This window comes from Halosimplex salinum, from assembly GCF_003730195.1.
Classification (GTDB): Archaea; Halobacteriota; Halobacteria; order Halobacteriales; family Haloarculaceae; genus Halosimplex; species Halosimplex salinum.
The window spans coordinates 57672-112097 of the sequence record NZ_QWGG01000004.1 but is presented as its reverse complement, the minus strand read 5'-3'; the positions used below and the strand labels follow the sequence as shown (position 1 = coordinate 112097).

Sequence of the window (54426 nt, the reverse complement as noted above, 5' to 3'; positions counted from 1 at the left end):
ACGGGTACCCGAACCGCGCTCGTGAGTACATGGGCGAGGAGTTCGACAGCGTGTGTGACACGACGCGACCGGACCTCTACACGGTCAGCCCGACGAACCGGCTGAGTTACTGTCACCGGCACACCGACGAGTACGAGAGCGTCGACTCGGTGCTCGGACGGCAGTCGGATGGCGAGTAACTGGCTCCGGGCCGCGGAGTTCCTCCTCTGGGTCGTCGTCGTGGGCGGACTCGTCTCCGCGGGAGCCGTCGGCGTCGGCTACCTGATCGGCGGCACGCTCGTCGCCGCGAAGTACGCCGTCTTCCTCGTCGGCGTCGCCCTCTTCGGCCTGGGGAGCATCGGCATCCAGCCCACCCCCTCCTACAAGGAGAAAAAGCGGGTCACGATGGAGTCGGCCCACCAGAACCGCCTGGAGGCGAAGATACAGGAGATCCCACCGCTCCGTGGCCGGCGACTCCCCTTCGACCAGCGAGTCGGTCGGAACGCGAAGGTGTTCGTCACCGGACTGTTCGTGCTCGCCGTCTCCCTGGTCATGGAGGTCGGCCTTGGGATCAGGGTGTAGTGGGACGGAACCGACCGGGCGAGCGCGGACCGTTCGCCGACCCGTCTGCACCACCCTTTACTGTCCGACCCGCGTTGGTCGGGACATGTCCCACGGTAGTGACGGTCCCGACACCCCCGACCGGAAAGAGGTTGTCGCGGACCACAGCGAGGAACTGAAAAGTGACTGGCAGCGGGCGCTGAGCGACATGCAGGCGATGGCCGAGGACCGCGAGGAACAGGGGTACGAGACCCTCGCCATCCCCGCCGGCGACACGACGACGCTCTCCCCCGACATGGGCGACGACGACCGGTGGGGGCTCGCCCACATCGTCCCCAACAACTACGCCGACGACTTCGAGGCGCTGTACGACGAGTCCTCGTTCGACGAGACGGCCGTCTACCAGCTTGAGAGCGGCGGGTTCGCCTTCCTCGTGACCGAACTGATCGACCACGACGCCGAAGTGGTCGTCTTCATCGCGGCGTCGTACGACCTGCGCTTCGCCGCGGGCCTCGTCCGCACCGCCATGGAGCGCGACGAGATGTACACCCACGTCCGAACGCTCGACCACACGAACCTCGGGACCGTCCACCACGACGACCCCGAGGCCTTCTTCCCCGACCCCGAAGCCATCTACGCCTACGACGTGACCGAGTAGCCCGGCCGGGCCGCTCGACCGTCGACGCGCTTCTCGTGCTCGTGCTCGTGCTCGCGCTCCCGTTCATCCCTAGCCCCGTGTGAACCCGTCTCGTGAAACGGAGTTCAGTAAACGCGCCTACAGAAATGTATTTCAGATTACCATTAAGGTGTCGGGGATCGTTCGATCGAGTGTGATGAGACGGAATCGACCCGCGGTCGCACGTGCGGCCCTCCCCTCGGAGTACAGTCTGGCGCGGACTCTGCTCGCGTCGCTCGCCCTCTCGCTGGCGGTCGTCGTCGGTGCCCTGGTGTTGATGTACCCCGGCCTCTCGGCGTTGCTGGTCGCGCTCGGTGTCGGCTCGTGGGCGCTCACCGCAGTCGTCCTGCGCGCTCGCCTGCATCGTCGCCCGGTCCGCCGACTCGCGATGATCCGGATCCCGTTCACCGACCTCCACCTGGAGATCTAACCGTCGGCGTCCGCGTCTAGCGACGCTCTCCTTTCGTTTCTCGCCTACTCGCTCGGTCAGTCACCGGTCCCGAGACCGTAACCGCTTTTCCCGCGGAGGGAAGACGGACGTACGCGCGAGGGTGGCTGAGCTAGGCCAAAGGCGGCGGGCTTAAGACCCGCTCCCGAAGGGGTCCAGGGGTTCAAATCCCCTCCCTCGCATGAAATCGGCCCGAACGGACGTGAGGGCCGTGTGAATTCTCGGTGGGATTCGAACCACGGCAGACCGAGCGAAGCGAGGTCTGGCATCGAGTTCAAATCCCCTCCCTCGCACTCTCTCGGTGACACGCCCGTCGAGTCGCGACACAGTGGGCTTTTGCCGGTCAGCGCCCTACGACGTGGTAATGACCGACGAGCTGCCGACGGAGGCGCGCGAGGCGTTCGCGGCCCACGAGGCGTTCGAAGCCGACGGCGACGGCTTCGGACTGACGACGACCGTCTTCGAGACGTACGTCACCGCGTTCGGCCGCGAGGACTACGCGACGGACTACACGGTTCGCGTCGAGGTGCTCAGCCTGCAGAGCGCGACCGAGGACGGACAGGTCGGCGACGCGGTCCAGCAGGGGTGGCTCGACACGTTCGAACGCCGACTGGCGGACGCGCCGATGGCGACGCGGGCCTCGGTGGACCTCGACGACTTCGACGTGCGACTGGTGGACGGAACAGTGATCGTGACCTACGAGTTCTCCTACGGCGACGCCGGCCGGGCGGCCGACATCGCGAAGACGTTCGTCGAGTACGTCGAGGGGACCTACGTCGAGGGTGTCGTCCCGGGCTACGACTACGAGGAACCGGTGACGGACCTCCTGAGTGCGGCCGCGACCGGCAGCGACGGCGAACGCGGCGGGACGCCACTGTAGCCGATCGGCCGAGCACAATCGCCTTACTGGTCGCTGATCACGTCGCTCGCGATGTTGCGACCGCGGGCTTTCAGGCGCACGTCGCGGCGGACGCGCTTCTCCCGGAGGATCTCTTCCTCGACGAGTCTGTCGAAGACGGCCTCGACCTCCTCGACCTCCATCCCGACGAACTCCGGGATCTCGAAGGGGGAGACGCCGGAGTACAGCGCCATCAGGACCTCCATCTCCGTCTGTTCGAGGTCGGCGTCGGTGGCGTTCTGGAGCTCGCCCTGCCGGACGAGCGACTCGAGGATCGCGATGTGGCGCGCGGTCCCGGAGACGTACGTCTGGACGCTCGTCCCGTCGTCGTCGGTGTGTTCGATCTCGAGGACGCGGCGCTCGTCGCCGCGGACGGTGGCCTCCCTCGCGGAGACCGAACCCACGTCTTCGAGTTCGACCTCGACGAACGACCCGCTCGCGACGGCGAGCCCGAGGTGGTCGGACTCGATGTTGATGCGCCCCTTCCCCCACTTGGCGTCCTGGACGACGCCGCCCTCGACGGCGGGGTGTTTCACGAGGACGACCTGCCCGTCGAGCAAGGCCGTGTAGAGCGACTCCTCGAACTCCTCGATATCCGTCGGGGCGACGAGGAGCACGTCCGAGTCGACCTGCAGCGAGAAGTAGCCCGAGACCGCCGCCATCGCCTGGTTGGCGTTCTTCCGGTTTTTCACCGTTCTGACCTTCGAGAGGGCGATCTGCCGTTTCCCCTCGTTGGTCGCGAGCACGAGTCGCCTGTTCGAGAGGAGGATGCGGCCGCTCTGCCACTCGAGGTCGTTGACCTTCCGGCCGTTCGAGACGACCGTGACGAATCTGCCCTGCGTGTCGGCGAGCGGCCGTTCGTCGCTCACTGTCGATCACCGTCCGTTCCGGGCCGGGTCGAGGGGTGAGGATCCCTGGTCATCCGCGCCCACCGAGTTTCGAGATCGCCGAGAAGGCGCGCTTGCGGACCTGTTCGTTCTCGGTCTCGTCGAGCAGTCTGTCGATGCGCTCGCGCGAGCGCTCGCCGCCGACCTTGCCCAGCGTGAACACGGCCTGTGCGCGAGCGTCGGCGGAGACGCCCTGCTCGTCGACGAGTTCGAGCAGGCGCCGCTCGACCGCCTTGTCACCGAGTTCGGCGAGACTCGTCGCCGCGAACTGCGTCGTCATCTGGTCGTCGGCCTCGAGCGCGCCGACCAGCGCCTCGACCACCCGCTCGCGTTCCTCGTCTTCGGTGACGCGGCCGAGGAGCCACGCGGTGTTGCGCTGCTGGGCCGCCTGCTGGCTCTCCTCGAGGATCTCAACCAGCGGCACGACGACGTTCCGGTCGTCGGTCTGGCTGAGCTTCTCGACGACGGTCTCCCGGATCTCGTGGCTCTGCTGGGTGGGGACGTTCGCGAGCAGTTCCACGAGCGAGTAGACGGCCGTCCGGCGGACCGCCGCGGCGTCGTCGGTGAGTGACTCGACGAGGTAGTCGACGGGCTGTGCGTTGGGGAAGTTGCCGAACGCGCCGACCGCGATCCGGCGGACGCGCTCGCTATCGTCCTGATACAGCGGGAGGAGCGCCGAGAGCGCCTGCCGGTTCCCGACGGTCCCGAGCGACTCGGCGGCCTCGCGGCGGACGGTCACGCTCTCGTCGGTCAGCAGGCCTTCGAGCGCGTCGGTCGCGCGCGAGTCGCCGATGAGTCCGCAGGCGCGGGCCGCACGGGCGCGGACGCGGGGGTCGGGGTCGTCGAACCGCTCGATCAGTTTCGGGACGGCGTCGGGCTGTTCGATCGCGCCGAGGCCGTTCGCGGCGGCCATTCGGAGTTCCGGGAGGTCGGCGTCCAGCGCGCGGGCGAACGCCTTGGCCTTCATCCAGTCGGCGCCCTCGCCGAAGTCCACGCCGGCCATGTCGGCGATCAACCGCTCGATGGCGTCGCCGCCCAGTTTGTCGAGGGAGTCGACCGCTGCGGCGGTCACCGCTTCGTCGGCGTCCGACCCGGCGATGCCGGTGAGGGCGTTCACGATGTCGTCGCGGTCGTCGTGGTCCGGGAAGTTGCCGAGCAGTTCGGCCGCGCGCTGGCGCAACTCGGGGTTGTCGCTGCGGCGCACGACGCCGATGAGTTCCTGCACGTCGCCGTCGCGTTCGAGCTGGTAGAGGGACATTAGGCGCGTCTGTAGATGCGGTGTTTCTTCTCGACCGGGTCGTAGCGGGTGCGGAACTCGGAGGGGAGCGTCTCGGTCATTCCGATCATCAGGTAGCCCGCCTCCGTGAGCGACCCGGTGATCGTCTCGAAGATCGGGACCTTGTAGTCCGCGTCGATGTAGATGAGGAGGTTCCGACAGCAGACGAGGTCGAAGTCGCGCTTCTCGGGGCCCCGGATCAGGTCGTGGCGCTCGAAGGTGACGAGATCCGACACCCGGTCGGTCACCGTGAACACGTCGCCCTCGCGGTCGACGTAGGGGTCGGTGGCCGACAGCGGTTCGAGTTCGGCCTCGATGTCCGTGGTCTGGGAGGTCTCGTAGCGCCCCGCGCGGGCGGTTCGGAGGATGTCGCGGTTGATGTCGGTCCCGAGGATCTCGACCCGCCGCTCGTCGATCTCGTCGTCGTCGAGCGCGAGCATGGCTATCGAGTAGGGCTCGCGCCCGTCGGCACAGGGGGCGCTCCAGATCGAGACCGACCGCTGCTCGCTGGTGAGGTCCCGGAGGACTCCCCGGAGCGACTCCCAGGCCTCGGGGTTGCGGAAGAACCCGGTGACGTTGATCGACAGCGAGTCGAGCAGGTCCTCCCGCTCGCCGTCGTCGTCCTCGAGCAACCGCTGGTAGGGGGCGTAGTCGTCCTTTCCGGTCCGGCGCATCCGGGCGTTGATCCGGCGGTCCAGGTACGCGTCGTTGTAGAAGCCCGACTCGAAGTCCAGCTCGCGCTCGATGTACCCGAGCAGTTCCTCGAAGTCGGCGCCGCGGTCGCGTTTCATCCGTTCGAACCCTCCGTCTCGCCGTGCATTAAAGCGTCACCACGTCGAGGATGTGGACGATGTTCCCGTCGCCGAGGACGGCAGTGCCGCTGAGGCCGGGCGTCCCGCTCAGGATGCCCTCCAGGGGCTTGACGACGACCTCCTCCTGGCTGTTGACGGCGTTGCACTTGAGCGCGACCTGCCGTTCGGACTCGCGGATGCGGACGAGCATCCCCTCGTCCCCCGCGGCCCCACTGCTGTCGACGCCGGCGGCGACGGTGTCGCTCCCGGCCGCACCGGCCGCGACGGCCGCCGTGTCGCCGGCCTCGCCGCTGGCGGTCGCCGCGGTTCCGGCACCGTCGGGGTTCGCGCCACCGGCTTCGGCAGAAGCCGTCCCGGGCACGTCGAAGCGCTCGGCGAGGTCGATCACCGGGTAGATGTCGTCGTTGTGTTTGATGACGTCGTTGCCGTTGATCTGTTTGACCTCGGTCGTCCGGGTGATCTCGTCCACGTTCTTCAGCGGGACGCCGTACTCCTCGTCACCGACCTCGACGAACAGCACCTTGACGATGGCCATCGTCACCGGGAGGCGCAGGGAGACGGTCGTTCCCTCGCCGGGGGTGGAGTCGACGTTGACGGAGCCGTCGAGTTGCGTGACCGTGTCGTGGACGACGTCCATCCCGACGCCGCGGCCGCTCGTGTCGGTCACCTCGTCGGCCGTCGAGAACCCGGGGTGGAAGACCAGGTCGTAGATCGCAGAGTCGTCCATCGTCTCGATCTCGTCGGAGGAGCGGACGCCCTTCTCGATGGCCTTTCGCTTGATCCCCTCCACGTCGAGGCCCGCGCCGTCGTCCTCGACCTCGATGATGACGTGGTCGCGCTCGCGGGAGGCGCGGAGCTCGATCTGGCCCGTCGTCGGCTTGCCGGCGGCCTCGCGCTCGTCCGGCGCTTCGATCCCGTGGTCGAGGGAGTTGCGGATGATGTGCATCAGCGGGTCGGAGATCTCCGTCAGGATCGTCCGGTCGAGCTCGATGTCCTCGCCCTCGATGGTGAACTCGACGTCCTTGCCGAGTTCCCGCGAGAGGTCCCGGACCATCCGCGGGAACTTGCCGACGACCTTCTTCAGCGGGATGAGCCGCATGTCCATCACGGTGTTCTGGAGGTTGGCCGTGATCTTGTCGAGCTCGTTCAGGTTCTCCGAGGCGCCGGCGAGGTCGTCGGTCTCGACGGCCCGGCGGAGCTTGATGCGGCTCGTGACGAGCTGTTCGACCAGGCCGTGGAGGTCGTCCAGCTGGTCGACGTCGACGCGGACGGACTTGATCTCGTCGACCGACGCGCCCTCGGCGTCCTCCGACGCGGCCGGGGAACCGACGGGGTCCCCTCCCGTCTCGGGAGCGGTGGCCGCCGACAGGTCGTCGGTCAAGTCGGTCACGTCGGCCGATTCGACCGCGCCGATGGCGTCGAGTTCCGCGGAGACCGCGTCCGCGTCGGTCGCGTCGAGGGCGAGCAGGAAGTCATCCTCGAACTCGCCGCTCTCGACCGCGTCGCGGTCGGGATCGGCGTCGAGCAGGTCGAAGACGTCAGTGATCCGGTCGAGCGCGAGCATGGCGTCGACGCCGAGCATGTCGCCCTCGCCGACGGACACTCGTGCGGACACGACGCGGCCGTCCGCCTCGTCCGGCGAGACGTCGAGCGCGTCGAGGTCGGAATCGCCGTCGGGTCCGTCTCCGAGGTCGTTCGACGGGTCGGGGTCGGCCGGGGACGCTGCTGCGTCGGGGGCCCGGTCGACGGCGCCGGTTTCGGCGTCGAAGTCGCTCTCATCGAGGACGGCACGCAGTTGCGCGACCATCTCCTCGGTGTCGGTCGTCGACTCGCCCTCGGACTCGATCTCGCGGACGATGACCTCGATCATGTCCACGCCGGCGAAGATGAGGTCCATCCGCTCGGACGTGACCGTCATCTCGTCCTGACGCATCGCGTCGAGCAGGTCCTCCACCGCGTGCGCGAGGTTGCTCGCGTCTTCGAAGCCCATGGCACCGAAGTTCCCCTTCAGCGTGTGGGCCGTCCGGAAGATCGAGTCCATCGCCGCCTGGTCGTCCGGGTCGCTCTCCAGGTCGAGCAGCGAGTTGTTCAGGTCGGTTATCGCCTCCTCACTTTCGCGGATAAACGCGTCTAGATACTGGTCGTCCATTTATGTCACCTCGAATGCGTCGAGTATCGCGGCCGCAACGTCGTTGACCGGTGCGACGCCGTCGACACAGCCGGTCTCGATCGCTCGCTTGGGCATCCCGAACACCGCCGACGTCGCCTCGTCCTGCGCGACGGTGAAACCGCCGGCGTCGTGGATGGCGCGGATGCCCCGCGCGCCGTCCTCGCCCATACCGGTCAGGATGACGCCCGCGAGCGGGTCGTCGACCACGTCGGCGGCCGTCTCCATCGTCACGTCGACGGCGGGCCTGACGTTGTTGACCGGCGGGTCCTGTGTGAGGCCGACGCGGAGGCGTCCCCGCCGGTAGCCCTGCACCTCCATGTGGTAGTCGCCGGCGGCGATGAGCGCCTCGCCGCCGCCGATCCGGGCGCCGTCTTCGGCCTCCCGCACGGTGTACTCGCTTCGCGCGTCGAGGCGCTCGGCGAACCGGCCGGTGAAGCCGCTGGGCATGTGCTGGACCACCAGGACGCGGAGGTCAGCGGCCAGCGGCAGGTCCGAGAGCACCTGTTCGACGACGGTCGGCCCGCCGGTCGACGAGCCGATCACGACGGTCGGGTCGTCGACGTACGTCTCGGTGTCCGCCGTCGCGGCGTCCGCGGGCCGGTCTGTGTCGACCCCGGCGTCGGCGTCGGTCGCGACGCCCGACCCCGCGGTCCGGGCCGAGGCCACGTCCGAGGAGTCGGTGGGGTCGACGGCGGCGACGGAACGGACGATCTCCACGAGCTGGTCCTGGAGCCGCGACATCTCCATGGACACCTCGCCGCCGGGCTTCCTGAAGAAGTCGACGGCGCCCTTCTCCAGCGCCTGAAACGTCACGTCGGCGTTCTCGTCGGTGTGCGCGCTCAACATCAGGATGGGGGTCGGTCGCGTCGACATGATCCGGTCGGTCGCCTCGATGCCGTTCATCTCCGGCATCTCGACGTCCATCGTCACCACGTCGGGGTCGGTCTCGGCGACGGCCTCGACGGCCTCGTGTCCGTTCTTGGCCACGCCGACGACGTCGATACCGCCCTCCTCGAGGATGTCGGAGATGACGCTCCGCATGAAATGCGAGTCGTCGGCGACCACCGCTCGTGGCGACGATCCTACTGCCATGTGACGCCCCCGGTGACGGCTCGGGACTGCCCCGAAACGCGTCCCCGGGGCCTCGCCGGAGCCGGCACCATACCTACTCACACACTGGCAGTAGCGCCGGGATAAAGACTCCGCCCGCGGAATCAGCGATGATAACCCGGAAGACACGCTTAAGTCGCCGGTGACGGGTGTTTCACTCAACGACTCCCATGGCATCCGGAACCCAGAACACGGCGGCGAGCGCGACCGACGGACAGGTCCTCGAGTTCTCGCTGGGCGAGGAGACGTACTGCGTGAGCATCGACTACGTGACCGAGATCGTCGACGCGGGGAAGGTGACGACGGTCCCCAACTCGCCGCCCCACATCCGCGGCGTGATGGACTTGCGCGGACGCACGACGTCGATCGTCGATCCGAAGGTCGTCTTCGGGATCGGCGACGAGGGGGCCGAGCGCCGGATCATCGTCTTCGACCCGGCTATCGTGAACGACCAGGGAGCGGCCGGCTGGATCGTCGACGAAGTGTATCAGGTCGTCCAGGTCGACACCGACGAGGTGGACGAGTCGCCGTCGCAGGACAAGGCGTCGATCCGCGGCGTCGTCAAGCGAGACGACGAGTTCGTCATCTGGGTCGACCCGAAAGCCGTCCACTCCGCCTGACAGTCCCGTCTCGGGGTCCACCCCGGCGGTGGATCCCGCGTCTCTCCCCGCTCCCAGATCGGGCCCCGGCGCCGCCCGGCGAAGTCTTCCATGAACAAGACTTTTTACCTCCCACACCGGATGCTCCACAAGCCGAACTCCGCGAGGATCCACGGAAGACATGATCGAACTAACGAAAACCGGCGTCGACGGATTAGACGAGATCCTGAACGGTGGCATTGTCAAGAATTCGACCACCCTGGTGAGCGGTAATCCGGGGGCGGGCAAGAGCATTCTCTGTCTGCAGTTCATCTACAACGGCGTCGAGCAGTTCGACGAGAAGGGGATCTACCTCACCTTCGAGGAGGACGAGTCGGACCTCCGGGAAGCCGCCGAGTCGATCGGCTTCGAGAACTGGGGCGAGCACGTCGACAACGGCGACATCAAGGTGTACGACAAGAAGGTGCTCCTGCGCGAGAACGACTTCTCGTCGTCGCTGGAGTTGCTCCTCGACGACTTCGAGGACAACGACTACGACAGGGTCGTGCTCGACTCGCTGGCGATGTTCGAGCTGTTCTTCGAGGACGAACAGGAGAAGCGGACGTACCTCCTGAAGTTCACCGACATCCTGAGCGAGAACAACCTGACGACGCTGATGACAAACGAGCAGGGCGCGGTGTTCCCGGAGACGGAGATCGGGCTGGAGAACTACCTGACCGACGGGAACATCTACCTGATCCAGACGCCGACGGAGTCGGGCGTGAACCGCTACCTCTGGGTGGCGAAGATGCGCAAGCAGAACATCGAGACGGACATCTTCCCGATGGAGATCTCGCAGGGCGGGATCCGCGTCCACCAGAACGCGAGCGCGTTCTCGATGATGAGCGAAGACGACTCGCCGCTGTAGTCGGAGCGGGCGCCCCGTTTTCACGTTTGTAACTGGTTATTAATCGAGAGAACGCCTGTTTCAGCGGCCGAGGCTGCGATATTCCACCGTCGTACGAAACCGGGACAGACTCGTTAATCACCCCGTACCGGCAGCGATAGATTTATACTGTGGTGAATATACGTTTTGATAACGGATGGCTTCAGCCGAGATCCTCCAGACTCTGGGGAACAAATACAGCGCAGAGATACTGGACGCGACCGACGAGCCCCAATCGGCTCAGGAGTTGAGTGACGAACTCGGGATCCCGATCGCCACCTGTTATCGCCGGATCGACGAGCTGACCGAGCACGACCTGCTCGAACTTCACGACAACATCCTCTCGGACGACAGGCGCCGGATCAAGGTGTACCGACGCAACGTCGACACCGTCCACATCGACTTCGAGGAGTCGCTCACGGTCGACATCGAAGAGCGAACGGAAGTCACCAACAAGCTCGACGAAGCCTGGCGCACGCTCTCGGAAGGCTAGTACGTCCCGTTCTCGTTTCTTGCACGTGCACGCGCACGAGCGGATTCGGCATTGCACGGCTCCGGAGATCGAATCGCTCTGTCCATCCACCGTTCGCTCGCAGTCCGGCGGTCTCGACCCACAACTTCCGTACCGCTGTCTGTTATCACGAGAGATATTTTCGAGGGTGGATTTAAGACCGGGAGTCGTGAATCCCGATACAACGTGGTTTCAGTGATCGAACTCCTCTACGCTGTATCGACGGTCGTCTTCGTCGTCGCCGGGTTGACGATGGTTGGCATGGCCATGCGTGCGTACGTACAGACGTCGCGCACGTCGATGCTCCATCTCTCTCTCGGGTTTTCGCTGGCCGTGGCCGGCGCCGCCGCGACGATGATCAGTGCCTTTCTCACCGGCTTCGCCGGTCCCCGCTCGCTGCTGCTCGTCAACAGCGGCCTCACGACCTTCGGCTACCTCTTCGTGATGTACAGCCTGGTCACCTACGACTGAGCCGGCGGCGGTAACGGTACCGTACTCGTTATTAATTCTAGGATTCGTGGCTGTTATAGTTGGTGTGGGATAAATCGCCTAAACAGCAGTATTAAACAGTCTATGCCGTAGTTTTCCACTCTGAGAACGGCGAACGTATCGGTAAATATCGGTTTTAATTTCGATAATCGGGGGGCCACCCTTAATACAGGGGAGTAGTATCCTCAGAGTAGAGTCCGGGGCGACGCACCGCTCCCGGGCGGAGAACACATGCTACACAACGAACGCAACGAACGAAAGCGCGGGCAGGTCGGTATCGGGACCCTCATCGTGTTCATCGCGATGGTCCTGGTGGCGGCGATCGCGGCGGGCGTGTTGATCAATACAGCTGGGTTCCTCCAGACCAAGTCAGAGGAGACCGGTCAGCAGTCAGGGCAGCAGGTCACGAACCGGCTGCAGGTCTCGGCTGCGACGGGGACCCACCTTCAGGATTCGAACGTCGGCGTCGTGAACATGACGCTGAAGAAATCGCCGGGGGCGAGTAATATCGACCTCGAGAACGCGACCGTCCAGTGGGTCGGTCCGTCGGGTACCTACAACCTGGTCAACGCCAGTGTCGACGCCAGCGGGGCGGACGGCCACTTCGGTATCATCCCGTTCAAGGACGCGGACCAGTCCCACCCGGTCCTCAACGACCCCGACGACCGTATGGTGATGGTCTTCGACCTCGGTGAGGGCGACGTCGGCCCGGACGACGCGACCTACACCACCACGACCGGTGACGGCCTCTCGTTCTTCGGGTCGCAGCTCCCCGAAGGGAGTTCCGTCAACGTGAAGGTCACCACGAAGTCCGGTGCGACCACGACTGAACAGCTGACTGTCCCCGAGACGCTCTCGGGCTCCGAAGCTGTCCAGCTCTAAACCTGTCGAATAACTTTCATTCGACGGAACTATACCCTTTTATCGCGCACAACGCACCATGGCCAGTGGCGACGACGACCAGCCGGACCCGGACGACGGCCCCATCCTCTCGCCCGACGAGCTCGACATCACGCAGGACGAGCACGTCGCCGAGATCGACGACGGCCGCTACGTCGTCTCGCCTGGGAAACCGATCGAGGACGTACCGACGGTCGACGACGGGTCCGACTCGACCGAGCCGGACCCGGAGCCGACCCCGGACTCGGAGCCGGAACGGGCCGAGCTGACCGAACGTGACGTCCACGAGTTCCTGGAACAGCAGTTCGACGACTCGAACTCCCGGTACGGCTTCGACATCACGGCGACGTTCGACGGGTCGGTCCAGCAGCGACAGATGGTGTCGAACGACGTGGTGACCATCTTCGAGAGCCTCGTCCTCTGGTACGCCCAGCAGATCGACGGCAAGACTCCGGTCGAAGAGGTGCTGGGTATCATGCTCATGGAGGCGAACGTCCCCGTCCGGTACCCGCCCGCGAGCCTCCAGGCGCTCCTGGAGTCGACCGACCTCTCCCCCGAGGACTCCATCGCCGACCTCATCGCGGCCGTCGGCGACAAGGACGGATTCCGTCTCTGAGCACGCTCGGGTGCTATCAATCCCGATAATTTACGGGAAGGCTTTATCTGGGTTTTCACAGTACGTGAGAGGTGATAGGCCCATGTCAGACGTATTGATAGCCGACGACTCGGAGTTCATGCGAAACCTTCTGCGCGAGATCCTCGAAGAGGACCACAACATCGTCGGGGAGGTCGAGAACGGCGTCGAAGCGGTCGAGACGTACAAGGAACAGCACCCGGACCTGGTGATGATGGACATCGTGATGCCCATCCGCGACGGGATCGAGGCGACAGACGAGATCAAGAACTCGAACCCCGACGCGAACGTCATCATGTGTACGAGCGTCGGCCAGGAGGAGAAGATGAAGGAGGCGGTCAGGGCCGGCGCCGATGGGTACATCACGAAACCGTTCCAGAAGCCCAGCGTGATGGAAGCCATCGAGGACGTCGTCCCCTCATGAAAGTCGACGTCAAGTCGCTCGGGACGTTCAACCGCCTGGCCCACGAGGGAGCCGAACAGGCGACCGCGTCGCTGTGCCAGATGACGGGACTCGACGCCGTCGTCGACGTAACGAAGATCACGCTGGTCAACCGAGCCGACGTCGGCGATCAGCTGTCCGACGGCGACTACGTCGGCGTGCAGTTCGAGTTCGACGGCGAGCTCGCGGGCGACACGGTCCTCGTCTTCGACCGGTCGGGTAGCGAGACCATCGTCGACTCCCTCGTGCCCGGCGGCGCCGAGGACGACGCGATGGCTCGCTCCAGCGTCGAGGAGATCGGCAACATCATGATGAGCGGGTTCATCGACGGCTGGGCGGACTTCCTCGAGACGACCATCGAGCACTCGCCGCCGACGTACGTCGAGGGCGACGGCGCGGCGATGCTCCCCGAACCGCCGAACGACGAGGAGCGCGACCAGGTGTTCGTGTTCAAAAGCGAGATCGAGTGGATCGGCGAGTCCGTCAGCTTCTACATCTACATGTTCCCCGAGTACGACCCGCTCGCGGACGTGATGGCCCGGACCGGCGGCACGGAGGACGACGCGATCCCGATCGACAAGCTGGAGGTCTTCAACGAGATGACCAAGGACGGCACCCAGCAGGCGGCGGCCAACGTCGAGATGATGACCGGTATCGAGACGGAGGCCGAGGTCACCCGTCTCAGCTTCGCGCCGATCGAGGACGTCCCCAAACAGGTCGGGACGGACACGTACGTCGGGACGGTCGTGGAGTTCACCGGCATCCCGAGCGGGTTCCTGCTCGTCCTCTTCGACGAGGCGTCGGCCGTCCACATCGCCGAGGCGATGATGCCCGTCGAGATGGACGAAGACGAGCTGACCGACCAGCACAAGTCGGCCATCGAGGAGCTCGGCAACATCATGACCTCCGGGTTCGTCGACGGCTGGGCGAACGTCCTCCAGACGTCGGTCGAACACACGCCCCCGCGACTGGTCCACGACATGGGTCAGGCCATCGTCGACCCGCTGGCCGCGCAGGTGGGCCAACACCAGGAGCACGCCTTCATCATCGACTCGGAGATGCGCACGGACGACATCGAGTTCGGCGCGGAGATCCACGCCCTCCCGAACGAAAAGGAGTTACGTCAGGCGCTTGACGAGCTACTCGTCGAACGGGCGGACGAGACCCAGGCCGACGTCGAAAAGATATTCTAACACATGAAAGTCTACGACGGCACGACGGCCGACAGCGAACCGGCGACTCCGCCAGAGCGCGTCAAGGTCGGCATCGCCGAGTCGAAGGTCACCGACGGAGACGCGGTGCTCACGACGAGCGGACTCGGCTCGTGTCTCGGCGTGGCCGTCTACGACGGGTCGGCGGCCGTCGCTGGCCTCGTCCACGCGATGCTCCCCTCGATCGACGAGATGGAGGGGACCAACGAGGCGAAGTTCGCCGACTCCGGGATCCGCCATCTGGTCGCCGAACTCGAGAAGCGGGGCGGCGACCGGGAGCACATGGAAGCGAAGCTCGCCGGCGGGAGCGACATGCTCGACTTCTCCGAAAACGGGTCGGGGATCGGCGTCCGTAACGTCGAGATGGGCCGGCGAACGCTCGCCGAGTTCGACATCCCCGTCGTCGGCGAGGACGTCGGCGGCGACCACGGTCGGTCGCTCCGACTCGAATCGGCGAACGGCGATCTCATCGTCAAAAGTGCGAATCGCGATCCGATCACGCTATAGTGTCGAAAACAGGGAACGTAGGTCCGACGCGCGTCTGACGGGGGCGCGCGCTCGTCTCCGGGGCGAGCACTCTTTTCACGCCGAATCTACGGAAATTTACGTCCGACGTTTCTTTCGCGGCCGTCGCCGTTAGTTCAACGCCGGTAAGCTCGTATTAACTCGTCTATTATCAGTAATGATACTATAAACGGTACATTGAAGGGTGTCAGAAGGCAGGTACGCACGTAATGAGTCTCGTCGCCCAGTCGTTCGGCCCAGTGTGGCCGGGCGCGTCGGAGGCAGTCCCGGGGTTGCTGGTAGTGTTGACCAGTGGCGTCGTCGGGATGAGCATCCGGCAGATGATCGATATCTTCGGCGACGGCGACGACGGGAGCGAGGACGACGAGAGCATGGCCGACGGCGGACTGATGGCCGAGGACGGCGAGGACGACGACCTCGGCGGGTTCGGCGGCCTCGAGGACGACGGCGGCGGCGACGACTTCGGCGAGTTCGGCGACGGCGACGAGTTCGGCGACATGGACGAGGGCGGGTCGGACACGGACGAACTCGAACACCGCCTCGACGAACTGGAGACGGAGGTCGGCAGCCTCTCCTCGACGGTCAACACCGTCCGCAACGAGAACGAACAGATCGCCGAGACGGTCGACGACGTCGAGGAGAACGTCCGCAAACTGCTGGACATCTACGAGATGGTCACGCGCGGCGTCAACCCGTTCGCCGACGACATGGAAGCCGGCGGGATGGGCGGCGCCGGCGGTGGCGGCGGCAACTTCGGCCTCTTCGACGACGACGACGGCGGCGAGGAGGAGGAGGACCTCGACGACGAGATCGCCAACGCCGACGCGGAGGGGTTCTTCGACGAGGACCTCGTAGAGGACGACGCCGGCCCCGAGGGCAGTGTCGACGACGTGATGGGCGGCGGGATGGACGACGGCGGGATGGGCGGCTTCGAGGACGACGGCGGGACGTTCGACGACGGCGCTCTCGACGAGGGAGACGACCTCGGCGGGATGGACGACCTCGACGACGGACTGGACGACTTCGACGGAGAGAGCGAGGATATGAGTGAATCAACAGGTGACAGCGACGGCGGCAAGTCCTTCTCGGAACTGAAAGACGAGTACGAGTCCGGCGACGCGGAGTGGGCCGACGAACTCGAAGACGAGGGCGAGGGCGAGGAGTCGATCGAGGACGACCTCGGCGACGCCGACGACCTGCTCGAAGACGACGAGTCGGACGACGGCGACCTGGCCGACGACGACCTCTTCGACGAGGTCATCGAGGACGACGGCCTCGACGACGAGACCGAGGGCCTCGCGGCCGAACCGGAATCGGACACCGAGCCGGAGCCCGAACCCGTGGCAGAACCGGAACCCGAACCGGAGCCCGAACCCGAACCTGACCCCGAACCGGTGGCCGAGCCCGAACCCGAACCGGAACCGGAACCGACGACCAGCCAGAGGGCCGCCGCGCCGGCTACCGGGGCCCAGTCGGACGCGGACGACGACGGGAAGCCGTACCTCGGGTCGATGCCCGAGGGACTGGCGAGCGAGCTCGTCGTGGTGGAGTGGCTGGAGTACCTCGTCGAACAGGTCGGCGTCCGGGAGACCGCCCGTGCGATCGACTACTACGAGCGGATCGACTGGGTGGCCGAGCCGGTCGCGGACGACCTGCAGGCGTACCTGCGCAGGTTCGACGGGTCGGGCGGCGAGGGCGGACTGACGATCGACCATCACACCGAGAGCTTGCGGTACATCAGTCAGCTCGACGGTGACGCCGCCGAGGCCGTCGCCCTCTCGAAGATGGGGCGCCGTGGAGGTGGTTCCGATGGGCTTCAGCGTTAGCGGCTCAGCCGCGATCATCTTCATCGGGCTGTTCATCGCCTTCGGGATGTGGCACACGGCCGCGTCCAACAGCTTCGAACGCGTCAGCGAAGCCCAGAGCGACCGCTCCGACGCGGCGCTCGACGAGAAGAACACGGCCGTCGTCGGGTCCGCCGAGTACGTCGACGGGACGCTCACCGTCCAGGCGACCAACGACGGTTCGACTGCGCTCTCGCTCAACGGCACGGACCTGCTGATAGACAACGCCTACGAGTCCGACTGGCAAGCGGGCGCGACCGTCGACGGCGACGGCGACACGGACCTGTGGCTCCCGGGCGAGACCGTGACTGTCACCATCGCCATGGGGAGCGCGCCCACTCGCGTCAAACTCGTGACCGAGCGCGGCGTCTCGGTCGCGCAGGAGGTGAACTGATGGGGTTCAGCGTCAGCGGCTCCGTCGTGATCGTGTTGCTCGGGCTGTTCATCGCGCTCGGGGCGTACTACGGGAGCGCCTCGAACGCGATGGAGCGGGTCGCCGAAGCCGACTCGGACCGGACCGACCAGTTCGACCGGGTCCACGACACCGCGATCGAGATCACGTCGATCAGCCAGCTCTCGGGCGTGACCTGCGGAGTCGAGGTCCAGGTCAACAACACCGGCGCGACGGAACTCCGGGTGCCCGACACCGACCTGCTGGTCGACAACGGGTACCGGACCGAGTGGGACGACAGCACCGTCGACGGGACCGCCGGCGGGGCCGAACCGAACACCGACCTGTGGCTCCCCGGCGAGCGCCTCACGATCGAAGAGAGCGGGCTCGATCGGTCGCCCAGGTCGGTCAAGGTCGTCTCCGGGCCCGGCGTCGCGGACACCGAGGAGGTGTCGATATCGTGCTCGTGAGCCGTCGACGCGCTCCGACGGCCGCCGAGCACACCGGAGCGGCGGTGATCCGCCGTGGCTAGCGTCTCCGTCTCGCACATGATCCTGTTCATCGCCTCGATGCTGGTCGCGGCCAGCGTCGCCGGCGTGTTCACCGACACCGTCGGGCAGCTGAGCGGCGCGATAGACGACCAGGGGCTGCAGGTGAGCCAGGACGTGCGCACCGACATCGAGATTATCAGCGATAGCGGCTCCACGGCCGTGTACAACGCCAGCGGGAACGACGACCTCGTGTTGCACGTCAAGAACACGGGGTCACAGCGGCTCCCGGCGGACGGGGAGTCGATCAACGTCTTCGTGAACGGCCAGTTCGAGACGGACGTGAACGTGACGCTGATCGGCGACGCGCCGAGCTGGCGCCCCGGCGAGGTGGTCCGGCTGGAGATCAGCGAAGCGCTGGCGACCAACAGCGACCACCGCGTCAAGGTGATCGTCAACGGCGACGAGGAGGTGTTCGAATTCCGCACATGAGCATCGCAACCACCGACCTGCTCTCCCTCGGACTGAAAGAGCGGGACCGACTGAACAAGGAACTGGGCGGGGGGATCCCCCCCGGAAGTATCGTCCTCGTCGAGGGCGACTACGGCGCCGGCAAGTCGGCGATCAGCCAGCGATTCGCGTACGGGCTCTGCGAGGAGGGCCACACGGTCACGATGCTCTCGACCGAACTCACGGTCGGGAGCTTCCTCGACCAGATGCACTCGCTGGACTACGGGATGGTCGAGCACCTGCTGGACGAGAACATGCTGTTCCTCCACGCCGACATCGGCGACGGGAACACCTTCTCCGGCCAGGAGGACGAGGGCGACCGGAAGGAACTGCTCAAGCGCCTGATGGAGGCGGAGGTCATGTGGGACTCGGAGGTCGTCATCATCGACACCTTCGACGCCATCCTCCGCAACGACCCCAAGTTCGAGGCGCTGGTCCGCCAGAACGACGAGCGACAGGCCGCTCTCGAGATCATCTCCTTCTTCCGCGACATCATCTCGCAGGGGAAGGTCATCATGCTCACCGTCGACCCCTCGACGCTCGACGAGGAGGCCATCGGCCCGTTCCGGGCCATCGCCGACGTCTTCCTCGAACTGGAGATGGTCGAGGTCGGCAACGACGTGCGCCGACAGATCAGCGTCCTCCGCTTCGCGGGCATGGGCGAACAGGTCGGCGACTCCATCGGGTACTCGGTCCGCTCGGGTACCGGCATCGTGATCGAATCGCGTAGCGTGGCGTAACCCTTCGGAGCTCGGACACACATGACAGACCACGGACGACCCAAACCCTCGGACGAACTCAGGCAGGTCGCATCGCGCCGGCCCCACCTGATGGACCACCTGAAGAAGTTCAAGCAGATCACCGGGGAGTTCCCCACGTTCATCGAGGAGGCCGACGACGACTACGAGTCCCACCGACCGAACGTCCTCTACCCCGTGGGCGGCCCCATCTACTGCCACATCTACGGGGACATCGGGCAGGACATGAAGTACTACGCCATCGAACCGGAGCTCGACGACGAGGAGAAGGTCGTCTTCGAGAAGGTCCGTAACAAGCTCCTCCAGAAGAGCGTCTCCAAGCCCGCTCCCTCCAGCGACAACGAGTACGACGACCGGATCGAGGAACTGCTCCAGGAGTCCACGAACGTCACGAGCGGCGCCAGCGACGAGAGCGGCGTCCTCTCGCGGTTCAACAGGTTCGCGAACCTCGGCAAGGTCGAAGTCACCGAACAGACCTACGAGAACATCCTCTACCGGCTCAACCGGGACATCGTCGGGCTCGGCCCCCTCGAACCGGTGATGCGCGACCCGGCGAACGAGGACATCCACGTCATCGGGCCCCACGAGTGCCACGTCGACCACGCCGTCTACGGGATGCTCTCGACGACCGTCGACTTCGGGACGCCCGAGGAGTACGACCAGTGGCTCAAGAACATGGGCGAGCGCATCGGCGACCCCGTCTCCGACTCCGACCCCATCGTCGACTCCACGCTCCCGGACGGGTCGCGTCTCAACCTCATCTACTCCGACGACGTGTCCGTCAAGGGCCCCTCGCTCACCATCCGCCAGGGCGACGACGTGCCCCTCTCGATCTTCCAGATCACGAAGTGGGGGACGCTCTCGCCCCAGCTGTCGGCGTACCTCTGGCTCTGCCTGGAGAACGAACAGACCGTGTTCGTCGTCGGGGAGACGGCGTCAGGGAAGACGACGACGCTGAACTCCATCATGGCGTTCATCCCCCGCGACGCGAAGATATACACCGCGGAGGACACCGCCGAGGTGCTCCCGCCCCACGACACCTGGCAGAAACTGCTGACTCGTGAGGGCGAAGACGAGGGGTCCAGCGTCGACATGTTCGACCTCGTCGCTGCCGCTCTGCGTTCGCGCCCCGACTACATCATCGTCGGTGAGGTCCGTGGCGAGGAGGGGCGGATGGCGTTCCAGGCCGCCCAGACCGGCCACCCGGTCATGCTGACCTTCCACGCGAGCGACATCGTCTCGATGATCCAGCGCTTTACCGGCGAACCGATCAACGTCCCCGAGACGTTCATGGACGTCGCCGACGTGGCCCTGTTCCAGAACCGGGTCAAACAGGGCGACCAGGTCCTGCGTCGGGTCACCTCCGTCCAGGAGATCGAGGGCTACTCCAAGGAGATGGACGGGGTCGTCACCCGGCAGTCGTTCTACTGGGACCCCGTCGAGGACGAGATCGTCTTCCAGGGGATGAACAACTCCTTCGTCCTCGAAGAGCAGATCGCGACCCTGCTGGGGTACGAGGACACCCGCGACATCTACGACGACCTGAACTTCCGCGCCAGCGTCATCGAGCGCGCAATTCAGGAGGGGATCCTCGGCTACCACGAGGTCAACGAACTGATCGAGGACTTCCACCGCGACGGCGTCGAGGGCCTCCCCTTCGACATCCACCGGGAGAACTGATGGCGTCCGCCGACGAGTCCGCGAGCGACCTCGAACTCACCGTCACGTCGGCGCTCTCCGGCCTGATCGACGCCTACCGGCAGATGCCGATGGAGCTGAACCGGTATCTGACCGTCATCCTCCTCCCGTCGGTCGTGTTCTTCGCCGTGACCGTCGCGGCCGGACTCCTGCTCGACCTCTCGCTGATGATCCGGGCGCCGATCCCCATGCTCGGGTTCCTGATGCTCGCGTCGGCGGTGTTCTACCCCAAGATCCTCCTCTCGGGGCGCAAGCGGGAACTCGACAACCAGTTCCACCTCGTGGTCACCCACATGACCGTCCTCGCGATGACCAACATCGACCGCATCGAGGTGTTTCGCCGTATCGCCGAACAGGACCAGTACGGCGAGATGGCCGCCGAGGTCGGTCGCGTCGTCGAACTCGTCGACACCTGGAACCAGAGCCTCGACGACGCCCTCCGTCGGCGCGCGAAGGAGGTCCCTAGCGACGCCGTCTCCGACTTCTTCGACCGCCTCGGCTACACGCTCGGCGCCGGCCAGGCGCTCGACGACTACCTCGTCTCCGAGCAAGAGCAGATCATCGAGAACTACAAGACCCACTACAGCGGGACGATGGACAACCTGGAGGTGATGAAGGACCTCTACCTCTCGATGATCCTCTCGATGACGTTCGCGCTCGTGTTCGCCGTCGTCCTGCCCGTCCTCACGGGCACGAACCCGACGATGACTGTCAGCGCCGTCATCGTCCTCTACGTGTTCGTCCAGTCCGGGTTCTACCTCGCTATCCGCTCGATGGCGCCCCACGACCCCCTCTGGTACCACCCCGAAGACAAAGAGTCGCCCATCGAGGAGACGATACGGAACGCCACCGTCGTCGGCAGCGCCCTCTCCGTCGGGCTCCTCTGCTTCTCGCTCGCGGGGATGATGGGCGTCAGTCCCGTCACGCTCGACGACGTCGTCTTCTTCCTCGACCCGATACCGCTCACCCTCTACGCCGCCATCCCGACGCTCCCGCTGCTGATCCCCGGATTCGTCGTCAACGGCGAGGAGAAGCGCATCAAGGCCAGAGACAACGAGTTCCCCAGTTTCATCCGCGCGCTGGGCGCCACCGAGGGCGCCAAGCAGTCGACCACGTCCGCGGTGCTCGAGAGCCTCCGCAAGAAGGACTTCGGCCCCCTGACGGAGAACGTCGACAACCTCTACAAGCGGCTGAACATGCGCATCGAGACGACCGAGGCGTGGCGTCACTTCACCGCCGAGTGTCGCTCCTACCTCGTCCAGAAGTTCTCCGAGATGTACCTCATCGGCCGCGAGATGGGGGGCGACCCGAAACAGCTCGGCGAACTCATCAGCGCGAACATGCAGGAGGTCCAGCAGCTCCGCCAGCGGCGGACGCAGGCGACGACGACGCTCATCGGCCTCCTCTACGGGATCACCGCCGCGTCCACCTTCGCCTTCTTCATCGGCCTCCAGGTCGTCAACATCCTCGCCTCGATGAGTCTCGACCTCCAGAGCAACACGAGCAACTTCGACGTGGGGAGCCTCATCAACACGGAGGTGTACAACATCCCGCTCATCGAGTTCCTCCTGATCATCATCATCATGTTCGGCGCCATGCTCTCGGCGCTGATGATCCGCACCGTCGACGGCGGCCACAAGATAAACACCTACATCCACTTCGTCGCGCTCGTCTGGATCGGGTCGATCACCGCCGCGATCACCAAGTGGCTCGTCACGCAGTTCCTCGCCATCTGAAGGCCATCTTTTTCCGCCTCCGGTGTCCTCGGTCGCCTCCGGCGACCTGCGGGCACCATCGGCGCAAAAACATGGGTGAAAAACCCGGACGACTCGCTCACTCCGTTCGCTCGCGTCCGGCGTCCGCGGGAGTGAGCCCCGCGAACGACCGCGGGCTCGTCAGAGCTTGCTCTGACGGTGAACCGTGCTCGCTCCGCTCGCACGGATGCTATCGCCCCCGCTCCACAACCGCTCTGCTGACTACGCCACGGCGAAGACGACCACGGCGACGTTCCAGACGCCGACGGCGACGCCGGCAACCGCGAGGCCGAGCGGAATGCCGACGTCGTACGGTCGTGGGACTGCCCAGTACAGCACGTAGAATACGACGAGGACGACCCCCTTCCAGACCGGGAGAATCGCGAGTCCGAACCGCTCGATCCCGGCGCGCACGAGTGGGTGTGCCTCCGCCGCCACGCCGGTCCCGACCGCGGCCGCGGTCACGGCCACGTCGAACGCGCCGAACGCGACCAGCGCGACGAGCCAGCAACCGGACGCCGGGCCGACGGCCGTCCCCCGATGAATCGACATCGATCACCACTGCACCCAGCGCGCGTATTGCTACCGGACGGCTACCGACCGGTACGAGTCGGATAACACGGATATCGAAACGCGACGCCAGCCGGTGGGACGGCCGCGAGCGGCCCGACACCAAGGACTATGCCCGTCGACTGACATAGGCCGCTATGGCAGAACCGGAAGACACGCTCAGCCGCTCACCCGTCGACTTCGACTCGGCCGTCGCCTACGCGCTCCACCCGGAGATGCGACGGCTCATCATCCTCTATCTCGTCGGCACGCTCTTGCTCCCGATCGGACTGTCGATGTTCGTGAATCCCTTCGTGTTCGGCGGACTCGCGCGGATCGTCAGGCAGGTTATCGGACTCGCCATCGTGCTCGTCGGCGCGACGTTCTTCTTCGGCGGCGTCGTCGGCGCGCTGTTCAAACTCGTCGCCGACGCCAACATCCTCGCCGCCGAACTCGACATCGAGAAGTAACGGCTTCGTCGGGAGGCTTCGCCGCGCTGGCCGCGTCCCGTCGCGTCGTCAGCGCCGCACGGCTTCGAGCACGACTCCGTCCTCGAACTCGCCGCGCTCCTCGGCTTTCTCACGGCGGACTCGCTCGATCTCGGACGCCTCGATCCCGTGGCTCTCCCGGAGCGCGTCGAGGACGGCCAGCACGTCGGCCATCTCCGCCGCGCTCGGCTCGTCGTGGAACTCCGCGACTTCCTCGTCGAGTTTCTCGTGGAGACGATCGCGGTACTCCGCTCCCGAGACCTCGTGAGTCACCGGTTCCTCCCCGTTTTCCCGGACGATCCGCGGGATCCTGTCCCGGACGAGCTTGTCGAACTCCTCGGCCATGACGGTGCTGTGAGTGGGGTGGCCGTAACGGTGGTGCTCCACCGGCGACCCTGTCGGTCGGATGCTGGTGTCGTTATGTCGCTGGCGCCCGTATCGGTCGCTATGTGTGGTCGCTACAGCCTCTTCGCGCCGCCCGCCGATATCGAGGAGCGGTTCGACGCGACGTTCGACTTCGAGTTCGAGCCGCGGTACAACGCCGCGCCGAGCCAGGAACTCCCGGTCGTCACCGGCGACGAGCCCGAGACCATCCAGCGGATGGAGTGGGGACTGGTCCCCTCGTGGGCGGACGACCGCTCCGACTACGAGTTCATCAACGCACGCGCGGAGACTGTCCGCGAGAAGTCGAGCTTCAGCGAGGCCTACGAGTCGCGTCGCTGTCTCGTGCCGGCCGACGGTTTCTACGAGTGGACCGAGGCAGGCGGCGGGAAACAGCCGTATCGCGTGAGTCTGGACGAGGACGACCTCTTCGCGATGGCGGGGCTCTGGGAGCGCTGGACGCCGCCGCAGACCCAGACCGGTCTCGGCGACTTCGGCGGCGGTGCCGGACCGGACGGCGACCCCGACGCCGTCGAGACGTTCACGATCGTCACGACCGAGCCCAACGAGACGGTCGGCGAACTCCACCACCGGATGGCCGTGATCCTCGATCCGGCGGAGGAAGCGACGTGGCTCACCGGCGACCCCGACGAAGCCGAGGCGCTGCTGGACCCCTACCCCGACGCGGCGATGCGGACCGACCCCGTCTCGACGGCCGTGAACAACCCGGCGAACGACTCGCCGGCCGTCCTGGAAGAAGTCGAAGCGGGCTCGTGATGGGGCGGCGCGGGCCGTCCGCCCCTCGGCTCGGCTCCGCCACCGATTCGAATCCTTTTAGGGCGCCACCGCAGAAAGAGACCGTATGGCTATCAAACCCGCCTACGTGAAGAAGACGGCGACGCTGCTGATGGAGCGGTACCCGAACGCCTTCGGCGACGACTTCGAGCACAACAAGGACGTCGTCACCGAACTCACGAACGTCGAATCGAAGGGCGTCCGCAACCGCATCGCCGGCTACGTCACCAGCAAGAACGCCCAGCCCGCCGAAGCGTAGGCGCAGTTCTCTCTCGTCTCTCGCAGTTCTCGTTCCCCGCCAGCGACGCGTCACGGTCGGATGTCACGATAGTTCCTGACCGTGGTAGGCGTATCCAAACTGTTTTGAAGTGGCGTCTCTCTATCCCGGAACAATGACTGTCAGCGTAGGCATCCTCGGTGCGACCGGCGCGGTGGGGCAGCGACTCATCCAGCTACTCGACCCAAACCCCGACTTCGAGATCGCGGCGCTCACCGCCAGCGAGTCCAGCGAGGGCAAGACGTACCGCGAGGCCAGCAAGTGGCGCATCGACACCCCGATCCCGGACGACGTGGCCGAGATGGAGGTCGGCGCGACCGAACCCGACTCCGTCCCGGACGACGTCGAACTCGTCTTCTCGTCGCTCCCCTCCAGCGTGGGCGAGCGCGTCGAGTCCGACTTCTGCGAGGCAGGCTACGTCGTCTCCTCTAACTCCTCGAACGCGCGCGCGGACGACGACGTGCCGCTCGTGATCCCGGAGGTCAACGCCGATCACCTCGACCTCATCGAGGTCCAGCGCGACGAGCGCGGCTGGGACGGCGCCCTCGTCAAGAACCCCAACTGCTCGACGATCACGATGGTGCCGCCGCTGGCCGCCATCGACGAGGCCGCGACGCTCGAACGCATCGAGGTCGCGACCCTGCAGGCCGTCTCCGGCGCCGGCTACTCCGGCGTCTCCTCGATGGAGATCATCGACAACGCCATCCCCCACATCGGCAAGGAAGAGCAGAAGATGGAGACCGAATCCCGGAAACTGCTGGGCGACTTCGACGGCGCCGAGGTCGACTGGCACGACGCCGACGTTTCGGCCTCCTGTAACCGCATCCCGACCATCGACGGCCACCTCGAGAACGTCTGGGCCGACACCGAGGACGACCTGAGCCCCGACGAGGCCGAGGACGCGCTCGAAGCGTACCCCTCCCTCGACCTCCCGAGTTCGCCGGAACAGCTGATCAAGGTGTTCGACGAGCCGGACCGTCCCCAGCCCCGCATGGACCGGAACCTCGGCAACGGGATGACCGTCTCCGTCGGCGGCGTCCAGGAGACCACCCACGGCCTCCAGTTCAACTGCCTCGCCCACAACACGCTGCGCGGCGCCGCCGGCGCGAGCGTGCTGAACGGCGAACTCCTCCTCGACTCCGGCTACCTGTAAGCGGTCGTCGCGGGCGGAGCTTTTGCGGCGAGTCGATCGTTCGACACGTGTGCGAACTGAGTGTTCTGGGGTACCGAGGAGTCCGAACACCGCCAGGTCTTCGGTTTCGTTTCTGGAGAGAGAGTGTTCCAGCGACTTCCGCATCGATTATCGGGGGAACGAACATCCCAACAGCGGCTCTTGTGACAGCGGTTGTCGATAGTCTCGAGAACGTTACGGGAGTTGGTTTGGGGTCGATGTGTGACTCCACTGGAGACCGAGTACCCCCGGGAGTCGAGAGTCTGGCGTGGCGGTCCGTGCGTATTCGAGCGGCGCGGTTCGCGAGATGCGCCGTCAGGACTCGCGCCACTTGTGGCCGCACTCGACGCAGGTGAACAGCCGAACCTCGTAGGAGCCGCCCGGCTTCGGCAGCATCTCGTAGTCGGCCCGGTCGCTATCGCAGTCGTCCGCCGGACAGGGCTCCTGCATCGTCTCGGTGGGGCCCTGTGTCGCGTCGGCCACGGCGGGTGCCCCGTCGTCTCGCTGTCCATCCTGGGTCGTCATCGCCGCTTCTGCTTGCGAGTCCCGCGCCTCCTCGTTCTCACAGGAGCGACACACCCACGTGTCGCCCTCCGTGTGCATCATCGAACCGCACCCGTCACAGAATTGCATATAAGGCAGGAATACACGTCGTCGGATATAGGTGTTAATTTCCAATTCGTCGTGGATTTCAGGCGACTGCTGACGCTGACTGCACTGAGTTATCGAAGGGGCAACTGGAATCGGAGCGGTAGAGCGTAGTGTACTTTGTGTTTATTCGGTACTGAGCATCCGCGCCGAACGTAGTGAGGCCGCGCCTGTTTCATCCGTGTTTTCGCCGGCCGGGTTCCCGCAGCGCGCGGCAGGCGCGCGAGGAAACACCGGTCGGGAAAAAGATGGTCGCAATAGACGACGTTTTCCCGCCGCTCCACGTACTCCGGCCATGGACGAGGGGACTTACCGCGTACTGCCGGGTCGCGACGACGAGACGTGGCGCTTTCTCGACCGGACGACCTTCGAGACCGTCGCCGTTCCCGTCGAGGGGCACGACCCGCCGGTCGAGGCCCTCCAGCCGGGGTATCTCGTCGAAGCGGGGCTCGACTGGGGGTCGGAGGAGCCGACGGTGCGCTCGCTCTCGGTCGTCCGCTCGACGCTCTACACGTTCGTCGACGACGCCGACCCCATCTTCGAGGTCGCGGAGAGCCTCTGGGAGGAGACCCGCGCGGCCGGCGAGGGGATGAACGCCACCCAGACGCACAACACCGACAACGAGGTCAACGGCGTCTGTTACGTCTTCGCCGACGCCGGCCAGCCGAGCGTCTTCGACGAGTTCCGCGACGGCGCCCGGCCGCTGGAACCGCTCGTCGACCGGATCAACGACGAGGCCGACGCGGAGGTCGAACCGCGCGAACTGTTCGCGCTGCGGCCCGTCGGCGGCGAGTTCACCGTCGTGACGATCACGCTGAAGAAGGACGGCCGCTTCGCGGAGACGCTCCGCGAGACCTACGAGCGCGAGCGACCCGACGAACCGCTGGTGTGACGGGCCGGGTGACGGCGCTCGGAGCAACCGCTTATCTGTCTGTAACTTCCTAGCACACGTATGAGCACATCGCTCGTCGGCGCGCTCGCCGTCCCCCTCGGCGTACCGCCCCTCCAGTCACTGTTGGATATCTCCCCGCTCACGGTGGTCGGCGCGCTCCTCCTCCTGATTGCGGTGGCCGCGGTGTACTCCGCGGTCGAGATCGTCGAGGCCTACGAGAAGGAGGCGCTGACGGTGTTCGGCGAGTACCGCGACCTGCTCGAACCCGGGATCCACGTGATCCCGCCGTTCGTGAGCCGGACGTACCCGTTCGACATGCGCACCCAGACCATCGACGTGCCCCAGCAGGAGGCGATCACCCGGGACAACTCCCCGGTGACGGCCGACGCGGTGATCTACGTCCGCGTCATGGACGCCAAGAAGGCGTTCCTCGAGGTCGAGGAGTACAAGCGCGCCGTCTCGAACCTCGCACAGACGACGCTGCGAGCGGTGCTGGGCGACATGGAACTCGACGACACGCTGTCGCGGCGCGAGATGATCAACGAGCGCATCCGCGAGGAACTCGACGAGCCCACCGACGAGTGGGGGATCCGCGTCGAGAGCGTCGAGGTCCGCGAGGTCAACCCCGCGGCCGGCGTCAAGCAGGCCATGGAACAACAGACCTCCGCCGAGCGTCGCCGTCGCGCGATGATCCTCGAGGCGCAGGGTGAACGCCGCTCCGCCATCGAGCAGGCCCAGGGGGCGAAACAGTCCGACATCGTCCGCGCACAGGGTGCGAAACAGAGCCAGATCCTCGAAGCGCAAGGTGACGCCATCTCGACCGTCCTCCGCGCGAAGTCCGCCGAGTCGATGGGCGAACGCGCCATCATCGACAAGGGGATGGAGACGATGGAGCAGATCGGACAGGGCGAGTCCTCCACGTTCATCCTGCCCCAGGAGCTTTCCTCGCTGGTGGGTCGCTACGGCAAGCACCTCTCGGGCAGCGACGTGAGCGACATGTCGACGGCCGACGGCGCCGGACAGCTCGACAGCCTCGACTTCGACGCCGAGACGCGCGAACTCATCGGCCTCGACAACATCGCGGAGATCATCGGTCAGATCGACGAGGAAGCGCAGGTCGACGTCGACGCGATGGAGGAGGAGGCCCAGGCCATCAAGGAGGGCGACCGGCTGCGAGCCGGCGAGTCCGAGACGCTCGACGAGACCGAGTAGCCCGAGACCGGTCGACAGCACAGGGACGAACGTTTTTCACGTGCCCCGCCGACGCTGGGACATGGTCTCCCGAGACACCGCCGTCCACGTGACGGTCGTGGTGCTGGCGTTCGCCAGCGTGGCCGCCCTCTCCCGCTTCGGTACCGACTTCGACAGCCCTCTAGGCGGACTGCTCCTCGTCGTCTTCAACGGCGCCGTCCTGGCTGGTGCACACCTGTATCTCGCCTGGCGCGGCGACGACGGGCTCGTCCCGGTGGCGGCCCGCTGGCGGTTCGTCGCCGCCGTCGCCGCCGTCCTGTTTCTGGGACTGGTGGCCGTCTCGTTCGACCCCGTCTCGCTCGGCCCGGTCTCCTCGAACGCGCTGCTGGCGGCGCTGGGCGGTGTCGTCGCGGTCGGCTACCTGCTCGCCGAGGCACGTGCCGGCTACCTCGCGTCGACGGGCGATTCCGGCGTCTGACCCCGCGGGTCCGCAGTTTGGATCAGGCCACCTGATTCGGCAGGTCCGACCAGTCGCCGGACTCCTCGGCGGTGGTGACGGCCTCGGCGACGATGTCGGCGAGGCGCTTGAAGTACTCCGGCGTGTGGCCGGCGTTGTGGGGCGTTATCAGGACGTTCTCGAAGGTCCACAGCTCGTGGTCCTCGGGGAGCGGTTCGGGATCGGTCACGTCCAGCGCGGCACCGCGGATGGAGTTCCAGCGCAGGGCCTCGACGAGCGCGTCGGTGTCGACGACGCCGCCGCGGGCGACGTTCACGAGGACGGCGTCGGGCGGCATCGTCACGAACGTCTCCTCGTCGATCAGGTGCTCGGTCGCGTCGGTCAGCGGGCACGCGAGGACCACGTAGGCTGCGTCGGCCACTGCCTCTCCGATCTCGTCGTAGCCGTACACTTCGTCGGTGGGGCCGCCCTTCTCGGGGGTGTAGCGCACGCCGACGGTGTCCACCTCGAACCCCTGGAGGCGCTGGACGACCGACTGTCCGATCGCGCCCATGCCGACGACGGCGACGGTGCTGCCGGCGAGTTCGTGGGCCTGGTGGGAGCGCCACTCGCGGCGGCGCTGGCGTCGTCTGGACTCGAGAAAGTCGCGCGTGAAGGAGAGGATCGCGCCGAGCGCGTACTCGCCGACGTTGGGGCCGTGGACGCCGGAGGCGTTCGTGACGGCGACGCCGTGGTCGCGGAAGGCGTCCAGCGGCAGGTGGTCGACGCCGGCGTACGAGCAGGCGAACAGTTCGAGCGATTCGGCGCGCTCCAGGTCGTCGGCGTCGAGTTCGAGCCCCGCGACGACGCGGGCGTGGGGGAGCAACTCGCGTTCCTCGCCGGGGGTCGCGGCGTAGCCGACGGTGTAGTCCGGGAGCCGTTCGTCCAGTGCGGCGACGTACTCCGCGGGGGCGATGCCGTGGATGTTCTGTCGCAAGACCAGGACTTCCGGGGGCGCCTCGGGCGTCTCGTCCGTCATGGGCCGCCGATTCGGCTGGCTCCGTCAAAAAGCCGCGGTCGGGCGGCGCTCGCGTCCTCAGAGTCCGGGGACGAGTTCGAGCACGTTGTACCGGAGGGCGTACCGCGCGACGCCGGCCCCGTAGGCGAGCACCCAGAAGATCACGTAGCCGAAGACGCCGATGCGCACGCGGGAGCGCCAGTGGCTCATCCGGTCGGAGCCGATCTCGTCGAGCAAGACGTCCTCGTCGTAGTCGTTGTACAGGTCGTAGCGGCGCTTGGCGTAGAAGATTCGGACGATCCCGGTGAAACCGAAGGCGAGCATCGCGTAGGCCTGCAGTCCGAGGAAGGCGTGGACCATCGCGAAACTGCCGAACTGGTCGAGCAGGCGCGGCGCCATCCACGTCAGCATCGGCACCGTCGTCAACACCAGCCCCGTCACGACGAACTTCAGGTGGTGCATCAACACGTCCCACGTGACCGGCTCCGTCTCGATGATGTACCAGGCCCCGTAGAAGAAACAGGGGAAACTCGCCGTCACGGCCAGCAGAACCACCGTCGCGACGACCCGGTCCGTCACCATGACGGAGGCTATCGGCTGTTGTGCCTAAACCGTGCCGAATGTCCGCTCGGGCCGTCGTCGCCCGGCAGCCGACCGGCCGCACGTGTTCGCAACAGCTATATGAACGCTTGTTCATTCAATCAACCATGGCAACCGACGCGACGCGGCTACGGCGTCTGCTCTCGGAGCAACTAGACGAGTGCTGCGAGGCGGACGTGACGGACCGGATCGACGAACTACAGGGACTGGCCGGCGAGGTACCGGCCGACTCGGAGAGCGACCTGACGGCGCTGTCGGCGCTGAGCGACGAGACGCGCCACGCCATCGTGCGCTACCTGGCGGCGGCGCCGGACGAACTCTGCGTCTGTGAACTGTCGCCGCTGCTCGACGTGAGCGACAGCGCGGTCAGTCACGCGCTCTCGGACCTGCACGACGCGGGGCTGGTGACCCGTCGCAAGGACGGGACGTGGCGGTACTACGACGCGACCGACCGGGCCGAGCGACTGCTCGCCGCGCTCGACGAGACGCGGGAGGGACGATGAGCGACGACCGACCCGCCGGGGCGGCCCCGGACGACCCGGTCCGCGTCGCGCTGATCTGCGTCCAGAACGCCGGTCGGAGCCAGATGGCGACGGCGTTCGCCGAGCGCGAGCGCGAGCGCCGGGGCCTCGAAGACCGGGTGGAGATCGTCACCGGCGGGACGGACCCCGCCGACAGCGTCCACGGAGTCGTCGTCGACGCGATGGCCGAGGTCGACATCGACATCTCGGACCGGGAGCCACGAGGGGTGACGACCGACGAACTGGCGGCCTGCGACTACGTCGCGACGATGGGCTGTTCGACGCTCGAACTCGATCCGGCGTCGGGCGTCGACGTGCGCGACTGGGCACTCCCGGACCCACACGGACAGGACCTCGAGGCGGTCCGTGAGATCCGCGAGACGGTGGCGGAGAACGTCGTCGCGCTGTTCGACGAGTTCTCGGAGCGGGCCTCGACCGAGGAATGAGTCTGGCGGAGTTGTTCGCCGCGGAGCTCCTCCTGGCGGCGTTCGCCGGTGGCGCGTTCGGCGCGGCGGTGGGCGCGCTCCCCTCCTTCTCGCTCGCCGGACTCGTAGTCGTCGTCGGCGAACTGTACGCGATGGCGACCAGGTCGCTCGGTGGGTCGGTCCCCGTCGACGTGACCGGGGGGATCGGGTTCGGCGTCGTGCTGGGCCCGCACGTCGCGTTCGGCGGCGGCGCCGCGGCGCTGGCCTACGCCTCGCGGAGGGGGTATCTCGACGCCGGGGGAGCGGCGTTCGACCCCAAGGACGTGACTCGCGGGCTCGGGAGTCGTCCCGACGTGCTCGCCGTCGGCGGTGCCTTCGGCGTCGTCGGCTACTGGGTCGCGACGCTGTCCGGGTCGCTCGCGGTTCCGGTCGACCCGGTCGCCCTCGGTGTCGTCGTCTCTGCGCTCGCGCATCGACTCGTGCTCGGCTACAGCGTCGTCGGCGCGCCCGCGGGGCGGTTGCTCGACATGTCGCCGTTCGACGACGGGCGGGAGTCGGTCAGTACCGACGGCGGCGAGCCGGAGTCCGACGGGGACGCGGACGGCGGTGTCGACCCCTGGCTCCCGTACCAGTACCGCTGGAGTCACGTCACCGCACTCGGGTTCGTCGTCGGGGTACTCTCGGCCTACACCGCGTACGTGACCGGGAGCGCGTTCCTCGCGTTCGGGATCACGGTCGCGGCCCTGTTCCTGCTCTGTGCGGGGGTCGCCGAGATACCGGTCACGCATCACATGGCGCTTCCTGCGAGTACCGTCGTGGTGGCGCTCGCCGGCGTCTCGGGTGGGGCGCCCGCGCCCGACGTAGTGGGGTCGTCGGTCACGCTCGGTGTCGCCCTCGTTCTCGGTGGCGTGTTCGGCGTTCTCGGAGGGCTACTCGGCGAACTCGTACAGCGGATCTTCTACGCACACGCGGAGACGCATCTCGACCCGCCCGCGGCGAGTATCGTCGTCACGTCCGGCGTGATCGCGGGTCTCTCGGTGCTCGGTCTCCTGCCGGCGGCCGCCTGGATCCCGCTCGGCTGACTCGGAGGGAGTTTCGGCGGCCGGTCGGGGCGCTTTTATCTATCGGGGACCGAGTTCCGGCAATGAGCGGCGAAGCTGACGACGGCGAGGTCGAGCGAAGCGAGACCTCGGACGGAGGAAGCGGCGAAGCCGCAGATGGCGAGGTCGAGCGAAGCGAGACCTCGGACGGAGGAAGCGGCGAAGCCGCGGATGGCGAGGTCGAGGAGGGCGCGGAGACCACCGAGACCGAGTCGATCGAGGCGCTCCGGGAGCAGGTCGAGGCGGAGTACGACTTCGAGAACTTCGGGCCGTCGGACATGGCGTCGATGTCCTCGGAGGAGTGGGAGGCGGTGTTCGACCCGGAGTCGTGGATCACGGGGCAGGAACTGCTCGACCGCGTCGAGGCCGACCTGAAGCGCCGGGTCGCCGAGCGCGAGGTGTTCGCTCGCGTCGAACGCCAGGACGACCGGGTGCTGGCGTACTCCGACGAGGGGTACGCGACCGTCCGCGCCGACGGCTCCGTCGAGGGCCACGGGACGGTGCTCCGGGACGTGAAACCGACGGTGGCGCTCGCCTCGATGGAGTCCTACGACGTGCCGGAGGCGCCGCCCGACGACCTCCTGCCCGAACCGCAGGAGGTCCCGGAGGGGAGCGGCGAACTCGGCAACACGATGTTGCAGGTCGTCGCCGGCTTCCAGGTGCTGGCGGGCGTCCTGCTGATCGGCGGGTGGCTCGTCATCAGCATCGGCGTGGTCGCGCCGCCGGGCGGCGGGTCGGTCTCGTCGCTGAACGTCGTGGCGATGCTCGTGGCGGGGGTGTTCTTCCTCGCGATCGGACTCCTGCTGTTCGCGGTCGTCGCGAACGCGCGGCTGTCCGACAAGTTCCGCGCGGAGGAGTACCGGAATCGGCTGCGGGCAGTCGAACTCGAACCCGGCGAGCGACCGGACTTCCTCCCCGACGAGGCGGAAGTGGGTCGACAAACGGAGGGGATCCCGGGTGAACGGTCCGAGGGGCTGCCCGGCGACGGGTCGGAGTCGTCGTCCGGTCGGGATGGCGACGGTGACACCGACGTGTCCTGAGAGGCCGCTGGACCGCCCAGCGTCGGCGGGCCGAGACGTGCGGCGTCGGTCCGGCGAGTCGGGCCGAAGCCGAACCGAATATCTACGGGTGTAGCTGGCGCCGGTACCGGCTAATCGAGCGCCTGCGGGTGTATTCGGTGGGTTTATACAAATTCGGTACCGAGCAACGACGTGTATGAATAGACGGGACTTTCTGCGGACGGCCGGCGGCGCGGCAGGTGGTGCGTCCGCCGCTGCCGTCGGGGCCGGCACGGTCGCCGCCGCCGAGCAGGAGGAAGGCGGGGGCGGGAGTGTCCAGCCCGAGTGGCCGTCGTACGTGGAGGACGCCGAAGACGGGAGCTACGAGGACCTGCGCGGCGAGTCGGAAGTGACCGTCGAGGTCGGCACCGGCTCAGGGTTCGCGTTCACGCCGACCAAGGTGTGGGTCGACCCCGGGACGACGGTCGTCTTCGAGTTCATCGAGGGCGGGCACAACGTCAAACCCAACAGCCAGCCCGACGGCGGCGGACTGGGGGGAACAGAAGGCGGGGAGTTCGACACGATCCCCGAGGGCGAGACGTACGAGCCGACGCTCGAGACCGGCGGCATGTACACCTACTACTGTGCGCCCCACGAGGGGCAGGGCATGAAAGGCGCCGTCGCCGTCGGCGACGAGGTCTCCACCGTCGAAGTGGAGTCCGGCGGCGGGGCGGAGGAGCTGAACCCCGAACACATGGGCGTGCCCTTCCACCCCCACTACGTCGGCGTGTCGACTATCGTGATGATGGTCGTCTCGCTGCTGTTCACGTTCTTCCTGCTGAAGTACGGTGAATCACCGAACGCGAAAGGAGGGAACAACTGATGTCCTCGTCGGGAAGCACCTACGGCGACATCCACCGCTACGAGCCGGCGCGTGAGAGCACGGCCGCGGCCGTCGCGATCGTCTTGCTGACGATCGTCGAGGTCGTCTTCGTCGGTCTGTTCACGTACGGCCTCGTCAACGGCTGGGGGTACAGCCCGCTCGGGAACATGTATCTGGGCGGTATCCTCGCGATCATCTTCATCGACCTCGCCTTCATCCTGATGGTCTACCGGAAGGAGTTCCTGCCGGACGTGATGATAGTGAAGAAACGACGCCGCAAGTGGGAGGACCTCTACGTTCGCGAGGAGGACGTCGACGGGACGCCCTTCACCGAGGAAGACCCCATCGAGAGCGTGAAACGAGCCGTCTACCCCTACTACAAACGATAAACAATGCCACTGGACGAAGACAAGTATCCGGGCGAAACAGGTCGTCGACGCTTCGTGAAAGGCGTCGTCGGCAGCGCGGCGCTGGCCAGCGTCGGGACCGGCGGCGCGGCCGCCATGAACACGCTGACGGCGGCCTCGGGCGGCGGTGGCGGTCCGACGCAGTACATCGCCATCGAGAACACCGCGGGCCCCGCGCCGCGCGGGATGCCGATCGTCCCGCTCGAAGTGAACGACTCCGGCGAGCTTCAGGGGATCTTCCCGGAAGCGAGCACGGAAACCGTGCAGGGTATCGAACGGACCATCGCGGAGATGGACATGGGCGGGACGACCTACTCCTCGCAGTGGTTCCAGTACTGTGGGCTCGAGGGCTACCACGGCGTCAAGCCGGGGGCCGACGCGGACAACTTCCTGCGCGCGTCGCCCAGTCCGCCGCCCGCCTACGAGTGGCAACAGGACGTCGAGGGCGACGCAATCCTGACGGTCGACATGTTCGACGATTACGAGACGTGGGGGAACGGCATCGGTCGCGACGGCCTCGGTAAGCCCGCGAGCGCGACGTGGCGCTCGCAGGCCGAGGGCGCGAAGACGCTTCCGGTGCAGGTACTCCGCTCGCCCAAGGTTTCCCAGATGGCGAACGGTGAGGGCCAGTTCAGCGACCTTCCGAGTTCCATCCAGAGCTTCATCGACGCGGCGACGGACCAGGACTTCATGGCCTGGATCAACAAGTGCACGCACTTCTGCTGTGTGCCGGGCTACAAACAGCTCGAAGGGAGCGCGAACTTCGACGGCGAGGACGCGGTGTACTGTCAGTGTCACCAGTCGATCTACGAGCCGTTCAGCCCGACCCAGGTACAGTTCGTCGCGCGCCCGCGACCGGAGGACTGACAGATGAGCTTAGAACGCAAGGACGAACACGACCACGACACCTGGATGGAGAATCGCAACCTGACGGCCATCGAGGAGATCTACCTCACCGTACTGCTGTGGCTCGACAGGCGCCTGCGCATCGTCGACTATCTGGAGATCATGGAGAACATGTACTACAAGGTCAACTTCCAGATGCCCAAGAGCCACACGGAGCAGTACAACCTGGACAACAAGTTCTGGTACTGGTATCCGCTGTACGCCCTCGGGTCGTTCTCCACCATCGCGTACGTCGTCGCGGCGATATCGGGGGCCCTGCTCGGGTTCTACTACGCGCCCGGCGCGGGCGCATCGAACGGCGATCCGGCGCTGGCGTACAACTCCATCACGTTCATCATGACCGACCTGAACTTCGGGTTCTTCCTCCGGAGTCTCCACCGCTGGTCGGCGCAGGTGATGGTCGCGGCCGTGTTCCTGCACATGCTGCGCGTGTACTTCACGGGCGCGTACAAGGAGCCGCGCGAACTCAACTGGATCATCGGCATCGTGCTCATCTCGCTGACGATGGTGTTCGGGTACACGGGCTACCTGCTCCCGTGGGACCAGCTGGCCTTCTGGGCCGGCCAGATCGGCGTCGAGATGAGCCTCTCCATCCCGCTGATAGGCGAGTGGGTGGCCCAGCTGCTGTTCGGCGGGTTCACCCTCAGCCAGTCGACGGTCCAGCGGATGTACATCCTGCACGTGTTCGTGCTCCCGTTTGTCACGACGGGGCTGATCGCGGTCCACATCGGCATCGTCTGGATGCAGGGCATCGCGGAACCACACTGATACAATGAGCGACAACGACAACAGCGAGGAAGTTCGCACCGACGGCACGGGTATCGTCCCGCCGGACGACGAGACCCCGACCTGGAGCGAGCGGAAAGCGCGCCAGCAGGGGCTCGCCCGGCTGACCTACGAGTACTTCGAGCGGTCCCGCCGCGAGGACCAGGACCTGCGTCAGCAGTCCAGTTACGTCGAGCGCGACGTGCTGGCGTTCCCGACGTGGCCCCACGAGATGATCCGCAACCTCGCGCTGACGAGCTTCTTCGTCGGCATGATCATCTTCCTCTCGGCCGCGCTCCCGCCGCACATCGGCCCGCCGGCCGACTCCTCGTCGACGCCGGCGGTCATCCTGCCCGACTGGTACCTCTACTGGTCGTTCGGGCTGCTGAAACTCGGCCCGCTCAACCCGGACATCAGCCTGCTGGGCGGTCAGAAGCTCATGGCCGACCGAACGTACGGCGTCCTCGCGAACCTGGTCGTCGTCGGCTTCGTCGCCATCGTGCCGTTCCTGAACAAGGGCGCGGCGCGGCGGCCCGTCGAGCAGCCGTTCTGGGGAGCCGTCGGCGTGAGCGGCGTGGTCTTCGCGTTCACCATCGCGGTGCTGTCCGTGAAGAACCTGATCTCGATGGAGTCCCACCTGCTGTTCGACCTGACGTTCATCCTCCCGGTCCTGTCCGCGTTCCTCGCGTACGCGGTCCTACGGACGATGCGGGAAGGGTACATGTTCAACCTCAACCGCCGGTACTACCGGCTCCGGCCACCGAAGTAGATGGCCGACGACCCGTCCCACTCGAGCGCGCCCGCCGACGCGGACGCCGACGGGACGGTCGACCGATCCGGCGATTCTGCGGACCCGTCTCCACCGATGACAGACACCACCGACACCGACCGGACCGACGAACCGCAGGGCGCACAGGCTCGGAGCGTCGTCGTCCCGACGGCGGTGTACAAGCGCGTGACCGTCTTCTCGACGCTGTTCGCGGTGTTCGCAGTCGTCGGGGGCTTCCTCGTGTTGGACGTGGCGACCGACAGGGCGACGGCGGAGCTGTCGGAGATCGATCCGCTGATCGCGCTGGCAGGGCTGGGGTTGATCGCGCTGGGGGCGGTCACCTACGCCTTCTCGACGCGGTTCCAGGCCGAAGGAATGGGAAACGCTAAAGACGAAACCGACGAATCTTCGAACAATGGCTGACGAATTCGCGAAGGGGTTGGCGATCCTCGCCGGTGCCGGAATGGCGTGGCTGACGCTGGCGGGCTGGTATCGCACGCCGAGTTTCGAGGGCGAGGGCGTCCAGCTCATCGCACCGGTCGAGCTCTCCAACCCCACTATCTACGACCAGATCGGCATCGCACTGATGGACGTGATGGCGTGGTTCGCGGTCATCGGCGTCCTGACGTTCTGGGTCGTCATCCCGGCCGTCGAACAGCTCCGAACCGCCTACGCCGAACGCGCGGACTGACGGCGACTCGACTTCTCTCGGCGTTTCGGAATCGTTCGGTAGTCACGCTGCCGCCGAGCGTTCCCTTCGGTGTGTGTGGATAGAGATTCGAGAGGGCCCAATGCTTATTCCGTCTCTGAGTTTAGCTCGTCGTGTGACCGTATCGCTGACGTCCTTCAAGCAGAGGTGGGACGAGCTAAGCGACTACAGCTCTGTACGATCGAAGCTCCTCGCTATAGTTGCAAGTGCCTTGCTCGGGACGCACCTCACAATGGAAATTACCGATGCATGGGAGCTACCGTCAGAGTACTCGCTGATTGCGAAGGGACTCACCGGATGTCTCGTCGTCTTTTTCGTCTTCGTCTCTCTGAGCTACGCCCGGAATCGGTTCTTCACGCCAAACTGAGAGGCGCGCTCACGCCAAACTGAACGTTCAGTGTTCCATCTGCACTGGGCATCCGCCGAGCGAAGCGAGGCGGTTCACCGTCAGAGCAAGCTCTGACGAGCCCGCGGTCGTTCGCGGCGCTCACTCCCGCGGACACCGAGCGCGAACGCAGTGAGCGCTCGGCTTTTTTCACCCATGTTTTTGCGCCGATGGTGCCCGCAGGGAGCGAAGCGACTGAGGACACCGGAGGCGGAAAAAGATGGTAACCAGATGGTCTTCAGAGGAACTGGCCGATCGGGCCGTAGAAGAACGTGACGTAGCCGACGTAGAGGAGCGCGACGAGCGACGCGCCGATGGCGGCCTTTGGGCGCTCGACGTCGATCTCGCGGCGGACCTCGACCTTCCGGGACTCGAACTCGAAGAGGTCGGTCAGGAGGATGAAGATCGCGATCACTGCCGTGACCATTCCGGCGTGGGGATGGACGGTCAGGAAGTAGAACGACCCGAGCACCAGCGCGACGTTGGTGAAGACGTGGAACGGGTGGCGGGTGAGGTCGTCGGCGTCGCCGTTTTCGGCCTGCGAGACGTGGCGTCTGTGGGCGAGCGCCCGCGCCACGATGTTCAGGACCACGAGACCGAGGAGCACCGCTTCGATGACGAGGACCTGCTCGGTGAGGTCGGCCCCGAGCGCGGCGTCGATCGGCCCGAACAGCTCGTATGCAACCATACGGGTAGATCTGTCCGTCGCCCATTAGAGTTTTTCCAATCCAGCGCGGCTCTCGGTCGGGTCCAGCCCGCGGGATCGGGCCGGTCGTACTCACGTAATCGGAAACGGCGACTGGCTGGCGGGGACGACGGCGACAGTCAGCGACGCGGCCGGGGTGACGCGGACTCGCTCGTCCGGCTCGACGGGGCCGACGACTCTGTCGTCCGCGAGCAGGTGGACGGCGGTCTCGTCGCGCTCGACGGAGACGCGGAGCCCCTCCGTGGGGACGACCCAATGGTCGATGTCCGTCTCGAAGGGCGCGACGGGGACGACCGTGACCGCGTCGGTTTCGGGGGCGATAACCGGGCCGCCGGCGGAACTCGCGTAGCCGCTGGACCCAGCTGGCGTCGCCACCGCGACGCCGTCGGCGCGGAACCGGGCGACGCGATGCTCGCCGCTCTCGACGGCGTATTCGGAGATCTGTGCGGGCTCGGCGCTGACGAGCATGACGTCGAGGAGGGCGCGTGCGCGCGTCCGGTCGGCGACGTGGACGTCGACGACCGGGTGGTCCGTCCGGTCGAACTCGCCGGCGACCAGCGCGGCGACGGCGTCGTCGACGGCGTCCGGCGGGACGGACCGGACGCCGCGCCCGGCGCCGACGGGGAGGACCGGGGCGGTCGGCGACGCGCGGGCGAGCGACAGCAGCGCGGGCTCGCCGACGGCGACGAGCAGGTCGCTCTCGCCGGCGACGCGCCGTGCCGCGCCGACCGCTGGCGTCCCGCCGGCCGCCTCGACGGCGGCGACCACAGCGTCGGTGTCGGCGCCGACGACGCCGACTTCCGGTCCGTCAGTCATCAGTGGCAAGTAGCGAGGACTCGGCAAAAAGGCACCGCACCGCGCTCGCGTCCGCCGGTGTCCGACACCGCGGGAACGTCGGGTGACGTGATCGACCCGCTGTCGCGACGGGGCGCGGGCCGGAGGCGCCCCGCGTCAGGTCGGCTTCGTTCCGGTGGATTCACTACGGACGGTCCCAAAGCCCCGGGTATGAGCGAGCAGAGTGCGGACGTGTCACGTCGGGCCTTCCTGCGCGCCGGTGCAGGCGCCACAGCAGTCGCGGCGGGTGCGGGCACCGCCGCCGCCCAGGAGGAGGAAGAAGGCGGTGGCGGCGGCAACGTCCGGCCAGAGTGGCCGTCCTACGTGGACGACGCGGAGGACGGGAGCTACGAGGACCTGCGCGGCGAGTCGGAAGTGACCGTCGATGTCGGTCCCGACGGGAGCCTCGCGTTCGTCCCGACCAACATCTGGATCGACCCCGGGACGACGGTGAACTTCGAGTTCGTCTCCCCCGGTCACAACGTCAAGCCCAACGACCAGCCCGACGGCGGCGGACTGGACGGGTCCGAGGGCGGGGAGTTCGACACGATCCCCGAGGGAGAGACGTACGAGGCGACGCTCGAGACCGGCGGCATGTACACCTACTACTGTGCGCCCCACGAGGGGCAGGGCATGAAAGGCGCCGTCGCCGTCGGCGAAGACGTCTCCACCGTCGAAGTGGATACCGGCGGTGGCGGTGGCAGTAGCCGCCCGGAGGTCCCGGACGCGGCGAAGTCGCTGGGCATCGCGACCGGGTTCGGGATGGCAGCGACGCTCGGACTGGCGTACTTCTTCATCAAGTACGGCGGCGACTACGGCGACTACGAAGGCGCCTGAATCGGACGTTCGCTCCGGTAGCCGCAGTTCGGCCGTTTCTCAGACCGCGTCGGGTCTCGTGTGGATCGTCAGTTCGACCTCGCGGTGGGTTCCCTCGAGGTCGGTGACGATCCGTTCGACGACGCGTTCGGCTTCGTTCTGGATCAGCGGCTTCACCTTGTCGATCACGCGAGACAGCGAGATGAATCGCGGCAGGTCGATGCTCCCGGCCGAGACCGAACCGGGGTCGTACTCGATCCGGAGTGACACCTCCGAGGCGGTCTCGGCCTCCGGCGGTGCCTCGTCGGGGACTTCGGTCACGTTCCAGTAGCCGTCCGCGTCGATGTCCTCGGTGACGCGCCAGTCGATGCGGTTCGGTCGCTCGGTGTCGACGACTTCGGTGTGTGCGGTGTAGCTGAGTTTCCACCACGAGAACTGCAACGCGTAGCGCGTCCCGGCGGACCCGTCACCGTCGCGTCGGACTTCTTTCAGGTACTTCGAGTAGTCGGCGTATCGCGGGAAGTCGACGAGAAAGTCGTAGGCCTCCGCGGGCGACACGTAGACGACTGTGCTGACCTCGACTTCGTCCACACCACCTCTCGGGACCGCTCGTACAAATAGCCTCGGCGAGCGACCGAGTCCGGTTCGGTCAGTGAGTCGGCTCGACGTCCGCCTCGGTCGCCGTGTCGACGGAGCGCGGGCCGTGGTCGTCCATCTCGTCTCGGTCCGAGCGTTCACGGAGAGCGACGCCGAGGTACCCGCCGACCGCGCCGGTTCCGGCGACGACTGCGGCCGTGACCGCGAACGCGAACAGCATGATCGCCGCGAAGACGAGGAACCCGAGGGCTTCCCCGCCGGCGATCGCGCCGAAACTGAAAATGCTGAACACGAGCGCGAGCACCCCGAAGACGGGGATCGCTGCGATGAGCCCGGAGACGGCGCCGACTTTCGCACCCTCCGTGCGAGTCCCTCGCTGGAGGTAGCCGGCGACGCCGCCGCCGAGCACCGTCGCGAACGGGATCCACGACAGGACCACCATCACGACCGCACCGAGGAGCGCGTTTACCCAGAAGTCACCCTCTCGACCCTCGACGAACGTGTCTACGGACTGTGTAGCCATACTTCCTATAGGGCTGCTCACACGATAAGTGTATGTGTAGATCGCGGCGCACGTCCGGTCTGAGCGGCGGTATTCGGCGATTTCGCTACCGCGGCAGTCGTCGATAGACATATACGCCAGAGCGTGGACACCAACGGGTATGAGTGAGAACCACGAGTTCGGGGCGTTCGGCGGCCGCCACGTGCCCGAACCGATGCAGGAGCCGCTCGCACAGCTGGCCGACGCCTTCGAGACGGTCGCGAAGACCGACGAGTTCCGCGAGGAGTTCCGGTCGATCCTGTCGACCTACGCCGGGCGACCGACGCCGATATACCACGCCGAGAACCTCTCCGAGCGCTACGGCGCGGAGATCTACCTGAAGCGCGAGGACCTGCTCCACGGCGGCGCACACAAGATCAACAACGCCGTCGGGCAGGCGCTCATGGCCGAGAAAGCGGGGAAGTCGCGGATCATCGCGGAGACCGGTGCCGGGCAGCACGGCACGGCGACGGCGATGGTCGGCGCCCTGTTCGACCTCGATACGGAGATCTACATGGGGGCGAAAGACGTGGAGCGCCAGCGGATGAACGTCTTCCGCATGCGCCTGATGGGTGCGGAGGTCAACGAGGTCACCCGAGGGGGCGCGGGGCTGGCGGACGCGGTCGACGCCGCGCTGGAGGACTTCGTCGAGAACGTCGACGACACGCACTACCTCGTCGGTTCCGTCGTCGGACCCGACCCGTTCCCGCGGATGGTCCGGGAGTTCCAGTCGGTGATCGGACGGGAGGCCCGCGAGCAGTTCCTGGAACGGACGGGTGAGCTACCCGACGCCGCGGTGGCCTGTGTCGGCGGCGGGTCGAACGCCATCGGCCTGTTCCACGCCTTCCGGGACGACGACGTGGCCTTCTACGGGGGCGAGGGCGGCGGCGAGGGGAGCGATTCGGACCGTCACGCCGCGCCGCTCGACGACGGCCACGAGGACGTCATTCACGGGATGAAGACGCGCGTCATCGACGACGACACCGAAGTCCACTCGGTCTCCGCGGGGCTCGACTACCCCGGTGTCGGGCCCGAGCACGCGATGTTCCGGGAGATGGGACGGGCCGAGTACCGCGCGATCACCGACGACGAAGCGCTCGCGGCGTTCCGCGCGCTCAGCGAGGACGAGGGGATCATCCCCGCGCTGGAGACGGCCCACGGGCTCGCGATGGCGAAGCGCGTCGCCGAGGAGACCGACCACGAGACGATCCTCGTGAACCTCAGCGGTCGGGGCGACAAGGACATGGAGACCGCCGCCGAGCAGTTCGACCTGTCCTGAGAGTCGTCAGCTCCGGCGCCGGTCTCACTGCCGATGGATCTGGTCGCGGAGTCGCGCGATCCGCTCGTCGGTCGGCGGGTGTGAGCGCGTCTCGACGTGGAAATCGTCCTCTGAGGCCTCGGTCGCCTCGAAGCCGTGCGGGAGCAGACAGAGACCGCGTACCTCGTCGTACACGAGGCGTTTGTCGGCGGAGGGCGCTGTGACCGTCTCGTCGTCGAGTTTCGCGAGAGCGTCGGCGAGCGCGGCCGGGTCGCCGGTGAGCGTCGCTCCGGCGCGGTCGGCGGCGAACTCGCGGTACTGCGAGAGGCGACGGGCCGCGACCGTCGTCACGGCGGCGAGGACCCCGAGGGCGATCCCGCCGACGACCACGACCGCGAGGAGGCCGCCGACGAACCCGAGGAAGTAGCCGCCGTCGAAGGCGCTGGACCCCGTGGCGGTCGCGCCGACGAGGTAGACCGCCGCGAGCACGACGGCCCACACACCGCGACTGCGGGCCCAGGGGCCGAGCGAGTCCAGCAGGGAGTAGCGGTCGCTCGTCAGCGCCGGGAGAAAGGAGGCGAGGGTCATGACGGTCGCGTCGCGGTGCTGGAGGTGCGCGAGTTCGTGTGCGAGCACCGCGTCGAGGTGGTCGCCGTCGAGCGTGGCGAGCAGGCCGGTGCTGACGACGAGCGTCGGCCGGCCGAGGCCGTCGAGCGCGAAACTGTTCGGCGTCTCGCTGTGTACGACGTAGCAGTCCGGGACCGGGACGGCCGCCTGTGCGGCGAGTCGGGTGACGCGGCGGTCGAGGTCGGGATACGTCTCGGCGGTCGCGCGCTCGGCGTCCACGGCGGCGAGCGTCTCGCGGCGGACGTACCGGAGCTCGACCCAGACGCACGCCGCGACGAGTGCGCAGGCCAGTGGGAGCCACCAGACCGCCGCGACGGCCTCGGGGACGCCGGCGGCGTCGGCCGCTCGGCGTGCGAGCGCGTCCAGCCAGGGCGCCGCCAGATAGAGGACGACGCCGACGAAGAGGGCGTTCGCGACGACGACGACGCCGAGCGTGGCCGCCATCCGAACCGCGAGCCCCCGGTCGCTGCGGAGTGACACGACAGAGGCGTACTCGGTGCCGGGGCAAAAACTGTGTGGTCGAGTGAACTGTCGGTCGAGCGGAAACGTTTTGTCACGATACGCCGACTGTCCGGTGTGACGCGATCAGGCCATCGTGCGGTGCTGGTGGCGCTGGGCGTGCTGGCGGTCGCGCTCGGCGGAGCGCTGTTCCCGGCGACGGGCTTCGGGTCGGCGCCGGCCGGCGACGACGCCCTGTTCGGTTCGGAGCACGTCGCTTCGGGGGATTCGATCGGCCAGACGCCGGACCAGTCGACGACCGACGACGGGGGAACGCCGGGCGCGACACCAGGTGGAGCCGACGACGAGGGAACGCCCGTATCGACCGCCACGGAGGCCGATTCGGACTCGAAGACGGCCGCGACGCCCGAACGGACTGCGACGCCCGAGCCGACGCCCGAACCGACGGCCACCCCGACGGAGCCGCCGAATTCGGGGTCCGGTATCGGCGAGACCGGCCTCGAACTGGCCGTCTGGCTGTTCCTGTCGGTCCTGCTCTGCCTGGCGCTCGCGGCGCTCGCGAGCATGGGCGGTCTGCTGTCGTCGGGCGGCGGCGGGGGTTCGTCGGGAGGGCTCCCGATACCGGGGTTCCTCGGCAAGCTATCCGGGCTCTCGCCGGCGAGAGTCGTGCCCCTCGTTCCGCAGATGACGATGGTGGCGCTCGTTGGCGTCTCGACCGGGACGGCGCGGGTGTTGCGTTCGGCGGGGTCCGTCGCCGGCCAGGCCGCGGGCGGTCTGGGAGCAGTCGTCCGTATCGGCTCCCGGTCGGCGACCACGGGGCTGTTCGACGGGCTGTCGGGGCTGTTCGCGCTCCCGGACGGTCCGCTGTTCTCGGTCTCGGGCGTCTTCTCGGGACTGCACGCCGGCGGGTCGGGTGGCGCGACGGGCGACTCGCCCGCCATGGACGCGCGGTCGGCGTCGGCCGTCGACCCGGAGCGAGGCGACGACGGGGTCGTGATACGGACCGTCGAGGACGCCTGGGAGGCGTTCGCGGAGCCGTTACCGGTCGCCGACCCGGAGGCGCGGACGCCCGGCGAGTTCGCGCGAGTCGCGATCGAACGCGGCGACCCGGCGGGACCTGTCCGCCGACTCAGGGACGTATTCCGTGACGTGCGGTACGGCGGGCTCCCGGCGACAGAGGACCGGACGCGCTCGGCGATCGAGTCGGTCGGGGATATTCTCGCGACCCGGGACGAGGAGGAGGGAGAGCGATGAGCAGTGTCGGCCCGCGAGATCCGGGAGACTCCCGGTCGTGGACGGCCGTCGGCGACCGCCCGCGACCGGACAGGCGCTGGCTCCGTGTGGTCGCCGTCGTCGTCGGCGTGCTCTCGCTGGCGCTGGCGGTCGCTCTCGTCACGGGTGTCGGCGGCGGCCAGTTCGCCGAGGCTATCGTCGCGGTGGTCTGGCCGGGGAGGATATTCGTGTTCGTGTTCGCTCACTTCGCGCTCGTGCTCGGCGCGTGGTCGCTGTGGCGCGTCTGGACGGCGCCCGGCGAGACGGACGAACCGACGCTCCCGGCGCCCGGCGAGACGGAGGACGTGAACGTAGACCTGGTCGGCTCCGACCTGGACACGGTGCTGGAGCGACTCGGGGACCCGAACGAGACGGTCCGCGGGTGGAAGCGCGTCGACGTTCGGAGCGCGGTTCGGTCGGTGGCGGTCGACGCACTGGTCGACGCCGGGTACGAGTACGACGACTTGAAAACCGCGCTCGAAACGGGGGCGTGGACCGACGACCCGCGGGCGGCGACCTACCTCGGGGACGACGTTCCACTGCCGATCCGGCTCCGGGTGGTCGACTGGGCCAGCGGCGACCCTTACCGCCGACAGGTGCGAGCGGCGGTGGCCGAACTGGCCGAACTGACCGACGTCGAGACGGAGGTCGAGCGCCCGTGAGCGACGGTCGACCCGACGGCGGCGACCAGTCTGGGTCCGGTCCGTCGACCCCTGCGACGAACGACGGGGAGGACCCGGGATCCGTCGCCGACGCCGCCGAACCCGGGTTCGACAGGGCGATCGGGACGGAAGCGCTCGCCGAAGAGACTGCGGCCGGTTCAGCGGAGGACGAGGACGACAGGACGGAGACGTCCACGGTCGACGAGGGCGGCGGGACAGAGCCGACGACGGTCGACGAGGCCGTCAGGACAGAGCCGACCACTGCCGACGAGACCGTCAGGACAGAGACGACCACGGTCGACGAGGAGACGGTAACCGACGTCGACGGGCGCTGGTTCGCGGGGTTCCTGCTCGCGCTCGTGGCGGGGGCCGCCGGCGTCTTCCTGTCCAACACCGGGGTCTTCCTCGCGGCGATCGTGGGGCTGGTGTACGCGGGGTACGCCACGCTGTCGGGAGCGCCCTCGGCCCCGCTCGTGGTCGAGCGGACGGTGACACCGGCGTCTCCGAACCCCGGCGACAGGATGACGGTGACGGTCCGGGCGGAGAACGTCGGGTCGGTGGTCCTCCCGGACGTTCGCCTGGCCGACGCGCCGCCCGAGGGCCTCGACGTGATCGAGGGCGACTCGCGCGGCGCCGACACGGTCGAACCCGGGGCGGCGGTCACACTGCGCTACGTCCTCCGGGCGTCCCGCGGTCGACACGAGTTCGGTGACGTGGTGGCCGTGGCGCGCGGTGCGAGCGGTACGGGCGTCCGCCGGACCGTGTACGACGCCGCCGAGTCGCTGGTCTGTCACGCGCCGTTCGAGTCGATCCCGCTGGCCGGCCAGACCGGGATCGGCGCCGGCCGCGTCGAGACCGACAGCGGCGGCGAAGGCGTCGAGTTCTACGCGACGCGGGAGTACACCCAGGGCGACCCGGCGAGCAGGGTCGACTGGAACCGGTACGCGACGACCGGCGAACTGACGACGGTCACGTACCGCGAGTCGAGAGCCGCGACCGTCGTGTTCGTGGTCGACGGGCGGTTCGAGGAACGGCGCGCCCCCGGGGAACCGAGCGCGCGCGACCTCTGCAGTTACGCGGCGGTCCGCGCCGCCGACGCGTCGCTGGACGCGCAGAACCAGGTCGGCGCGGCGGTGTTCGACGTGTACGGGAGCGGTCGGTTCAGGGCGCGAAGGGCGCTCGATCCGGGGACCGGGACGGAGCAGGGACTGCGGATCCGGACGCTGCTACGACAGCGACTCGGCGCCACTATCGACGACCTGTCAGTCTCGTCGACTCGTTCGACCGGTTCGGGGAACGGCAGTGCGGCCGACGGACCGGGCGGTGGGTCGTCGAAGACCCGGTCCGGTGGCAGCGGTCGGACGCTCCGGCTGGTCGACTGGTTGCCCGGCGGCGCGCAGGTGGTGTTCGTCTCGCCGCTGCTGGACGACGTCGCCGTCCAGGCGGTCGAGCAACTGGTCGCACGCGACCACGCCACCACGGTGCTCAGTCCCGACGTGACCGGCGATTCGACGCCCGGCGGCGCCGTCGAACGGATCCGCCGCGAGGCGCGCCTGCGGTCGCTCGTCGGGACCGAACGCGTTCGAGCCGTCGACTGGTCGCCGAGCGAGCCGCTCCAGTCCGCGGTCGACCGGGCGAGCGCGAGGTGGGGCCGATGACCGCCGAACGCCGAGCGCGGAGCAGCGTCGTCTCGCGACGGGTAGCGCTCGCGGTCGCGGTCGGATTCGCCGCGCTGGTCGCCGCCCTGCTCGACGACGGTACCGTCGCCGCGGTCGGCGTCTTCGGCGCCGTCGTGGCTGGGTGGGGCGGTTCGGCCGTCGCAGCCGAGCGCAAGCGCCGCGTCGCGGTCGGGAGCGTCGCGCTCGCGGTCGGGAGCGCGTTACTGGTCGCGGGGCTCGTGCTGGCGATGCTGGCCGGCGCGACCGGGTACGCGCCGCTCGTCGTCGGGACGTTCGTCGTCGCGGTCGCGACGGGGGAGGAGTTCTCGGCGGACGGAGTCACGCGCTTCAAACGCGGCGTGTCGGAGTCGGCGTTCCTCTGTCTCGTCGCCCTGTTCGCCCTCGTCGTCTGGGATCTGTTCGTCGCGTCGGGCGTCCTCTGGGCGGTCGTCGTGGGGGTGTTCTCGGTGGCCGTCTCCGACCCGCTCGGTGCGCTCTGGTGGCTTCAGATCTTCGTCCTCGCCGTCGGCGTACTCGTCGACCGGGCGGCGCGGGCCGTCGCGCTGTGGACGCCCGACGGCGACGCCGCGAGCGGCGGCCTCGTCGACAGGTTCAGACTGGCTCCGGGCGACGTGCCGCGCTGGTACGTCGGGGCGCTCCTGGTGCAGTTCTTCGGCGCGAACGTTCTGAGCGGTCTCGTCGAGTCGTTCCTGGCGACGCGACCGGTCCTCGACCGCGTCGTCGAGACGGTCCTGCTCTCGGGCGTCGTCCACGCCGCGCTCGGGGGTGTCGCGGTGATCATGGCCCTCGTCGCGTTCGCGTCGGTGCTACAGCGGGCGACGGTGTTCTGGACCGGCACGTCGCCGGGCTACACGCTGGCGTACGCGGCCGGCGGCTTCGCGGCGATCGCCCTCTCGGTTTCGTGGGCGGCGTTCGTGGCACTCTCCGCCGCGGTCGGTGGACCGGATCCGACCGCGAGTTCGGGATCGCTGTTCGTCACGCTCGGTCCGGCCGTCCCCGTGCTGGCAGCGGCGTTGGGAACCGTCCTCGCGACGGCCGCGCTGGTGCTGCTCGTCCGAGCGCTCGTCGCCAGGACGCGGCCGACGACCGGCGTCGCCGCCGGTGCGGTCCTGCTGTTCGCGGGGACGGTCTTCCTGGCCGAAGCGCTCCCGGCAGTGGTCGTCGCGGTCGGTGCGGGAGCGAGCCTGCTCGTGTGGGACCTCGGCGCGCACACGCTCGGTCTCGAACGCGACCTGCGGGGCGTCGGCCCGCCGATGCGGACCGAACTGGTCCACGCGACCGCCGTCGCCGCGGCGCTGGTCGGCGGCGTCGTCCTCGCGACCGCCGTCGGCTATCTCTTCGTCCCGCTCCCCGTGTCCGGCGAGCACGCGACGGTCGCCCTCGCACTCACGATGCTCTCGGTCGTCGCCTTCGCGTTCGCCTTCCGGCGGTGAGTTCCGGCGACTCCCGGCCGCGACCGCGTCCGCTTCCGCCTCGCCGCTCTCGGAGACCGGATATCGTTTTGACCGAACACGGTGTCTGTACGCGCCGATCCCCGAACCTGTAACGCACGTAAACTCATAGATATCGTGAAATAATTTAAGTGTCGTCCGTGTGTTTTTGGTCAGGAAACATGGCGACAGAGACAGGCGACGGGATGCTGTACGGGATCTATCGGAACAGGGTCGGCGAACCGACGACGCACGACGAGGTGCGCGGGTACTGGGTGTTTCTGACGGGGCTGGTACTGGGGACGCTCGGTATCCTGCTGTTCCTGCCGAGCGAGTCGGCGGTTGGGACCTCCGGGCTCACGCTCCGCGAGGGGAGCATCTTCGTGGCGGCGGTCGGGCTCGCGATGCTCGTCGCGGGGCCGGTGATGCGGCTCCCCCTCCAGTCGTGGGCGAACTGGGCGGCGTACGTCGGTCAGGCGGTCTGTTTCGTCGCGGCCGCGTGGTTCGTCCTGGTGTTCCCCGCGGAGTGGAGCGTCGAGACCGGCTACCAGCCCGTGATCGTGCTGTACGGCGTCGGACTGGCGATCATCACGCTCGGCGGCATCGTCGGCCCGCTGCTCGTGGGCGTGACGCGCGAGGACCTCGAAGCGAGCGAGGGCCGCGCGGCGCAACTCGAATCCGAACTGGCCGCGGTCCGCGAGGAGCGCGACCGACTCGAAGGCGAACTCGAACAGGCGCGACGCGAGAGCGAGAGCGATGCGACCGCCAGCGCGGACCTGCAGGCGACGCTCGACTCGATCCGGACGAGCCTGGCGCGGTTCGAACTCTACGAGGACGGCGCGAACGAGTGGCGATGGCGGCTCCGACACCGCAACGGGAACGTCGTCGCGGACAGCGGACAGGGGTACACGCGCAAACACAACGCCCAGAAGGGGATGCAGAGCGTCCGACGGAACGCGCTCGGGGCGACGACGCTCCTGTTCGAGCGCGAGGAAGCGCTCCCCGACGAGGAAGACGCGTTCGAACCCGTCGAGGAACGGGAGAGTCAGGCCACGTTCGAACTGAGCGAGGACAGCGCGGGCGAGTTCCGCTGGAACCTCCGCCACGACAACGGGAACATCCTCGGCGACGGCGGCGAGGGGTACGCCTCGCGGAGCAACGCACGGCGAGCGATCGACCGCGTCCGCGAGTACGTCGGACCCGCCGACTACCTCTGGTTCGACCCGGCCGGCTTCGAGGTGTACCGCGACGCGGCCGACGAGTGGCGCTGGCGACTCGTCCACCGGAACGGGAACGTCCTCGCCGACGGCGGCGAGGGGTACTCCCGTCGGAACGACGCCAACAGGGCGGTCGACCGGATCCGAGAGGGGGTCGACGACCTGGCGTTCGAGGTGTACGAGGACAACGCGGGCGAGTGGCGCTGGCGCGCACGCGGCGGAAACGGACAGATCGTCGCCGACGGCGGCGAGGGCTACAGCGCTCGCGACGAGGCCGACGAGGCCGTCGAACGCGTCCGCGAGTACGCGCCCGAAGCGGACGCGCTCGACATCGGGCGCGCCGCCTTCGAGATCTACGAGGACGCGGGCGGCGACCACCGCTGGCGGCTCCGCCACCGGAACGGCAACATCCTGATGGACAGCGGCGAGGGGTACGACTCCCGGAGCGGCGCTCGCGACGGCATCGAGAGCGTCAAGCGCAACGCGCCGAACGCCGAGACGGACGCGTAACGGCGGGACGCAGTCTCTGATCTCGCCTCTCTCTTCGATTTGCGGACCGTGAACGGGCGCTGTAGACCGTCTCTCGTCTATTTTCGAGCGCGAGCGCCGCTGCGGTCGGACGCGGTGGTGCGCCACCCGCGGGCAAACGGAACACTGAATAGCCCGCTCGGGACGAGTATCCGATGGGTGTCAGAGGCATCCCCCATCGGATCGGGCACCCACTCTCCCCCCTCGGTCCCCGTTCTCTCGTCTCGTACCGCCCGCCAGCGGTCGCGTCGTCGGGCGCGGCCGACCGCGAGCCGCCCCTTATAAGTCCCGCGGGGGCCAACGTGTGAGCGATGCTGGACGGCGTCAACGTCGCGCTCGGGGTCACCGGTTCGATCGCCGCGGTGAAGACGGTCGAACTCGCTCACGAACTGCGCCGCCGGGGCGCGAGCGTCAGGGCCGTCACTACGGGGGCGGCCGAGGGGATCGTCCACCCCTGGGCGCTGGAGTTCGCCACCGACAACCCGGTCGTCACCGAGATCACGGGGTCGGTCGAACACGTCGAACTCTGCGGGCGCGAAGGGTGGGCGGACGTGCTGCTCGTCGCGCCGTCGACCGCCAACACCGTCGGGAAGATCGCCGCGGCCGTGGACGACACGCCTGTCACGACCTGCGCGACGACGGCGCTGGGCGCGGGCGTCCCCGTCGTCGTCGCGCCGGCGATGCACGAACCGATGTACGACCACCCGGGCGTCCTCGACGCCATCGAGCGCGTCGAGTCGTGGGGCGTCGACTTCGTCGACCCCCGCGTCGAGGAGGGGAAGGCGAAGATCGCGACAGAGGACGCCATCGCACTGGCGACGGCCCGCGCGGCGACGCCCGACCCGCTCGCCGACGAACGGGTCGTCGTCACCAGCGGCGCGACGACCGAATCGATCGACCCGATCCGCACCCTCTCGAATCGCGCCTCGGGGAAAACCGGACTGGCCGTCGCTCGCGCCTCCTACGTCCGCGGGGCGGACGTGACTGTGGTCCACGACGGGCCGGACCTGCCGTACGCGAGCGTCCACCCGGTCGAGTCGGCCGCGGAGATGCTGGCCGCGACCCTCGACGCGGTCGCGGACGCCGACGCGCTCGTCTCGGCGGCCGCCATCTCCGACTACACTATCGAGCGCCGCGACTCGAAGATCCGCTCGGGGAAGGAGCGCCTCACGCTCGAACTCGAACCGACGCCGAAACTCGTCGACGAGGTCCGCGAGGCCCGGCCGGACCTGCCCATCGTCGGGTTCAAGGCCGAGACCGGCGGCGACGACGAGGGCATCGTCGCTGCCGCCCGCCAGTTGCTCGGCCGCGCGGGGATGGCATTCGTCGTCGGTAACGACGCGAGCGTGATGGCCGCCGACCGCACGCGCGCGCTCCTCGTCCGCGACGACGACGTCAGCGAGTACGAGGGCGAGAAGTCGGGGCTCGGCGCCCGGATCGCCGACGAACTCGCCGCGGACCTCTCCTAGTCGCCGTCGGTCGGGCGATCGAAGCTGTCTGTCTCGGCCGGGAGCACCGACGAGACGTCGATCGACTGGACCGTCCTGAGAGCGGCGAGTCCGAAGAGGAGGGCGTTCCCCCAGAGCCCGGGCTGGAGGAGCAGGTACGCGGGCCGGAGCGTCTCGAACGCCGGGAACGCGCTCGGCACCGTGTGGACGAGGAACTTCAGCCCGTACGCGTGGAGGTGGAGACAGAGCACACCGAGGAGGACCAGCTCCGGGCGACCATCGCGCTCCAGTTCGACGGCGAGGAGGATCACCGCGACCGGCAGGAGCGCGACGAAGTAGTAGGTGTACGTCTGTGGCGTGAACAGCGGGACGGCGGCGACGCCGAGCGCGAAGACGGTCCGGCGCGCCCGCGGCGGGGCCAGCAACGAGCACGCGACGACGCCGAGACAGACGACCAACCGGACGGCCTGCGCGGCGGGAAGCCACGCGAGCGGCTTGAAGTACGGCGCCAGCCACAGCGTCGGCGACCGCGCGCCGTCCGACCCCTGTTCGACGCCCCAGCGGAGCACGTCGACGTATGTCAGATGAGCGGCGACGCCGAAAAACCGGATCGAGAGCCAGACGAGGGGCGGAACGACCAGCAGCGCTCCAACTTTGCGGCGGCGGTCGTGGAGGAGGTGGGCGCCGACGGGCGCGTAGGCGAACTTGACGACCCCGACGACGGCGGTGGCGGCACCGCTGACGTAGGCCCATCGGGACCCGGTGGTCGCCCCCCGGTCGCGATCCGCTCGGCCCGTCCCGTCCCGAATCAGCGCGGCCGCGGCGACCGAGAGGAGTCCGCCCATGAACAGCGCTGTCTGGCCGAGTTTCGCCGTCAGGACGACGGGGTGAAAGCCCGCGAGGAGGACGGCGAGACCGAGGCGCTCGGACCGCCGGAGGTCGTAGCCGAGCGCCGCGACCAGCGCCTGGAGGCCGAGCCAGAGGAAGACGGCGGTCGCGAGCACCCACGCCATCGCGGCCGGCCGGAACGAGAGCGGCGCGGTGAACGGCCAGAAGAGGAGGACGACGACGGGCGGGTAGAGGTACGTCCCCCAGAAGCCGCCCTCGTCGGTCCGCCGGTAGAGCGACTCGCCCGCCTGCCAGCGGTCGACGGCGGCGTGTACGCGCCGAAGTCGCCGAAGCGGAACTCCGACGCGGACTCGACGCTCGCGCGGAGCCACCAGTCGACCGCGGGGTAGACCAGCAGGGTCCCGACGAGAAGGGCCGCGAGAACGACCAGCGCCGGGCGCTCGCGGCGGCGCGCCCACAGCTTCACTAACAGCGACATACTCGTCGCTACTGTCGACTGTCTTGAGTGTCTTCCGTGGTGTCAAACAACTCTTTGAGCCATCGAGATCGGGTCGCCCGGGAGACCGGACGGTCGCGACGGGGGAACGGATCCGACGTGTCAGGGCTCGGCGACCACGACCAGTCGGGTCGTCTCTCGCTCGACCGCCGCCCCGTCGAGGCCGGCGTACAGCGACACCTCGTCGAAGCCCGCCA

The 54426-nt window shown here is 67.6% G+C and carries 65 protein-coding genes and 1 tRNA gene (2 of these 66 running past the window's edge); 49 read left to right on the top strand and 17 right to left on the bottom strand.

The annotated features are described in order from the left end of the window. The 6 genes from D1409_RS11870 to D1409_RS11845 all read left to right on the top strand — a co-directional run. Positions 1 to 179, top strand: partial view of an ABC transporter ATP-binding protein gene (locus D1409_RS11870; RefSeq protein ID WP_206425043.1) — the 3' portion only. 1165 nt of this gene lie to the left of the window's left edge; the window shows 179 of its 1344 coding nt (coding positions 1166-1344); the start codon falls outside the window, past its left edge; the stop codon is at positions 177 to 179. Beyond that, positions 169 to 561: a DUF7555 family protein gene (locus D1409_RS11865; protein WP_123537203.1), complete on the top strand. Its 393-nt coding sequence runs from the start codon at positions 169 to 171 to the stop codon at positions 559 to 561. The genes D1409_RS11870 and D1409_RS11865 overlap by 11 nt, the downstream gene beginning before the upstream one ends. An 85-nt stretch (positions 562 to 646) precedes the next feature. Continuing rightward, positions 647 to 1198: a DUF7529 family protein gene (locus D1409_RS11860; RefSeq protein WP_123537202.1), complete on the top strand. Its 552-nt coding sequence runs from the start codon at positions 647 to 649 to the stop codon at positions 1196 to 1198. A gap of 175 nt (positions 1199 to 1373) precedes the next feature. Beyond that, positions 1374 to 1646, top strand: coding sequence for a hypothetical protein (locus tag D1409_RS11855; RefSeq protein WP_123537201.1), 273 nt, complete (start codon positions 1374 to 1376; stop codon positions 1644 to 1646). Positions 1647 to 1761: 115 nt separating this feature from the next. Then, positions 1762 to 1846: transfer RNA gene (locus D1409_RS11850), tRNA-Leu, on the top strand. A gap of 182 nt (positions 1847 to 2028) precedes the next feature. After that, the gene (locus tag D1409_RS11845; protein ID WP_123537200.1) at positions 2029 to 2544 is read left to right on the top strand and encodes a DUF5813 family protein; all 516 of its coding nucleotides are present in this window, start codon (positions 2029 to 2031) and stop codon (positions 2542 to 2544) included. A 23-nt stretch (positions 2545 to 2567) separates the two neighbouring features. On the opposite strand, the gene D1409_RS11840 is transcribed toward D1409_RS11845, so the two are convergent. From D1409_RS11840 to cheB, 5 genes are read right to left on the bottom strand one after another with little or no spacing between them, the layout of a single operon-like run. Next, complete coding sequence (locus D1409_RS11840; RefSeq protein WP_123537199.1) at positions 2568 to 3431, bottom strand: CheF family chemotaxis protein; 864 nt, start codon at positions 3429 to 3431, stop codon at positions 2568 to 2570. Between the two features lie 49 nt (positions 3432 to 3480). Next, positions 3481 to 4707, bottom strand: a complete 1227-nt coding sequence (locus D1409_RS11835) for a HEAT repeat domain-containing protein (RefSeq protein ID WP_123537198.1) — start codon at positions 4705 to 4707, stop codon at positions 3481 to 3483. Further along, positions 4707 to 5516: a CheR family methyltransferase gene (locus D1409_RS11830; RefSeq protein ID WP_123537197.1), complete on the bottom strand. Its 810-nt coding sequence runs from the start codon at positions 5514 to 5516 to the stop codon at positions 4707 to 4709. Before D1409_RS11830 ends, D1409_RS11835 begins: the two co-directional genes overlap by 1 nt. Before the next feature lie 28 nt (positions 5517 to 5544). Beyond that, on the bottom strand, positions 5545 to 7686 hold the full coding sequence (locus tag D1409_RS11825) for a chemotaxis protein CheA (protein ID WP_123537196.1): 2142 nt from the start codon (positions 7684 to 7686) through the stop codon (positions 5545 to 5547). Further along, complete coding sequence (gene cheB / locus D1409_RS11820; RefSeq protein WP_123537195.1) at positions 7687 to 8799, bottom strand: chemotaxis-specific protein-glutamate methyltransferase CheB; 1113 nt, start codon at positions 8797 to 8799, stop codon at positions 7687 to 7689. It abuts the gene before it with no gap. A 188-nt stretch (positions 8800 to 8987) separates the two neighbouring features. On the opposite strand from cheB, the gene D1409_RS11815 reads away from it, so the two are divergent. From D1409_RS11815 to flaJ, 16 genes are all read left to right on the top strand, one after another. Then, entirely contained in the window at positions 8988 to 9437 is a 450-nt protein-coding gene (locus tag D1409_RS11815; protein ID WP_123537194.1) for a chemotaxis protein CheW, read from the top strand. Between the two features lie 160 nt (positions 9438 to 9597). After that, a complete protein-coding gene (locus D1409_RS11810; protein ID WP_123537193.1) occupies positions 9598 to 10323 on the top strand; it encodes an RAD55 family ATPase in 726 nt (241 codons plus the stop codon). Between the two features lie 175 nt (positions 10324 to 10498). After that, entirely contained in the window at positions 10499 to 10834 is a 336-nt protein-coding gene (locus D1409_RS11805) for an ArsR/SmtB family transcription factor (RefSeq protein WP_123537192.1), read from the top strand. 213 nt (positions 10835 to 11047) lie between these two features. Further along, complete coding sequence (locus D1409_RS11800) at positions 11048 to 11323, top strand: DUF7521 family protein (RefSeq protein WP_123537619.1); 276 nt, start codon at positions 11048 to 11050, stop codon at positions 11321 to 11323. Positions 11324 to 11572: 249 nt separating this feature from the next. Beyond that, positions 11573 to 12223, top strand: coding sequence for an archaellin/type IV pilin N-terminal domain-containing protein (locus tag D1409_RS11795; RefSeq protein ID WP_123537191.1), 651 nt, complete (start codon positions 11573 to 11575; stop codon positions 12221 to 12223). Between the two features lie 58 nt (positions 12224 to 12281). Continuing rightward, entirely contained in the window at positions 12282 to 12857 is a 576-nt protein-coding gene (locus tag D1409_RS11790; RefSeq protein ID WP_123537190.1) for a DUF7500 family protein, read from the top strand. 82 nt (positions 12858 to 12939) lie between these two features. After that, positions 12940 to 13299, top strand: a complete 360-nt coding sequence (gene cheY, locus D1409_RS11785) for a chemotaxis protein CheY (RefSeq protein WP_123537189.1) — start codon at positions 12940 to 12942, stop codon at positions 13297 to 13299. Then, the gene (locus tag D1409_RS11780; protein ID WP_123537188.1) at positions 13296 to 14510 is read left to right on the top strand and encodes a chemotaxis protein CheC; all 1215 of its coding nucleotides are present in this window, start codon (positions 13296 to 13298) and stop codon (positions 14508 to 14510) included. Before cheY ends, D1409_RS11780 begins: the two co-directional genes overlap by 4 nt. A gap of 3 nt (positions 14511 to 14513) precedes the next feature. Next, the gene (locus D1409_RS11775) at positions 14514 to 15035 is read left to right on the top strand and encodes a chemotaxis protein CheD (protein ID WP_123537187.1); all 522 of its coding nucleotides are present in this window, start codon (positions 14514 to 14516) and stop codon (positions 15033 to 15035) included. A gap of 227 nt (positions 15036 to 15262) precedes the next feature. Beyond that, positions 15263 to 16879: a FlaD/FlaE family flagellar protein gene (locus D1409_RS11770; RefSeq protein ID WP_123537186.1), complete on the top strand. Its 1617-nt coding sequence runs from the start codon at positions 15263 to 15265 to the stop codon at positions 16877 to 16879. Further along, positions 16863 to 17291 (top strand): fla cluster protein FlaF, encoded by a 429-nt coding sequence (locus D1409_RS11765; protein WP_123537185.1) that lies wholly within the window; start codon positions 16863 to 16865, stop codon positions 17289 to 17291. Before D1409_RS11770 ends, D1409_RS11765 begins: the two co-directional genes overlap by 17 nt. Further along, positions 17291 to 17758, top strand: a complete 468-nt coding sequence (locus D1409_RS11760; protein ID WP_123537184.1) for a flagellin — start codon at positions 17291 to 17293, stop codon at positions 17756 to 17758. Before D1409_RS11765 ends, D1409_RS11760 begins: the two co-directional genes overlap by 1 nt. A 54-nt stretch (positions 17759 to 17812) precedes the next feature. Beyond that, positions 17813 to 18268 carry a flagellar protein G gene (locus D1409_RS11755; RefSeq protein WP_123537183.1) on the top strand — a complete coding sequence of 152 codons (456 nt, stop codon included), beginning with the start codon at positions 17813 to 17815 and terminating at the stop codon, positions 18266 to 18268. Beyond that, positions 18265 to 19026 carry an ATPase domain-containing protein gene (locus D1409_RS11750; RefSeq protein ID WP_123537182.1) on the top strand — a complete coding sequence of 254 codons (762 nt, stop codon included), beginning with the start codon at positions 18265 to 18267 and terminating at the stop codon, positions 19024 to 19026. Before D1409_RS11755 ends, D1409_RS11750 begins: the two co-directional genes overlap by 4 nt. A 21-nt stretch (positions 19027 to 19047) precedes the next feature. Further along, the gene (locus D1409_RS11745; protein WP_123537181.1) at positions 19048 to 20724 is read left to right on the top strand and encodes a type II/IV secretion system ATPase subunit; all 1677 of its coding nucleotides are present in this window, start codon (positions 19048 to 19050) and stop codon (positions 20722 to 20724) included. Further along, positions 20724 to 22478, top strand: a complete 1755-nt coding sequence (gene flaJ, locus D1409_RS11740; protein WP_123537180.1) for an archaellar assembly protein FlaJ — start codon at positions 20724 to 20726, stop codon at positions 22476 to 22478. Before D1409_RS11745 ends, flaJ begins: the two co-directional genes overlap by 1 nt. Positions 22479 to 22718: 240 nt before the next feature. On the opposite strand, the gene D1409_RS11735 is transcribed toward flaJ, so the two are convergent. Further along, positions 22719 to 23048: a hypothetical protein gene (locus tag D1409_RS11735; RefSeq protein WP_123537179.1), complete on the bottom strand. Its 330-nt coding sequence runs from the start codon at positions 23046 to 23048 to the stop codon at positions 22719 to 22721. Positions 23049 to 23203: 155 nt separating this feature from the next. On the opposite strand from D1409_RS11735, the gene D1409_RS11730 reads away from it, so the two are divergent. Further along, complete coding sequence (locus D1409_RS11730) at positions 23204 to 23515, top strand: hypothetical protein (protein ID WP_123537178.1); 312 nt, start codon at positions 23204 to 23206, stop codon at positions 23513 to 23515. A gap of 48 nt (positions 23516 to 23563) precedes the next feature. On the opposite strand, the gene D1409_RS11725 is transcribed toward D1409_RS11730, so the two are convergent. Then, positions 23564 to 23878 (bottom strand): nucleoside triphosphate pyrophosphohydrolase, encoded by a 315-nt coding sequence (locus tag D1409_RS11725; RefSeq protein WP_123537177.1) that lies wholly within the window; start codon positions 23876 to 23878, stop codon positions 23564 to 23566. Between the two features lie 102 nt (positions 23879 to 23980). Here D1409_RS11725 and D1409_RS11720 point away from each other — a divergent pair, with 102 nt between their 5' ends. From D1409_RS11720 to asd, 3 genes are all read left to right on the top strand, one after another. Further along, positions 23981 to 24691, top strand: a complete 711-nt coding sequence (locus tag D1409_RS11720; RefSeq protein ID WP_123537176.1) for an SOS response-associated peptidase — start codon at positions 23981 to 23983, stop codon at positions 24689 to 24691. Between the two features lie 85 nt (positions 24692 to 24776). Continuing rightward, positions 24777 to 24968 (top strand): 30S ribosomal protein S17e, encoded by a 192-nt coding sequence (locus D1409_RS11715; RefSeq protein ID WP_123537175.1) that lies wholly within the window; start codon positions 24777 to 24779, stop codon positions 24966 to 24968. A 133-nt stretch (positions 24969 to 25101) separates the two neighbouring features. Next, complete coding sequence (gene asd / locus D1409_RS11710) at positions 25102 to 26139, top strand: aspartate-semialdehyde dehydrogenase (protein ID WP_123537174.1); 1038 nt, start codon at positions 25102 to 25104, stop codon at positions 26137 to 26139. A gap of 333 nt (positions 26140 to 26472) precedes the next feature. Here the strand turns inward: asd and D1409_RS11705 are convergent, their stop codons facing one another. After that, positions 26473 to 26790: an RPA12/RPB9/RPC11 RNA polymerase family protein gene (locus D1409_RS11705; protein ID WP_123537173.1), complete on the bottom strand. Its 318-nt coding sequence runs from the start codon at positions 26788 to 26790 to the stop codon at positions 26473 to 26475. A 310-nt stretch (positions 26791 to 27100) separates the two neighbouring features. Here D1409_RS11705 and D1409_RS11700 point away from each other — a divergent pair, with 310 nt between their 5' ends. From D1409_RS11700 to D1409_RS11690, 3 genes are all read left to right on the top strand, one after another. Continuing rightward, positions 27101 to 27697: a DUF6663 family protein gene (locus tag D1409_RS11700; protein WP_123537172.1), complete on the top strand. Its 597-nt coding sequence runs from the start codon at positions 27101 to 27103 to the stop codon at positions 27695 to 27697. Between the two features lie 60 nt (positions 27698 to 27757). Beyond that, positions 27758 to 28909 carry an SPFH domain-containing protein gene (locus D1409_RS11695; protein ID WP_206425042.1) on the top strand — a complete coding sequence of 384 codons (1152 nt, stop codon included), beginning with the start codon at positions 27758 to 27760 and terminating at the stop codon, positions 28907 to 28909. Positions 28910 to 28970: 61 nt separating this feature from the next. Then, positions 28971 to 29366, top strand: coding sequence for a hypothetical protein (locus tag D1409_RS11690; RefSeq protein WP_123537171.1), 396 nt, complete (start codon positions 28971 to 28973; stop codon positions 29364 to 29366). A gap of 22 nt (positions 29367 to 29388) precedes the next feature. On the opposite strand, the gene D1409_RS11685 is transcribed toward D1409_RS11690, so the two are convergent. Then, complete coding sequence (locus D1409_RS11685; RefSeq protein ID WP_123537170.1) at positions 29389 to 30363, bottom strand: D-2-hydroxyacid dehydrogenase; 975 nt, start codon at positions 30361 to 30363, stop codon at positions 29389 to 29391. 57 nt (positions 30364 to 30420) lie between these two features. Beyond that, positions 30421 to 30924, bottom strand: a complete 504-nt coding sequence (locus tag D1409_RS11680) for a DUF7321 family protein (RefSeq protein WP_123537169.1) — start codon at positions 30922 to 30924, stop codon at positions 30421 to 30423. A 125-nt stretch (positions 30925 to 31049) separates the two neighbouring features. Between D1409_RS11680 and D1409_RS11675 the strand changes: the two genes are divergently transcribed. The 12 genes from D1409_RS11675 to D1409_RS11620 all read left to right on the top strand — a co-directional run bounded on the left by D1409_RS11675 (position 31050) and on the right by D1409_RS11620 (position 38792). Continuing rightward, positions 31050 to 31445 (top strand): ArsR/SmtB family transcription factor, encoded by a 396-nt coding sequence (locus D1409_RS11675; RefSeq protein WP_123537168.1) that lies wholly within the window; start codon positions 31050 to 31052, stop codon positions 31443 to 31445. Further along, positions 31442 to 31909: an arsenate-mycothiol transferase ArsC gene (locus D1409_RS11670; RefSeq protein ID WP_123537167.1), complete on the top strand. Its 468-nt coding sequence runs from the start codon at positions 31442 to 31444 to the stop codon at positions 31907 to 31909. The genes D1409_RS11675 and D1409_RS11670 overlap by 4 nt, the downstream gene beginning before the upstream one ends. Next, positions 31906 to 32970 (top strand): hypothetical protein, encoded by a 1065-nt coding sequence (locus D1409_RS11665; RefSeq protein WP_123537166.1) that lies wholly within the window; start codon positions 31906 to 31908, stop codon positions 32968 to 32970. Before D1409_RS11670 ends, D1409_RS11665 begins: the two co-directional genes overlap by 4 nt. Positions 32971 to 33032: 62 nt before the next feature. Continuing rightward, entirely contained in the window at positions 33033 to 34028 is a 996-nt protein-coding gene (locus D1409_RS11660; protein ID WP_235853549.1) for a DUF7319 domain-containing protein, read from the top strand. A 175-nt stretch (positions 34029 to 34203) separates the two neighbouring features. Next, on the top strand, positions 34204 to 34869 hold the full coding sequence (locus D1409_RS11655) for a plastocyanin/azurin family copper-binding protein (protein WP_123537165.1): 666 nt from the start codon (positions 34204 to 34206) through the stop codon (positions 34867 to 34869). Beyond that, positions 34869 to 35258 carry a DUF7318 family protein gene (locus D1409_RS11650; protein ID WP_123537164.1) on the top strand — a complete coding sequence of 130 codons (390 nt, stop codon included), beginning with the start codon at positions 34869 to 34871 and terminating at the stop codon, positions 35256 to 35258. Before D1409_RS11655 ends, D1409_RS11650 begins: the two co-directional genes overlap by 1 nt. A 3-nt stretch (positions 35259 to 35261) precedes the next feature. Beyond that, positions 35262 to 36143, top strand: coding sequence for a ubiquinol-cytochrome c reductase iron-sulfur subunit (locus tag D1409_RS11645; protein WP_123537163.1), 882 nt, complete (start codon positions 35262 to 35264; stop codon positions 36141 to 36143). A gap of 3 nt (positions 36144 to 36146) precedes the next feature. Continuing rightward, positions 36147 to 36950: a cytochrome b gene (locus D1409_RS11640; RefSeq protein ID WP_123537162.1), complete on the top strand. Its 804-nt coding sequence runs from the start codon at positions 36147 to 36149 to the stop codon at positions 36948 to 36950. Positions 36951 to 36954: 4 nt separating this feature from the next. Then, positions 36955 to 37716: a cytochrome b family protein gene (locus D1409_RS11635; protein ID WP_123537161.1), complete on the top strand. Its 762-nt coding sequence runs from the start codon at positions 36955 to 36957 to the stop codon at positions 37714 to 37716. Positions 37717 to 37812: 96 nt separating this feature from the next. Next, positions 37813 to 38139 (top strand): DUF7315 family membrane protein, encoded by a 327-nt coding sequence (locus tag D1409_RS11630; RefSeq protein ID WP_123537617.1) that lies wholly within the window; start codon positions 37813 to 37815, stop codon positions 38137 to 38139. Beyond that, positions 38132 to 38407: a DUF7314 family protein gene (locus D1409_RS11625; protein WP_123537160.1), complete on the top strand. Its 276-nt coding sequence runs from the start codon at positions 38132 to 38134 to the stop codon at positions 38405 to 38407. Before D1409_RS11630 ends, D1409_RS11625 begins: the two co-directional genes overlap by 8 nt. Positions 38408 to 38540: 133 nt before the next feature. Beyond that, positions 38541 to 38792 (top strand): hypothetical protein, encoded by a 252-nt coding sequence (locus tag D1409_RS11620; RefSeq protein WP_123537159.1) that lies wholly within the window; start codon positions 38541 to 38543, stop codon positions 38790 to 38792. 256 nt (positions 38793 to 39048) lie between these two features. Here the strand turns inward: D1409_RS11620 and D1409_RS11615 are convergent, their stop codons facing one another. Continuing rightward, positions 39049 to 39498: a DUF7313 family protein gene (locus D1409_RS11615; protein ID WP_123537158.1), complete on the bottom strand. Its 450-nt coding sequence runs from the start codon at positions 39496 to 39498 to the stop codon at positions 39049 to 39051. Positions 39499 to 39588: 90 nt separating this feature from the next. After that, positions 39589 to 40332 (bottom strand): NAD(+)/NADH kinase, encoded by a 744-nt coding sequence (locus D1409_RS11610; protein ID WP_235853548.1) that lies wholly within the window; start codon positions 40330 to 40332, stop codon positions 39589 to 39591. A 189-nt stretch (positions 40333 to 40521) separates the two neighbouring features. Here D1409_RS11610 and D1409_RS11605 point away from each other — a divergent pair, with 189 nt between their 5' ends. Next, positions 40522 to 41187: a plastocyanin/azurin family copper-binding protein gene (locus D1409_RS11605; RefSeq protein ID WP_123537157.1), complete on the top strand. Its 666-nt coding sequence runs from the start codon at positions 40522 to 40524 to the stop codon at positions 41185 to 41187. 39 nt (positions 41188 to 41226) lie between these two features. Here the strand turns inward: D1409_RS11605 and D1409_RS11600 are convergent, their stop codons facing one another. Both D1409_RS11600 and D1409_RS11595 read right to left on the bottom strand, forming a co-directional pair. Further along, positions 41227 to 41757, bottom strand: a complete 531-nt coding sequence (locus D1409_RS11600; protein ID WP_123537156.1) for an SRPBCC family protein — start codon at positions 41755 to 41757, stop codon at positions 41227 to 41229. Positions 41758 to 41815: 58 nt separating this feature from the next. Beyond that, a complete protein-coding gene (locus D1409_RS11595; RefSeq protein ID WP_123537155.1) occupies positions 41816 to 42286 on the bottom strand; it encodes a DUF5518 domain-containing protein in 471 nt (156 codons plus the stop codon). 139 nt (positions 42287 to 42425) lie between these two features. Between D1409_RS11595 and trpB the strand changes: the two genes are divergently transcribed. Then, the gene (gene trpB / locus D1409_RS11590; protein ID WP_123537154.1) at positions 42426 to 43583 is read left to right on the top strand and encodes a tryptophan synthase subunit beta; all 1158 of its coding nucleotides are present in this window, start codon (positions 42426 to 42428) and stop codon (positions 43581 to 43583) included. 24 nt (positions 43584 to 43607) lie between these two features. On the opposite strand, the gene D1409_RS11585 is transcribed toward trpB, so the two are convergent. Then, entirely contained in the window at positions 43608 to 44669 is a 1062-nt protein-coding gene (locus D1409_RS11585) for a M48 family metalloprotease (protein ID WP_123537153.1), read from the bottom strand. 96 nt (positions 44670 to 44765) lie between these two features. Between D1409_RS11585 and D1409_RS11580 the strand changes: the two genes are divergently transcribed. The 6 genes from D1409_RS11580 (at position 44766) to coaBC (ending at position 52905) form a co-directional block, all read left to right on the top strand. Further along, positions 44766 to 45902, top strand: a complete 1137-nt coding sequence (locus tag D1409_RS11580) for a DUF4129 domain-containing protein (RefSeq protein WP_164471655.1) — start codon at positions 44766 to 44768, stop codon at positions 45900 to 45902. Continuing rightward, complete coding sequence (locus D1409_RS11575) at positions 45899 to 46582, top strand: DUF7269 family protein (RefSeq protein WP_123537151.1); 684 nt, start codon at positions 45899 to 45901, stop codon at positions 46580 to 46582. Before D1409_RS11580 ends, D1409_RS11575 begins: the two co-directional genes overlap by 4 nt. After that, positions 46579 to 48240: a DUF58 domain-containing protein gene (locus D1409_RS11570; RefSeq protein WP_123537150.1), complete on the top strand. Its 1662-nt coding sequence runs from the start codon at positions 46579 to 46581 to the stop codon at positions 48238 to 48240. Before D1409_RS11575 ends, D1409_RS11570 begins: the two co-directional genes overlap by 4 nt. After that, on the top strand, positions 48237 to 49694 hold the full coding sequence (locus D1409_RS11565) for a hypothetical protein (protein WP_123537149.1): 1458 nt from the start codon (positions 48237 to 48239) through the stop codon (positions 49692 to 49694). Before D1409_RS11570 ends, D1409_RS11565 begins: the two co-directional genes overlap by 4 nt. A 179-nt stretch (positions 49695 to 49873) precedes the next feature. Beyond that, on the top strand, positions 49874 to 51418 hold the full coding sequence (locus D1409_RS11560) for a DUF1508 domain-containing protein (RefSeq protein ID WP_123537148.1): 1545 nt from the start codon (positions 49874 to 49876) through the stop codon (positions 51416 to 51418). Positions 51419 to 51747: 329 nt separating this feature from the next. Further along, entirely contained in the window at positions 51748 to 52905 is a 1158-nt protein-coding gene (gene coaBC, locus D1409_RS11555; RefSeq protein ID WP_123537147.1) for a bifunctional phosphopantothenoylcysteine decarboxylase/phosphopantothenate--cysteine ligase CoaBC, read from the top strand. Here coaBC and D1409_RS11550 read toward each other — a convergent pair. Then, positions 52902 to 54104, bottom strand: coding sequence for a glycosyltransferase family 87 protein (locus D1409_RS11550; RefSeq protein WP_164471654.1), 1203 nt, complete (start codon positions 54102 to 54104; stop codon positions 52902 to 52904). The two genes, coaBC and D1409_RS11550, sit on opposite strands and share 4 nt — an antisense overlap. A 227-nt stretch (positions 54105 to 54331) precedes the next feature. Continuing rightward, positions 54332 to 54426: the end of an SAM-dependent methyltransferase gene (locus D1409_RS11545; RefSeq protein WP_123537145.1), read on the bottom strand. 673 nt of this gene lie beyond the right edge of the window; 95 of the gene's 768 nt are visible here — the last part of the coding sequence; its start codon lies beyond the right edge, outside the window; the stop codon is at positions 54332 to 54334.

Excerpts from the sequence above, each read along its gene's own strand:
- D1409_RS11865 (WP_123537203.1), top strand. The coding sequence starts at position 169 with ATGGCGAGTAACTGGCTCCGGGCCGCGGAGTTCCTCCTCTGGGTCGTC.
- D1409_RS11860 (WP_123537202.1), top strand. The coding sequence starts at position 647 with ATGTCCCACGGTAGTGACGGTCCCGACACCCCCGACCGGAAAGAGGTT.
- D1409_RS11855 (WP_123537201.1), top strand. The coding sequence starts at position 1,374 with ATGAGACGGAATCGACCCGCGGTCGCACGTGCGGCCCTCCCCTCGGAG.
- D1409_RS11845 (WP_123537200.1), top strand. The coding sequence starts at position 2,029 with ATGACCGACGAGCTGCCGACGGAGGCGCGCGAGGCGTTCGCGGCCCAC.
- D1409_RS11835 (WP_123537198.1), bottom strand. The coding sequence starts at position 4,707 with ATGTCCCTCTACCAGCTCGAACGCGACGGCGACGTGCAGGAACTCATC.
- D1409_RS11830 (WP_123537197.1), bottom strand. The coding sequence starts at position 5,516 with ATGAAACGCGACCGCGGCGCCGACTTCGAGGAACTGCTCGGGTACATC.
- D1409_RS11825 (WP_123537196.1), bottom strand. The coding sequence starts at position 7,686 with ATGGACGACCAGTATCTAGACGCGTTTATCCGCGAAAGTGAGGAGGCG.
- cheB (WP_123537195.1), bottom strand. The coding sequence starts at position 8,799 with ATGGCAGTAGGATCGTCGCCACGAGCGGTGGTCGCCGACGACTCGCAT.
- D1409_RS11815 (WP_123537194.1), top strand. The coding sequence starts at position 8,988 with ATGGCATCCGGAACCCAGAACACGGCGGCGAGCGCGACCGACGGACAG.
- D1409_RS11810 (WP_123537193.1), top strand. The coding sequence starts at position 9,598 with ATGATCGAACTAACGAAAACCGGCGTCGACGGATTAGACGAGATCCTG.
- D1409_RS11805 (WP_123537192.1), top strand. The coding sequence starts at position 10,499 with ATGGCTTCAGCCGAGATCCTCCAGACTCTGGGGAACAAATACAGCGCA.
- D1409_RS11795 (WP_123537191.1), top strand. The coding sequence starts at position 11,573 with ATGCTACACAACGAACGCAACGAACGAAAGCGCGGGCAGGTCGGTATC.
- D1409_RS11790 (WP_123537190.1), top strand. The coding sequence starts at position 12,282 with ATGGCCAGTGGCGACGACGACCAGCCGGACCCGGACGACGGCCCCATC.
- cheY (WP_123537189.1), top strand. The coding sequence starts at position 12,940 with ATGTCAGACGTATTGATAGCCGACGACTCGGAGTTCATGCGAAACCTT.
- D1409_RS11780 (WP_123537188.1), top strand. The coding sequence starts at position 13,296 with ATGAAAGTCGACGTCAAGTCGCTCGGGACGTTCAACCGCCTGGCCCAC.
- D1409_RS11775 (WP_123537187.1), top strand. The coding sequence starts at position 14,514 with ATGAAAGTCTACGACGGCACGACGGCCGACAGCGAACCGGCGACTCCG.
- D1409_RS11770 (WP_123537186.1), top strand. The coding sequence starts at position 15,263 with ATGAGTCTCGTCGCCCAGTCGTTCGGCCCAGTGTGGCCGGGCGCGTCG.
- D1409_RS11765 (WP_123537185.1), top strand. The coding sequence starts at position 16,863 with ATGGGCTTCAGCGTTAGCGGCTCAGCCGCGATCATCTTCATCGGGCTG.
- D1409_RS11760 (WP_123537184.1), top strand. The coding sequence starts at position 17,291 with ATGGGGTTCAGCGTCAGCGGCTCCGTCGTGATCGTGTTGCTCGGGCTG.
- D1409_RS11750 (WP_123537182.1), top strand. The coding sequence starts at position 18,265 with ATGAGCATCGCAACCACCGACCTGCTCTCCCTCGGACTGAAAGAGCGG.
- D1409_RS11745 (WP_123537181.1), top strand. The coding sequence starts at position 19,048 with ATGACAGACCACGGACGACCCAAACCCTCGGACGAACTCAGGCAGGTC.
- flaJ (WP_123537180.1), top strand. The coding sequence starts at position 20,724 with ATGGCGTCCGCCGACGAGTCCGCGAGCGACCTCGAACTCACCGTCACG.
- D1409_RS11735 (WP_123537179.1), bottom strand. The coding sequence starts at position 23,048 with ATGTCGATTCATCGGGGGACGGCCGTCGGCCCGGCGTCCGGTTGCTGG.
- D1409_RS11730 (WP_123537178.1), top strand. The coding sequence starts at position 23,204 with ATGGCAGAACCGGAAGACACGCTCAGCCGCTCACCCGTCGACTTCGAC.
- D1409_RS11725 (WP_123537177.1), bottom strand. The coding sequence starts at position 23,878 with ATGGCCGAGGAGTTCGACAAGCTCGTCCGGGACAGGATCCCGCGGATC.
- D1409_RS11720 (WP_123537176.1), top strand. The coding sequence starts at position 23,981 with ATGTGTGGTCGCTACAGCCTCTTCGCGCCGCCCGCCGATATCGAGGAG.
- D1409_RS11715 (WP_123537175.1), top strand. The coding sequence starts at position 24,777 with ATGGCTATCAAACCCGCCTACGTGAAGAAGACGGCGACGCTGCTGATG.
- asd (WP_123537174.1), top strand. The coding sequence starts at position 25,102 with ATGACTGTCAGCGTAGGCATCCTCGGTGCGACCGGCGCGGTGGGGCAG.
- D1409_RS11705 (WP_123537173.1), bottom strand. The coding sequence starts at position 26,790 with ATGCAATTCTGTGACGGGTGCGGTTCGATGATGCACACGGAGGGCGAC.
- D1409_RS11700 (WP_123537172.1), top strand. The coding sequence starts at position 27,101 with ATGGACGAGGGGACTTACCGCGTACTGCCGGGTCGCGACGACGAGACG.
- D1409_RS11695 (WP_206425042.1), top strand. The coding sequence starts at position 27,758 with ATGAGCACATCGCTCGTCGGCGCGCTCGCCGTCCCCCTCGGCGTACCG.
- D1409_RS11690 (WP_123537171.1), top strand. The coding sequence starts at position 28,971 with ATGGTCTCCCGAGACACCGCCGTCCACGTGACGGTCGTGGTGCTGGCG.
- D1409_RS11685 (WP_123537170.1), bottom strand. The coding sequence starts at position 30,363 with ATGACGGACGAGACGCCCGAGGCGCCCCCGGAAGTCCTGGTCTTGCGA.
- D1409_RS11680 (WP_123537169.1), bottom strand. The coding sequence starts at position 30,924 with ATGGTGACGGACCGGGTCGTCGCGACGGTGGTTCTGCTGGCCGTGACG.
- D1409_RS11675 (WP_123537168.1), top strand. The coding sequence starts at position 31,050 with ATGGCAACCGACGCGACGCGGCTACGGCGTCTGCTCTCGGAGCAACTA.
- D1409_RS11670 (WP_123537167.1), top strand. The coding sequence starts at position 31,442 with ATGAGCGACGACCGACCCGCCGGGGCGGCCCCGGACGACCCGGTCCGC.
- D1409_RS11665 (WP_123537166.1), top strand. The coding sequence starts at position 31,906 with ATGAGTCTGGCGGAGTTGTTCGCCGCGGAGCTCCTCCTGGCGGCGTTC.
- D1409_RS11660 (WP_235853549.1), top strand. The coding sequence starts at position 33,033 with ATGAGCGGCGAAGCTGACGACGGCGAGGTCGAGCGAAGCGAGACCTCG.
- D1409_RS11655 (WP_123537165.1), top strand. The coding sequence starts at position 34,204 with ATGAATAGACGGGACTTTCTGCGGACGGCCGGCGGCGCGGCAGGTGGT.
- D1409_RS11650 (WP_123537164.1), top strand. The coding sequence starts at position 34,869 with ATGTCCTCGTCGGGAAGCACCTACGGCGACATCCACCGCTACGAGCCG.
- D1409_RS11645 (WP_123537163.1), top strand. The coding sequence starts at position 35,262 with ATGCCACTGGACGAAGACAAGTATCCGGGCGAAACAGGTCGTCGACGC.
- D1409_RS11640 (WP_123537162.1), top strand. The coding sequence starts at position 36,147 with ATGAGCTTAGAACGCAAGGACGAACACGACCACGACACCTGGATGGAG.
- D1409_RS11635 (WP_123537161.1), top strand. The coding sequence starts at position 36,955 with ATGAGCGACAACGACAACAGCGAGGAAGTTCGCACCGACGGCACGGGT.
- D1409_RS11630 (WP_123537617.1), top strand. The coding sequence starts at position 37,813 with ATGACAGACACCACCGACACCGACCGGACCGACGAACCGCAGGGCGCA.
- D1409_RS11625 (WP_123537160.1), top strand. The coding sequence starts at position 38,132 with ATGGCTGACGAATTCGCGAAGGGGTTGGCGATCCTCGCCGGTGCCGGA.
- D1409_RS11615 (WP_123537158.1), bottom strand. The coding sequence starts at position 39,498 with ATGGTTGCATACGAGCTGTTCGGGCCGATCGACGCCGCGCTCGGGGCC.
- D1409_RS11610 (WP_235853548.1), bottom strand. The coding sequence starts at position 40,332 with ATGACTGACGGACCGGAAGTCGGCGTCGTCGGCGCCGACACCGACGCT.
- D1409_RS11605 (WP_123537157.1), top strand. The coding sequence starts at position 40,522 with ATGAGCGAGCAGAGTGCGGACGTGTCACGTCGGGCCTTCCTGCGCGCC.
- D1409_RS11595 (WP_123537155.1), bottom strand. The coding sequence starts at position 42,286 with ATGGCTACACAGTCCGTAGACACGTTCGTCGAGGGTCGAGAGGGTGAC.
- trpB (WP_123537154.1), top strand. The coding sequence starts at position 42,426 with ATGAGTGAGAACCACGAGTTCGGGGCGTTCGGCGGCCGCCACGTGCCC.
- D1409_RS11575 (WP_123537151.1), top strand. The coding sequence starts at position 45,899 with ATGAGCAGTGTCGGCCCGCGAGATCCGGGAGACTCCCGGTCGTGGACG.
- D1409_RS11565 (WP_123537149.1), top strand. The coding sequence starts at position 48,237 with ATGACCGCCGAACGCCGAGCGCGGAGCAGCGTCGTCTCGCGACGGGTA.
- D1409_RS11560 (WP_123537148.1), top strand. The coding sequence starts at position 49,874 with ATGGCGACAGAGACAGGCGACGGGATGCTGTACGGGATCTATCGGAAC.
- coaBC (WP_123537147.1), top strand. The coding sequence starts at position 51,748 with ATGCTGGACGGCGTCAACGTCGCGCTCGGGGTCACCGGTTCGATCGCC.